The 56,489-nt window shown below is 61.1% G+C and carries 54 protein-coding genes and 2 pseudogenes (2 of these 56 only partly in view); 34 read left to right on the top strand and 22 right to left on the bottom strand.

From position 1 onward, the window contains the following. The 10 genes from K1X80_RS18230 to K1X80_RS18185 all read left to right on the top strand — a co-directional run. On the top strand, positions 1–75 hold the final stretch of the coding sequence (locus tag K1X80_RS18230) for an MATE family efflux transporter (RefSeq protein WP_057959075.1). The gene continues 1,281 nt to the left of window position 1, outside the view; only the last 75 of its 1,356 coding nucleotides appear in the window; its start codon lies beyond the left edge, outside the window; its stop codon occupies positions 73–75. Between the two features lie 51 nt (positions 76–126). Further along, positions 127–1,839 carry a caspase family protein gene (locus K1X80_RS18225; RefSeq protein WP_057959076.1) on the top strand — a complete coding sequence of 571 codons (1,713 nt, stop codon included), beginning with the start codon at positions 127–129 and terminating at the stop codon, positions 1,837–1,839. Continuing rightward, on the top strand, positions 1,836–2,702 hold the full coding sequence (locus K1X80_RS18220; protein WP_057959077.1) for an alpha/beta hydrolase: 867 nt from the start codon (positions 1,836–1,838) through the stop codon (positions 2,700–2,702). The genes K1X80_RS18225 and K1X80_RS18220 overlap by 4 nt, the downstream gene beginning before the upstream one ends. Positions 2,703–2,978: 276 nt before the next feature. Then, positions 2,979–3,479, top strand: a complete 501-nt coding sequence (locus tag K1X80_RS18215; RefSeq protein ID WP_057438495.1) for a sigma-70 family RNA polymerase sigma factor — start codon at positions 2,979–2,981, stop codon at positions 3,477–3,479. Positions 3,480–3,511: 32 nt separating this feature from the next. After that, on the top strand, positions 3,512–4,480 hold the full coding sequence (locus K1X80_RS18210) for a FecR family protein (protein WP_057959099.1): 969 nt from the start codon (positions 3,512–3,514) through the stop codon (positions 4,478–4,480). 84 nt (positions 4,481–4,564) lie between these two features. Beyond that, on the top strand, positions 4,565–6,961 hold the full coding sequence (locus K1X80_RS18205) for a TonB-dependent receptor (protein WP_220172393.1): 2,397 nt from the start codon (positions 4,565–4,567) through the stop codon (positions 6,959–6,961). Positions 6,962–7,268: 307 nt separating this feature from the next. Then, positions 7,269–8,111: a hypothetical protein gene (locus K1X80_RS28255; RefSeq protein WP_233093359.1), complete on the top strand. Its 843-nt coding sequence runs from the start codon at positions 7,269–7,271 to the stop codon at positions 8,109–8,111. 347 nt (positions 8,112–8,458) lie between these two features. Then, positions 8,459–8,695, top strand: a complete 237-nt coding sequence (locus tag K1X80_RS18195; protein WP_200656548.1) for a hypothetical protein — start codon at positions 8,459–8,461, stop codon at positions 8,693–8,695. A gap of 145 nt (positions 8,696–8,840) precedes the next feature. Continuing rightward, a complete protein-coding gene (locus tag K1X80_RS18190; RefSeq protein ID WP_152987925.1) occupies positions 8,841–9,215 on the top strand; it encodes a hypothetical protein in 375 nt (124 codons plus the stop codon). Continuing rightward, positions 9,205–9,819, top strand: a complete 615-nt coding sequence (locus tag K1X80_RS18185; protein ID WP_169990056.1) for a type III secretion effector protein — start codon at positions 9,205–9,207, stop codon at positions 9,817–9,819. The genes K1X80_RS18190 and K1X80_RS18185 overlap by 11 nt, the downstream gene beginning before the upstream one ends. A gap of 12 nt (positions 9,820–9,831) precedes the next feature. Here K1X80_RS18185 and K1X80_RS18180 read toward each other — a convergent pair whose 3' ends face one another. Beyond that, complete coding sequence (locus K1X80_RS18180; protein WP_220172392.1) at positions 9,832–10,983, bottom strand: MFS transporter; 1,152 nt, start codon at positions 10,981–10,983, stop codon at positions 9,832–9,834. A gap of 259 nt (positions 10,984–11,242) precedes the next feature. Next, on the bottom strand, positions 11,243–11,905 hold the full coding sequence (locus K1X80_RS18175; RefSeq protein ID WP_057959080.1) for a carboxymuconolactone decarboxylase family protein: 663 nt from the start codon (positions 11,903–11,905) through the stop codon (positions 11,243–11,245). A 217-nt stretch (positions 11,906–12,122) separates the two neighbouring features. Between K1X80_RS18175 and K1X80_RS18170 the strand changes: the two genes are divergently transcribed. The 5 genes from K1X80_RS18170 (at position 12,123) to K1X80_RS18150 (ending at position 19,177) form a co-directional block, all read left to right on the top strand. After that, on the top strand, positions 12,123–13,094 hold the full coding sequence (locus K1X80_RS18170) for a diaminopimelate epimerase (protein WP_120733559.1): 972 nt from the start codon (positions 12,123–12,125) through the stop codon (positions 13,092–13,094). A 290-nt stretch (positions 13,095–13,384) separates the two neighbouring features. Next, positions 13,385–15,406: a type VI secretion system tip protein VgrG gene (locus tag K1X80_RS18165; protein ID WP_198799576.1), complete on the top strand. Its 2,022-nt coding sequence runs from the start codon at positions 13,385–13,387 to the stop codon at positions 15,404–15,406. Continuing rightward, positions 15,406–16,236 (top strand): DUF4123 domain-containing protein, encoded by an 831-nt coding sequence (locus K1X80_RS18160; protein ID WP_057438502.1) that lies wholly within the window; start codon positions 15,406–15,408, stop codon positions 16,234–16,236. The genes K1X80_RS18165 and K1X80_RS18160 overlap by 1 nt, the downstream gene beginning before the upstream one ends. After that, positions 16,233–17,012, top strand: a complete 780-nt coding sequence (locus K1X80_RS18155; RefSeq protein WP_169990059.1) for a hypothetical protein — start codon at positions 16,233–16,235, stop codon at positions 17,010–17,012. Before K1X80_RS18160 ends, K1X80_RS18155 begins: the two co-directional genes overlap by 4 nt. A 14-nt stretch (positions 17,013–17,026) precedes the next feature. After that, positions 17,027–19,177 carry a lipase family protein gene (locus K1X80_RS18150; RefSeq protein WP_220172391.1) on the top strand — a complete coding sequence of 717 codons (2,151 nt, stop codon included), beginning with the start codon at positions 17,027–17,029 and terminating at the stop codon, positions 19,175–19,177. Positions 19,178–19,186: 9 nt separating this feature from the next. On the opposite strand, the gene codA is transcribed toward K1X80_RS18150, so the two are convergent. The 8 genes from codA to K1X80_RS18110 all read right to left on the bottom strand — a co-directional run bounded on the left by codA (position 19,187) and on the right by K1X80_RS18110 (position 26,534). Next, on the bottom strand, positions 19,187–20,422 hold the full coding sequence (gene codA, locus K1X80_RS18145; protein ID WP_057438504.1) for a cytosine deaminase: 1,236 nt from the start codon (positions 20,420–20,422) through the stop codon (positions 19,187–19,189). Between the two features lie 28 nt (positions 20,423–20,450). Further along, positions 20,451–21,650 (bottom strand): PucR family transcriptional regulator, encoded by a 1,200-nt coding sequence (locus tag K1X80_RS18140; protein WP_120733554.1) that lies wholly within the window; start codon positions 21,648–21,650, stop codon positions 20,451–20,453. Then, entirely contained in the window at positions 21,647–22,915 is a 1,269-nt protein-coding gene (gene codB / locus K1X80_RS18135; RefSeq protein ID WP_057959086.1) for a cytosine permease, read from the bottom strand. The genes K1X80_RS18140 and codB overlap by 4 nt, the downstream gene beginning before the upstream one ends. A 205-nt stretch (positions 22,916–23,120) precedes the next feature. Further along, positions 23,121–23,744 (bottom strand): NUDIX hydrolase, encoded by a 624-nt coding sequence (locus tag K1X80_RS18130; protein WP_057959087.1) that lies wholly within the window; start codon positions 23,742–23,744, stop codon positions 23,121–23,123. A gap of 118 nt (positions 23,745–23,862) precedes the next feature. Continuing rightward, the gene (queD, locus tag K1X80_RS18125; RefSeq protein WP_003190259.1) at positions 23,863–24,219 is read right to left on the bottom strand and encodes a 6-carboxytetrahydropterin synthase QueD; all 357 of its coding nucleotides are present in this window, start codon (positions 24,217–24,219) and stop codon (positions 23,863–23,865) included. A 141-nt stretch (positions 24,220–24,360) separates the two neighbouring features. Next, positions 24,361–24,756, bottom strand: coding sequence for a hypothetical protein (locus K1X80_RS18120; RefSeq protein WP_057959088.1), 396 nt, complete (start codon positions 24,754–24,756; stop codon positions 24,361–24,363). 301 nt (positions 24,757–25,057) lie between these two features. Next, positions 25,058–25,270 (bottom strand): helix-turn-helix transcriptional regulator, encoded by a 213-nt coding sequence (locus K1X80_RS18115; RefSeq protein WP_057439475.1) that lies wholly within the window; start codon positions 25,268–25,270, stop codon positions 25,058–25,060. A 184-nt stretch (positions 25,271–25,454) separates the two neighbouring features. Continuing rightward, complete coding sequence (locus tag K1X80_RS18110) at positions 25,455–26,534, bottom strand: hypothetical protein (RefSeq protein WP_057959089.1); 1,080 nt, start codon at positions 26,532–26,534, stop codon at positions 25,455–25,457. A gap of 159 nt (positions 26,535–26,693) precedes the next feature. On the opposite strand from K1X80_RS18110, the gene K1X80_RS18105 reads away from it, so the two are divergent. The 7 genes from K1X80_RS18105 to K1X80_RS18075 all read left to right on the top strand — a co-directional run bounded on the left by K1X80_RS18105 (position 26,694) and on the right by K1X80_RS18075 (position 33,025). Beyond that, a complete protein-coding gene (locus K1X80_RS18105) occupies positions 26,694–26,999 on the top strand; it encodes a PepSY domain-containing protein (RefSeq protein ID WP_057439473.1) in 306 nt (101 codons plus the stop codon). After that, positions 26,999–27,313, top strand: coding sequence for a PepSY domain-containing protein (locus K1X80_RS18100; RefSeq protein WP_057959090.1), 315 nt, complete (start codon positions 26,999–27,001; stop codon positions 27,311–27,313). The genes K1X80_RS18105 and K1X80_RS18100 overlap by 1 nt, the downstream gene beginning before the upstream one ends. Next, entirely contained in the window at positions 27,313–27,981 is a 669-nt protein-coding gene (locus K1X80_RS18095; protein ID WP_057959091.1) for a response regulator transcription factor, read from the top strand. Before K1X80_RS18100 ends, K1X80_RS18095 begins: the two co-directional genes overlap by 1 nt. Further along, positions 27,978–29,297: a sensor histidine kinase gene (locus K1X80_RS18090; RefSeq protein WP_057959092.1), complete on the top strand. Its 1,320-nt coding sequence runs from the start codon at positions 27,978–27,980 to the stop codon at positions 29,295–29,297. The genes K1X80_RS18095 and K1X80_RS18090 overlap by 4 nt, the downstream gene beginning before the upstream one ends. Before the next feature lie 209 nt (positions 29,298–29,506). Continuing rightward, positions 29,507–30,460, top strand: coding sequence for a TAXI family TRAP transporter solute-binding subunit (locus tag K1X80_RS18085; RefSeq protein ID WP_057439471.1), 954 nt, complete (start codon positions 29,507–29,509; stop codon positions 30,458–30,460). A gap of 124 nt (positions 30,461–30,584) precedes the next feature. Then, positions 30,585–32,612, top strand: coding sequence for a TRAP transporter permease (locus K1X80_RS18080; protein ID WP_057959093.1), 2,028 nt, complete (start codon positions 30,585–30,587; stop codon positions 32,610–32,612). After that, positions 32,609–33,025 carry a DUF1850 domain-containing protein gene (locus K1X80_RS18075; RefSeq protein WP_120733552.1) on the top strand — a complete coding sequence of 139 codons (417 nt, stop codon included), beginning with the start codon at positions 32,609–32,611 and terminating at the stop codon, positions 33,023–33,025. The genes K1X80_RS18080 and K1X80_RS18075 overlap by 4 nt, the downstream gene beginning before the upstream one ends. Before the next feature lie 6 nt (positions 33,026–33,031). Here the strand turns inward: K1X80_RS18075 and K1X80_RS28600 are convergent, their stop codons facing one another. Next, positions 33,032–33,736, bottom strand: a complete 705-nt coding sequence (locus K1X80_RS28600) for a methyl-accepting chemotaxis protein (protein WP_370693743.1) — start codon at positions 33,734–33,736, stop codon at positions 33,032–33,034. A 201-nt stretch (positions 33,737–33,937) separates the two neighbouring features. Then, positions 33,938–33,994, bottom strand: a pseudogene (locus tag K1X80_RS28595) (hypothetical protein); the annotation flags it as partial. 1,422 nt (positions 33,995–35,416) lie between these two features. On the opposite strand from K1X80_RS28595, the gene K1X80_RS18065 reads away from it, so the two are divergent. From K1X80_RS18065 to K1X80_RS28585, 3 genes and pseudogenes are all read left to right on the top strand, one after another. Next, positions 35,417–36,736 carry a Na+/H+ antiporter family protein gene (locus K1X80_RS18065; protein ID WP_169990072.1) on the top strand — a complete coding sequence of 440 codons (1,320 nt, stop codon included), beginning with the start codon at positions 35,417–35,419 and terminating at the stop codon, positions 36,734–36,736. Positions 36,737–36,808: 72 nt separating this feature from the next. Continuing rightward, positions 36,809–37,630, top strand: a pseudogene (locus K1X80_RS28590) (cache domain-containing protein); the annotation flags it as partial. A gap of 36 nt (positions 37,631–37,666) precedes the next feature. Further along, on the top strand, positions 37,667–38,488 hold the full coding sequence (locus K1X80_RS28585; protein ID WP_370693742.1) for a methyl-accepting chemotaxis protein: 822 nt from the start codon (positions 37,667–37,669) through the stop codon (positions 38,486–38,488). Between the two features lie 448 nt (positions 38,489–38,936). Here K1X80_RS28585 and yegQ read toward each other — a convergent pair whose 3' ends face one another. Next, positions 38,937–40,256, bottom strand: coding sequence for a tRNA 5-hydroxyuridine modification protein YegQ (gene yegQ, locus K1X80_RS18055; RefSeq protein WP_057959101.1), 1,320 nt, complete (start codon positions 40,254–40,256; stop codon positions 38,937–38,939). A gap of 161 nt (positions 40,257–40,417) precedes the next feature. On the opposite strand from yegQ, the gene K1X80_RS18050 reads away from it, so the two are divergent. Beyond that, on the top strand, positions 40,418–41,485 hold the full coding sequence (locus tag K1X80_RS18050; protein WP_057959102.1) for an AI-2E family transporter: 1,068 nt from the start codon (positions 40,418–40,420) through the stop codon (positions 41,483–41,485). Here the strand turns inward: K1X80_RS18050 and K1X80_RS18045 are convergent. From K1X80_RS18045 to K1X80_RS18035, 3 genes are all read right to left on the bottom strand, one after another. After that, the gene (locus K1X80_RS18045) at positions 41,482–41,661 is read right to left on the bottom strand and encodes a hypothetical protein (protein ID WP_057959103.1); all 180 of its coding nucleotides are present in this window, start codon (positions 41,659–41,661) and stop codon (positions 41,482–41,484) included. The two genes, K1X80_RS18050 and K1X80_RS18045, sit on opposite strands and share 4 nt — an antisense overlap. Before the next feature lie 109 nt (positions 41,662–41,770). Continuing rightward, positions 41,771–41,965, bottom strand: a complete 195-nt coding sequence (locus tag K1X80_RS18040) for a hypothetical protein (protein ID WP_057959104.1) — start codon at positions 41,963–41,965, stop codon at positions 41,771–41,773. 230 nt (positions 41,966–42,195) lie between these two features. Further along, positions 42,196–42,543 (bottom strand): hypothetical protein, encoded by a 348-nt coding sequence (locus K1X80_RS18035; protein ID WP_057439463.1) that lies wholly within the window; start codon positions 42,541–42,543, stop codon positions 42,196–42,198. A gap of 165 nt (positions 42,544–42,708) precedes the next feature. Here K1X80_RS18035 and K1X80_RS18030 point away from each other — a divergent pair, with 165 nt between their 5' ends. Beyond that, complete coding sequence (locus K1X80_RS18030; RefSeq protein ID WP_057959105.1) at positions 42,709–43,527, top strand: shikimate 5-dehydrogenase; 819 nt, start codon at positions 42,709–42,711, stop codon at positions 43,525–43,527. 186 nt (positions 43,528–43,713) lie between these two features. Here the strand turns inward: K1X80_RS18030 and K1X80_RS18025 are convergent, their stop codons facing one another. Then, positions 43,714–44,361, bottom strand: a complete 648-nt coding sequence (locus tag K1X80_RS18025) for a YceH family protein (protein ID WP_057439461.1) — start codon at positions 44,359–44,361, stop codon at positions 43,714–43,716. A gap of 115 nt (positions 44,362–44,476) precedes the next feature. Here K1X80_RS18025 and K1X80_RS18020 point away from each other — a divergent pair, with 115 nt between their 5' ends. Then, on the top strand, positions 44,477–44,986 hold the full coding sequence (locus K1X80_RS18020) for a DUF1993 family protein (RefSeq protein WP_057439460.1): 510 nt from the start codon (positions 44,477–44,479) through the stop codon (positions 44,984–44,986). 101 nt (positions 44,987–45,087) lie between these two features. Here the strand turns inward: K1X80_RS18020 and sstT are convergent, their stop codons facing one another. Next, positions 45,088–46,311 (bottom strand): serine/threonine transporter SstT, encoded by a 1,224-nt coding sequence (gene sstT, locus K1X80_RS18015; protein WP_057959106.1) that lies wholly within the window; start codon positions 46,309–46,311, stop codon positions 45,088–45,090. A 209-nt stretch (positions 46,312–46,520) separates the two neighbouring features. On the opposite strand from sstT, the gene K1X80_RS18010 reads away from it, so the two are divergent. Beyond that, positions 46,521–47,675 (top strand): MFS transporter, encoded by a 1,155-nt coding sequence (locus K1X80_RS18010; protein ID WP_057439459.1) that lies wholly within the window; start codon positions 46,521–46,523, stop codon positions 47,673–47,675. Here K1X80_RS18010 and nhaR read toward each other — a convergent pair. Then, a complete protein-coding gene (nhaR, locus tag K1X80_RS18005) occupies positions 47,672–48,571 on the bottom strand; it encodes a transcriptional activator NhaR (RefSeq protein ID WP_057959107.1) in 900 nt (299 codons plus the stop codon). The genes K1X80_RS18010 and nhaR overlap by 4 nt on opposite strands. Before the next feature lie 148 nt (positions 48,572–48,719). Here nhaR and K1X80_RS18000 point away from each other — a divergent pair, with 148 nt between their 5' ends. From K1X80_RS18000 to mnmH, 4 genes are all read left to right on the top strand, one after another. Beyond that, positions 48,720–48,971, top strand: coding sequence for a hypothetical protein (locus tag K1X80_RS18000; RefSeq protein ID WP_057959108.1), 252 nt, complete (start codon positions 48,720–48,722; stop codon positions 48,969–48,971). Positions 48,972–49,000: 29 nt separating this feature from the next. Further along, positions 49,001–49,750, top strand: a complete 750-nt coding sequence (locus K1X80_RS17995; RefSeq protein WP_057439456.1) for a TerC family protein — start codon at positions 49,001–49,003, stop codon at positions 49,748–49,750. 94 nt (positions 49,751–49,844) lie between these two features. Beyond that, positions 49,845–50,879 (top strand): selenide, water dikinase SelD, encoded by a 1,035-nt coding sequence (gene selD / locus K1X80_RS17990; protein WP_057439455.1) that lies wholly within the window; start codon positions 49,845–49,847, stop codon positions 50,877–50,879. Then, the gene (gene mnmH, locus K1X80_RS17985; RefSeq protein ID WP_057439454.1) at positions 50,879–51,979 is read left to right on the top strand and encodes a tRNA 2-selenouridine(34) synthase MnmH; all 1,101 of its coding nucleotides are present in this window, start codon (positions 50,879–50,881) and stop codon (positions 51,977–51,979) included. The genes selD and mnmH overlap by 1 nt, the downstream gene beginning before the upstream one ends. Before the next feature lie 398 nt (positions 51,980–52,377). On the opposite strand, the gene K1X80_RS17980 is transcribed toward mnmH, so the two are convergent. The 3 genes from K1X80_RS17980 to K1X80_RS17970 all read right to left on the bottom strand — a co-directional run bounded on the left by K1X80_RS17980 (position 52,378) and on the right by K1X80_RS17970 (position 56,072). Beyond that, positions 52,378–53,400, bottom strand: coding sequence for an IS110 family transposase (locus K1X80_RS17980; RefSeq protein ID WP_120732161.1), 1,023 nt, complete (start codon positions 53,398–53,400; stop codon positions 52,378–52,380). 862 nt (positions 53,401–54,262) lie between these two features. Beyond that, the gene (locus K1X80_RS17975) at positions 54,263–55,318 is read right to left on the bottom strand and encodes a permease (protein WP_169990482.1); all 1,056 of its coding nucleotides are present in this window, start codon (positions 55,316–55,318) and stop codon (positions 54,263–54,265) included. Positions 55,319–55,370: 52 nt separating this feature from the next. Next, entirely contained in the window at positions 55,371–56,072 is a 702-nt protein-coding gene (locus K1X80_RS17970) for a hypothetical protein (RefSeq protein ID WP_057439452.1), read from the bottom strand. A 255-nt stretch (positions 56,073–56,327) separates the two neighbouring features. On the opposite strand from K1X80_RS17970, the gene K1X80_RS17965 reads away from it, so the two are divergent. Then, a protein-coding gene (locus K1X80_RS17965) for a glutathione S-transferase N-terminal domain-containing protein (RefSeq protein WP_057439451.1) crosses the window boundary here: on the top strand, positions 56,328–56,489 show its 5' end (the start). Its footprint extends 537 nt past the window's final position; the window shows 162 of its 699 coding nt (coding positions 1–162); its start codon is at positions 56,328–56,330; its stop codon lies beyond the right edge, outside the window.

Below are 56,489 nucleotides of genomic sequence, written 5' to 3'. Positions count from 1 at the left end.
CTGGTGATGCTGGGGTTGCAGACGGCGTATTACCGGTTGGTGTGGCGGCATAAGCAGATTAAGCGGTTGGTGTGAGTTGAGGCTGCGAGGGGCTGGATGGCATAGTGTCATCATGGAGAGAGACCTATGAAAAAAGCATTAATCGCAATCGGCGTCGACCGCGCCGGCCATTTCCCTGCACTGCGTGGCGCGGCCTCTGGGGCTGAGCAGGTGGGGGAATGGGGTAGGGAGCAAGGTTTCGAGACCACTGTTTTTTCCGATGCTGACGGCAAGGTCGTGGGGCCTGAGGAGATATTCGAGGCGATCAGTAAGATCGTGGAGAGCAGGACGTACTCTCAACTGGTGGTGTTCTTTTCCGGCCATGGTGTATTGAGAGCCCCGGATTGTGAGTTGTGGCTATTGTCCGAGGTGGGCAGGAATCCCAACCATGCCATCAACGTCAATGGCTCGATCAGCCTGGCGCGTCAGTGTGGTATCGAACACGTTGTGATCATTTCGGATGCATGCCGGTCGCTGGCGGGAACCCTTCAGGTGAGCATGGTCGACGGCTACCGGATATTTCCTGCTTATCGCTCTAACAACACGCCCCCGGAAGTGGATGTGTTTTATGCAGCGTTGCCTGGTGACCCCGCGCTGGAGGTACCGGCGGATGATGCCAATGAGCGTCACTGTGGGCTGTTGACCGAATGCATGCTCACTGCTTTGCGCGGCGACGTTCAAACGGTTATCGAAACTGTGATGACCGAGGGCGGTGCGCCGCAGCAAGTGGTTGCTTCGCGTCCACTCAAACAGCATCTGGCACACGCCATTCCCCAAGCAGCGCAAAGAGTTTCCATCGCTCTTTCCCAACGGCCGGAGTCGCGGGTGGAGTCGGCGTTGCCCAAGTTTCTGGCCACGATTGAGCATGGTGCCGGGGGGGCTGCAGCAGAGGGACCTCACTCACCACCCGACTTGACTGAACCTGCCGCTGCGCGGGGAAGCCTGGAGTGGCGTCAGGAGCATTTGATGCGTCCCAGATGGGGCAAGCCTCTTCCCAAGCGGGTATTGAATACCGAGATGCGGCGCCTTGTGGCAGCCATGGATAACCGTGAGACGGGTATGCAGACAGGGTTCCACGTGATTGGCGGCGAGATCGCTCTGATTTGCGAGATTGGGCGGGACCAGAAGACATGGCGCGGGATCGATGGGCCGAGCATTGAGATCCGTGGCGAGGCGGCGCGCACGTTGTACCTGCGCTTTAAGAACGGTACGAGCACTTTGGTGGCCGCCATGCCCGGTTTTGTTGGCACATTGATTGTTGAGGGCGGCCGCATCGTCACGATCAACTACACCCCGTCGGCCATGCGAGACCCCCATAACGACTATGAATATCTGGGAGAGGAACTGGAGATGCGTCGCGCCTATGTGGCCGTAGCCGCGCGCCAGGGCAGCTTTCGTTTGCCCCAGGCAACGCTGGCTTGGGACTCTGCCCGATATCTGCGCCTGCTCAAACGCATGGACCCGACCTTGGGCATTTATGCGGCCTATGCCTACCACCAGGCGGGAGATTTGAACGGCATCAGGAGTATTTACCGCTTTATGCAGGCCGACCGTCAGCTGATTCCTTTTGATGTGGCCATGCTCGCCATGGCGGGCGGCCGGAGGGAGCAGGTTATCTTGGACTACCTGCCCGGCGTGCCAATGCTGTCGCAGGGGTGGTCATTGCTGGGGGAGATGAAGCAATTGATGCCCTCTTTCCTCCTGGAGGCCGGACGCCATCTTGAACCTTCACTGTGGACGACCTTTTCCAAGAAGGGCTCGGCGATACTGGAACGACATTTTTCGGGGTATTTTCTGTGAAGCTGGTATTTATCCACGGGCGTGACCAACAGGGAAGCACCCGGGAAACCCTGGAAAAATTGTGGCTGGACTCGCTGTATATCGGCTGGGGGGAGGCAGGTCTTCCACGCCCCGAAGGGCTGTCTGTGACGATGGCGTTTTACGCCGATGAACTGGATGAACTGACGCGCGCCCTCAGCACCCCGCTGGCGCGTGGGGTGCGCCTGCGGGGCGATGAACAGGCGCAGGATGATTTTCGTGGCAGATTTTTGCAGGACATCGCGACCGCCAATGGCATGACCGACGCGCAGATCCAGGCGTTTCTCGATGAGCACAGCACCGAGAAGGGCCTTGGCAGTTCACCCTGGGTCCAGGCGCTGTTACGTGCAGTGGATCAGCGTACCGCCCTGGGTGAAGCCGCTCTTGATCGGTTCACGCGCGATGTCTATCTCTATCTGACTTACCCCGCCGTGTCGGATCGCATTACCGCCATCGTAAAGGCTGCCATTGCAGATGAGCCTTGTGTGGTGGTGGCACACTCCTTGGGGTCGATTGTTGCGTACCGGGCATTGCAGGAGCTTGGGCGTCGCGCCAATGTGCTGGGGTTGGTGACGGTGGGCTCGCCCCTGGGCCTGAACACCGTGCGCGAAATGCTCACCCCCCCTGCATTGTCGATGCCTGCGGGTGTGCAGCAGTGGTTCAATGCCTATGATCCGGGCGATGCGGTGGCGTTGTATCCACTGGACTCTACCCGCTGGAACATCACACCCGGTATCGAGAACTTCAAGGGCGTGAGTAACCATATGGCCAATCGGCATGGTATTGCGGGCTACCTTGATGATGTAACCGTCGCAACGTGGATGCATCAACGGTTAGTTAAGTGAGCGCAATGTCAACGTTCGTGAAAATCAAAGGTGGGAGCTGTCGAGCCCCTGCGAGGCTGCGATAGCGGTGGATCAGCCAACATCAATGTAAGCAGTGCCGACGCCATCGCAGCCTCGCAGGGGCTCGACAGCTCCCACCGGGTTTACCGGTGTTTGTTGGATTCTCACCATAACTGATCGGCGTTGGCGGCAATCGCAGCCAGGGCGACGGTCAGTAATTGCTCTCGTTAATAGGAAGCATTACTATTCACGCCCCGCCTACCCAGTGCACCGTCGATGACTCCCCAGCCGCCCCGCAGACCAGGCTTTTTCGCGTACTACGAAGAGTTGGTCGGGACCTGGACGCGTCGCTTGCGCAATCGCCAGCAGGCCGAGGACCTGGCCCACGATACGTTTGTGCGGGTATTGGAGTCCAAGTCGGCGCGGGTCGAGCAGCCGCGTGCCTATTTGCACCAGACGGCGCGCAATATCGCGGTGGATGCCTATCGGCGTGCAGACCGGCGCGAAGCACTGGAACTGCAAGGCCTTGACCAGAGTGCGCCGCACAGTGGCGACCCGGAGCATTTCATGCACGCCGTCCAGTTGGCGGACTCCATCGAGCGGGCCCTGGCCGAATTGCCCCTCAATTGCCGCAGGATTTTCATCTGGCAAAAAATCGAAGGCATGACCCAACAGGAAATCGCCGAGCGCCTGGGGCTTTCTAAAAACATGGTGGAAAAGTATATGATCCGCACCCTGCGGCATCTGCGCGAGCGCCTGGATGCGCTGGCCCCATGACCAATGCCCGCTTTGAAACAGGACCTTCCATGATGGATACCCGCGAGTGTGCCTGTGGCAGCGCAACGGTGCGCGACGAGGCGGCGCAGTGGTTTGTGCGTCTGCAGGACCCGCCCCTGAGCGTTGAGGACCAGGGTCTTTTTGACAGTTGGTGTAGGGAGCATCCCGCGCACCAGTATGAGTTCGAGGTGCTGCAGGGGCTGTGGAGCGCCGCCGACCTGCTGCCCAAGGTGCGTTTGCAGGCCCTGCTCGATACGCCTGTGCCGCGCAAGCGTCGCGGGGCCGTGGGCTATGCCATGGCGGCCAGCGTGTTGGCGGTGGCCGTCGGCCTTGGGTTGTTCAGTGGCCTGGACCACCCGGGCGGCTATGATGCGGAATTCAGCACCGGGTTGGGCGAGCGTCGACAGGTGGCGCTGCCGGATGGCTCGCTGATGGACCTCAACAGCCGTAGCGTGGTGGCGGTGCATTACGAAAAGGGCCGGCGTGGGATCGAACTCAAGCAGGGTGAAGCGCTGTTCAGCGTTGAGCACGACACCCACCGGCCTTTTGTGGTGCAGGCCGGGGCAGGGCAGGTGACGGTCATCGGGACCCGGTTTGACGTGCGCCGCGACGATGACCAGACCCGCGTGGTGGTCGAGGCCGGAACGGTCAAGGTACAAGGGCAGGCTGCCCAGCCGGCGGTCACCCTGACCGCCGGCCTCAGTACCTCGATCGACCGTCAGGGCGCGGTCGCGGCGGCCCGCCCGGTCAACGCCCAGGCACTGCTGGCCTGGCAGACCGGCAAGCTGGTGTTCAACGATGCCAGCCTGGCCGAGGTGGCCCGGGAAGTCTCGCGCTACCGCGAAAAACCCTTGCGGGTCAGCGCTGCCGCCAGCGAGCTGCGCCTGACCAGCGTGTTCAAATCCGATGACACCGATGCCTTGCTCAAGGCCCTGCCGCACATTCTGCCGGTGGCCCTGCGCACGCTGCCCGACGGTAGCCAGGAAATAATTTCACGCTAGGTTCAGGTTTTTTCCGAGTTCTTCGTCTTCTTGTCCAACTGCAACTGGTTTGCATTAACAGCCGCGCTTTCTTGGGATTACGACGTGACAAAACTCGCTGCGAACAACAATAAAACTGCCCGCTGGGCGCCATTGGCCCTGGCCCTGGCGATCAGTACTGCGGCCTATGCCGACGATGCCATCCACATCAAGGCCCAGCCACTGGGGGCGGCACTGAGCCAATTGGGCCAGCAAACCTCACTGCAAGTGTTTTTCAGCCCGCCGATGGTGGCCGGCAAACAAGCCCCGGCCGTCGATGGCAACCTGTCGCCGGAGCAGGCCCTGCGCCAGTTGCTGCAAGGCAGCGGCCTGGACTACCAGATCGACTCGGGCTCGGTGACATTGCATCCCCTCGCCACTGGCACCGGTGAAGCCGGTTCACCCCTGGAACTTGGCACGACCGCGATCCAGGTGGTGGGCGACTGGCTGGGCGATGCCAACGCCGAAGTGGTGCAGAACCATCCCGGCGCGCGTACCGTGATCCGGCGCGAGGCTATGGTAGAGCAGGGCGCGATGAACGTCGGTGACGTGCTGCGCCGGGTGCCTGGGGTGCAGGTGCAGGAATCCAACGGTACCGGTGGCAGCGATATTTCCCTCAACGTCGGCGTACGCGGTCTGACATCGCGCTTGTCGCCGCGCTCCACAGTGTTGATCGACGGCATTCCTGCGGCGTTCGCACCCTATGGCCGGCCCCAGTTGTCGATGGCACCGATTTCCGCCGGTAACCTGGAGAGCATCGACGTGGTACGCGGCGCCGGTTCCGTGCGGTATGGCCCACAGAACGTCGGCGGCGTGATCAACTTCGTGACCCGGGCGATCCCCGAGACCTTTTCCGGTGAAGTCGGCACCACCCTGCAGACCTCGTCCCATGGCGGCTGGAAACATGTCGACAACGCTTTTATCGGCGGCACCGCAGACAACGGCATTGGCATGGCGCTCCTGTATTCCGGGGTCAATGGCAACGGTTATCGCGACAGCAACAACGGGAACGACATTGACGATGTGATCCTCAAGACCCACTGGGCGCCGACCGATCAAGACGATTTCACCCTCAATTTCCATTACTACGACGCCAGTGCCGACATGCCCGGCGGCCTGACCCAGAAGCAGTTCGACGCCAACCCTTACCAGTCGGTGCGCGACTGGGACAACTTCAGTGGCCGGCGCAAGGATGTGTCCTTCAAGTACATCCGCCAGATTGACGACCGCACCCAGGCCGAAGTGCTGACCTATTATTCCGACAGTTTCCGGGGCAGCAACATCGCCAACCGTGACCTGAAAACCCTCAGCTCCTACCCGCGGACCTACTTCACGTTCGGCATCGAGCCACGGGTGTCCCATGTGTTCGAGCTGGGCCCGACCACCCAGGAAGCCAGTATCGGCTATCGCTACTTGAAAGAAGGCATGCACGAGCAGGCCACCAGCCTCAAACTGATCAACAACGTGCCGACGCCGGGTGGCCAGAGTGACGGCCATGTGTACCAGGACCGCACCGGTGGCACTGAGGCCAACGCGTTCTATATTGATGACAAGATCGACGTGGGCAAGTGGACGATTACCCCCGGTATCCGCTTTGAAAGCATCCGCACCCAATGGCATGACCGCCCGGTGGTGGCGCTCAATGGTTCCCGCACCCAGGAGAAGCACCGCGCGATCAAGAACAACGAACCGCTGCCGGCGCTGAGCGTGATGTACCACGTGTCCGATGCCTGGAAGCTGTTCGCCAACTACGAAACATCCTTCGGCAGCCTGCAGTATTTCCAGCTGGGCCAGGGCGGAAATGGCGACCAGACGGCCAACGGCCTGCAACCGGAAAAGGCCAAGACCTACGAGATCGGCACCCGCTACAACGACAACGTCTGGGGCGGCGAAGTGACGCTGTTTTACATCGACTTCTCCGATGAGTTGCAATACGTCAGCAATGACGTGGGCTGGACCAACCTGGGCGCGACCAAACACACGGGTATCGAAGCTTCGGCCCATTACGACCTGGCCGACCTCGACCCGCGTCTGGAGGGCCTGAGTGCCAATGCCGGCTTTACCTACACCAAGGCGACCGCTGAAGGTGATGTGGCGTTCAAGGGCCGTGACCTGCCGTTGTACTCCCGGCAAGTGGCGACCCTGGGGCTGCGTTATGCCGTCAATCACTGGACCCATAACCTGGACGCGTATGCCCAGTCCGGCCAGCGCGCGCCAGGCACCACCAACACCTATATCACCGAACCGACCGCCGACGGCCAGTACGGGGATATCCCGGGGTATGTTTCCGTCAATGTGCGCAGTGGCTATGACTTCGGCCCGCAACTGTCGAACCTGAAGTTGGGTGTCGGGGTGAAAAACGTGTTTGACCAGCAGCACTTCACCCGTTCCAGCGACAACAACGCCGGGATTTACCTGGGTGAGCCACGCACCTTCTTTGTACAGGCGAGCGTGGGGTTCTGACGGGGAATCGTCGCCTGCCGGCGACGATTTTTCTATTGATGGGGGGCGTCGCTGCTGACGCCCTTCCACGCGCTTTTCCTCTTGGCCTTTCTCTTGCTCCTTACGATCCTTCAGCCGAGGTTGAAGGGGACGTTGGCGGGCTTCCTACCTTTTTTAGGCGATTTTCGTCGCTTTCCGGAACCGAACTCCCCCAGTCCGCCACAGACACAATTAGCCCACTGTGCACAGACATCCGGTGATCAATTTATCGCCTGGGTGCTTCGGACGGTGAGGTACATCGTGTCAACAAGCCGCACTGGAGAACATTATGTCGGTACCTGCGTTCAATCAGCCTGTCGTCAATCTACCGAATGACGCCATGCGTCACGAGGCCGAGGCCAACACCACGGGCGCTGCGGCGTCGGCCGCCGGGCCAGCCGCCAAGGGGCCTAGTTTCAGCGGGCCAGAGAGCAAGTCTGGGCCGGTGTTTGCGGCTGCACAGCCGATGGCACAAGGCGCCGCCGGCGTACAGGCCGATGCCGCCCGGTGGGGCAGGCCCCCGCTCCCTGGGAACCCGCCGCCAAGGCCCTTCCCGCAGCAACCCGATCCGATCTATTCAAAGCGCAGCCATGATCAGTTGGCCCAGCAACTTCTGGATAATTTCAAGGCGTTCAACGATCCGAAAAACCCGGACTACATTACGCCGCAGGGGTTGAAAGCAAAGGCTGAAACGCCCCTGACAAAGTACCCGCACAAGAATCAGGACATCCGGCTGGCCAGGGAAATCATGAAGCGTCCGGACCTGCTCAAAGCGCTTGACCGTGATGGTCGTACGGGGGGGCTGGATGCTCAGATCAGCCGTCAAAACATCTATGACGTCATCCGCTCTGACAACCCCTTGAAGTACAAGGACGATGAACAACTCGCCAAGGACATGCTGAAGAATTTCAATCAGCTCAAAGGCAGTTTCTGGAGCAAAGACATCAAGGTCGCCGATCTCAATGCCAGGGCCCAGCGCCCGTTGACAGGTAACCCTCATCGGGACCAACTCACCCACCTGGCGAGGGAGGTCTTCAACCGCTCCAACTTGCTGCAACAAATGGACAACGTTGCTAGCCCCGACTATGACGGCAGAATCAGCAAGCGTGGGTTGAAGAAGTTGTCCCATTAAACCGCCGGTATTGCACTGGGAGCACACAACCGGGAAGCGCCGCGAGTCTTTCGCGGTATTTCCCGGTTCGACCAGGGTTGCCAGTCTTGCGGATGACCGCGCTGACTAGGGCTGCACGTGTCCACTTATCGCCTGCCACTTCGCTGATCAGGAACTGTTTTCAGCGGTTTGCCACATAACGTGTATCTGACGGCCTTTATGACGCCGGCAGTTTCACTCACAGAGAGGGTGTTGACATGACTTCAACGTCGTTTGGAACTCAAACTCCCGGCCTGCCGCAATCCCTTCTTGCTCCACCTTGCGAAAACACGACGCAGAGACAACTTTTCGATGCCCAGAATCAGGCTGTGCCAGGAGGGGAAGGCGCCGAAGCCCAACGGGTAAGGAATTTTTCCGGCCAGTACACCTTCAAGGCCCCGGCGGCGGATGACTTCGCCAAAGGCATGCAGTCCTACCGCGCCACTGCCTTCCCAACCACCACCATGCAGACGCCTGCGGGTACGACGAGCGGGTTGATCAATGCCATAAAAGCCTTGCTGGGCGGTTCCCGATCAGGAGCATTGTCGTCCCGAGAACCTGACTGAGGGCCGCGCCCAGGACTGACCATTGTTTACATACAGACATCGAAATTGATCGGGTGCCCCGGAACCATTGCCGGTGGTTGGCCACATACTTTGCGCTTGCTGGAAACCCACCCTTGCACTGACGGTGGTGGCAGCCGGTCTGAGTATGGATCTAGAAAAGGTGGATATGAACATGGCAATTGACGGTGGGGTACCTCTCCTGCGGCCCGATGTTACGAGCCGCCATGAAGCGATACCGGATGACGCACAACAGAAAGCTCATGCTGCTTCAAGCGAGACCACGCCGCGTGGCTGGCAGGCCGATAATCAACCTTTGCCCAGCACTATCCGCTCTTCGGGATTCCGCCGCCCGTTGCGGTGGGCCACGCCCGATGAGGTCATGCTGCATCATCAGGAGCTGAGAAACGCGCCCTCGACGCGTACCCCCAATGTGAACCCCTACACCCAATTGCCGGACCGCCAGTTAGTCAAGGCGCTGGGTGACCATTTTTCCGTGCTGGAAAATTTTCATGAAAAATGAAGGACTGAAACTGTCGTCGCTGCGGCGAATTGCCAGTGCAAAAATGACTGACACACCGGCGCTCAACAACGCCATTCTGCTGGCCAGGGCACTGGTCCAGCGCCCGCGGTTGATCGAAGCGATCCTTGACGAAGAGGGGTTTATAACGCGGCAAAGTCTGGAGCGGGCGGTACAGGGTGTGTTTGGCAACAGCGACCCCAATGCCTTCAGTCCGGATCCTTTTCACGCCAAGACCAATGTCGAGTTGGTGCTGGCGTTCAGGGCCGCTTTTGATGAACTGCGTGACAGATCCCGGGACCGCACGGGCTTTTTTGAGAGTGTCGGCTACGTCCAGATCGAACGGCTTGTGTCAATCAGTAAGGATCCGGATGAAACGGACCAGAACGGTGCCGTTATCCGAGACCCTGCCACGGGGTTACCGAAAAAAATGTACAGCGAACAACTGGTGTATATGTCAAAAAACTTGGTGGACCGTCCCAGGCTTTTGAGTTCCCTGGAACGCATCCATTCTGGCTGGCGACGTATTTACGGTAGTCATTACCAGAAGGGATGGCTGAGCAACAAAGACCTTGACGGCTGGCTTGAAAACACTAGAGACCTGTAGCGCCTGGGGGCCTTACACCCGCAGTATTTTGCCGCTGATCGCCACCGCCAACAGCAGCACGGCGATCAACACAAAGGCCACGCTCAGGCTGCTGCCGTGGGCGATAAAACCAATCAGCGCGGGGCCTGCGAGAATACCGGCATATCCCAGGGTGGTAATGGCGGGCACCGCAATGTGCTCCGGCATGACCGTTTGCTTGCCCACCGCGGTGTACAGCACCGGCACGATATTCGAACAGCCGGCACCGACCAGGGCATAACCCAGCAGGGCGGTTTCCCATGCCGGGAGCAGGGTGGCCAGCAGCATGCCGGCGGTGGCCAGCAAACCACCGATCACGATCACCCGTTTGGCACCCAGGCGGCGCACAATGGCATCGCCGGTCAGGCGGCCGAGGGTCATGGTCAAGGCAAACGCCGCATAACCCAGGCCCGCGTAGGCTTCGTCGAGGCCGCGTTCGTCACTGAGAAACACCGCGCTCCAATCGAGCACGGCACCCTCTGCCAGGAATACGATAAAACACAGGCAGCCGATAAACAGCACCACCCCATGGGGGATGGCGAAGGCCGGGCCGGAGCTTTCGCTGCCGTAGGGCAACAAGTGCGGGGCCGCCTTGAGCAAGGCGCCCAGGGTAATCACGATAACCACCAGGGTGGCCGAAAGCGGTGACAGCCCCAGGCCGAGCAGCGCACTGACACCTGCCGCCCCCACAATCCCCCCCAGGCTGAACAGCCCATGGAAGCCCGACATCATGGTTTTGCCACTGGCCCGCTCAACAATCACTGCCTGCAGGTTGACGGTGGAGTCCACCGTGCCCAGGCCTGCACCAAACAGAAACAATCCGGCCATCAGCAAGGGTATCGAGCTGACCGTGGCCAGCATCGGCAAGGCCACGCAGAGCAGCAGCGTCCCGGCGCTCAACACGCGGCGGCAGCCGAAGCGTGACGCCAGCGCGCCGGCCACCGGCATGGCAATGATCGACCCCACTCCCAGGCACAACAGCAACAGGCCCAGGGTGCCTTCGTTGAGCTGCGCGCGGGCCTTGGCATAGGGGACCAACGGTGCCCAGGCCGCGATGCCGAAGCCGGCAATAAAAAACGCGATACGGGTCGACATTTGTTCCAGGCGTCCCGGAACCACAGGCGCCTGGGGGGGGATGGCAGTCATGAATATCCTTGGTTTTGCGTTCAGCGAACGATGTCCAGCGCGACATCCTTGCACATCAGGCCCTATCGAGCGAGCCAGGTTCCCTTGCGGGCCGCGAAGTTTTTACTGACAACACGGAACACTTTTACCGTGGATCACCACACAGAGGTTATCGGGCCTGCTTGAGGTGGCCTGGAGGGTGCGTAATCCCTGTGAGTAGCGTTGAACCCCAGGCTGCTTGCACAGGATTACCACCTTCCAGGCCACTTCTGCGCGTGGGTCAGTTGGGGGTTGGGAGATATGCCCTGACTTGCACCACGTCGGCGCCAGCGACCCGCACCAGGAGGGTGCCACGGGGCGTGGTTTCCTGGCCGATGTAACTCTCCACCAGCACCCGATCCGCAGCCGTGGCGTGCAGCGATAGCTTATGGGGTTTGCGCAGCAGCTTTCGAGCCTGGGCGTCCACCGGGAATGACGGCTGGCCCCGGCGCACACTGTCGCAAAACGCTACTGCCACGGCCCGTGGCGGCGGTGGTGGCGGCGAGGGCAGGTTGGCTGCGGTGAACAGCAGGTTGAGCTGCTCGGCGGTGGCGACGGCACGGGGGAAACCGGTAAAGGCCGAGGCCACCAGCAGCAGTTCAGTCAGCTCCCCAGGCGCCAGGCCTTGGGCCAGGCTGGTCTTGAAATGCACGCTCAACGGCGGGCCGACCATACCGGCGGCGACGATCGCGGCAAAGATCGCTGCTTCCTGCAAGCGCGGATCAAGGCCCGGGCGCTCGTGCAGATAGCCGTACACCACACCGACCGCCAATTCGCCCAGGGCCGGCGCGGTATGGAACAACGCATCCAGGCGTGCGCCGCCATCCGGTACCCGCTCAATGAATGTTTTGCGGCCGGCGCGGTAAAGCGTTTCAACGGGGCTCTGCGGGGCAAGTGTCTTCATGGTGCATCCTCCAGGAAAATGAGGACGGCGTTTGCTCGACTGCGCACGGACTTCGGCCTGATGAAAACGTCCATCCAGCGACGCAGTAGTGTAGGGCGCGCTGGTTTTTTTGCCATGCTCGGCGCGCTCGCTGTTGGTGTCCTACGCTGAGATCGCCCACAATCGCCAGGCACTTTTCCCATGGCTGACCATCGGCGGATGCTGAGGTGATCTCACAATGACCCTGTTCTACGACGCTCGCGGCAATATCTACGGTGTGGCCAGCCCGGCCCTGTTGCGCAGCCGGGGCATTGCCGTGCCCGATAACGCCGCCCTGGCCGCCAGCACTCGCCAGGCGTGGACGGGGCTGGCGATAGCGTCCGAATGTGGCTGGGGGACGTCGCTGCGCCCAGCCGAGGCCAAGGCCTTTCGCTGCGACGGTTTGCTGGTCGGGCCGTTCCAGGCTGCACCGCCGTATGACCTGCTGATCGTCAATACCGACGGTTCCCTGGCCGAGCGCAGCGGCAATGGCTTGACGATCTTTGCCCAGGCCCTGACGGACGCGGGGCTGATGACCCAGGCCTGCGAGCTACGGGTACACCACGATCAACCTGATGGGGTGACGCCGCTGGTGACCGGGGTTGAACCGGCGGTCTATGGGGAGCTCCATGGGTTCTGGCTGGCACTGGGGCAGCCAGCATTCGGGCCGCAGGCAGTGGCAGCGATGGGGCCGGAAAGCGCCGAGCCTGGCCCAGTGAATGAGCTGGCTGCGATCAACCCGCAATGGACCCGCAGCCAATTTGTGCGTATCGGCAACCCCCATTGCGTGACCTTGGTCGAACACGTATCGGCCTTGCCGGACAATCGGCAGATGCACCAACCTGATCTGTTCGAGCCGTTGAAAGCGATTGCCTTCGCTCCTCCCGCAGGTGATGGCCGGCCCTGTGCGGCCGGGGTCAACCTGCAATGGGCAGCGCGAGACTCTGCCAATCGGCTGATTGCCCGGGTGTTCGAGCGCGGTGAGGGGCCCACGGCATCCTCCGGGACCAGTGCCAGCGCAGTGGCCTGTGCGGCATGGCGGGCGGGTTGGGTCGAGGCGGGAGAGGTGGCCGTGGTGATGCCGGGCGGTACGGCGCCAGTACGCTTGCACGTTCAGGCAGATGCGCTGCTGGGTGTCAGCCTGTTCGGGACCGCGATGCTTCAAGGCTGAGGTACGTGATGGCTTAACTAAGTGTCAGTTGTTTCTTTATTGTTTAGTTATTGTTTGAAGCGTCGCGTAAGGAAGTTCCTGCTGTTAGGGCTTGCTTTGTTTTGAGGATTTCTCATCTTGTAAAAGAGACTTCCATTGTGTCCGTACGAAACTTCTTTTTTATTTTCAAAGCGCCGAATTCTCGTGGATCTCGCTAATCTTTAGAGCGTTCAGGCACTTCTTTGGCCGCAGGTTTTTTGTTTGGCGGGAGGGAGTATTTCAGTCAGATAGTGGATGGCGGGTAACAACGGATGGTGAGTGCGTTTGTTTCGTCACGTTTCAACTTTATTGTTCAAGGCATGGAGACAGACTTCCAAGTACTGGCATTCAAAGGCCGCGAAGCCCTTGACCAGCCCTACTTCATCGAAGTGCAACTGGTCAGCGAAAACCCCGGCCTTGACCTAGAAGCATTGCTGCACCAGCCGGCCTATCTAGGCTTCGGTGAAATGGGCGAAGGTTTGCACGGGCAGGTGTATGCCGTCGGTCGCGATGACCCCGGGGGCCGGCTCACTCGTTATCGCCTGACCCTGGCGCCGCGCCTGGCGTGGCTGGAGCATCGGCGCGACCAGCGCATCTTTCAACAACGCAGCGTGCCGCAGATCATCGCGGCCGTGCTCGAGCACCACGGCATCCTGGCCGACGCGTATGCCTTCGAGTTGGGTCCGGTGGTCTATCCGCCCCGCACGTTCTGTGTGCAATACGCGGAAACCGACCTGCACTTCCTCCAGAGGCTGTGTGAGGAGGAGGGGATTCACTACCACTTTCGCCACAGCCCGGACGCCCATGTATTGGTGTTTGGGGATGACCAGACGGTGTTCCGTCGCCTGCCTGCACAGCGTTATCGCCCTGCCAACGGGCCGGCCGCCGAGGCACGGGTGATCCAGCGTTTCGATGTGCGCCTGGCGACGCGCAGCCGCCAGGCAGTGCGCCGTGATCACGACTTCGAGCATCCTTCACGGCGTTTGCAGGAACACGCCGGGGCTGCATCGGTGCTGCCTCTTGAGGACTACCATTACCCCGCCGGGTTTACCGGCCATGCGCGGGGTGTGCAATTGGCGCGTCGCAGCCTGGAGCGCCATCAGCGCGACCGTCACCGGGCCTTGGGCAAGAGTGATCAACCGGCGTTGTGCAGTGGTCATTTCCTGCCGTTGCACGATCACCCGCAGCCTGCCTGCAATGACTTGTGGCTGCTTACGTCGGTGCGTCACGAGGGGTATCAACCCCAGGCGCTGGAGGAGGCGATGCCCGCTGGCGACAGGTTCCAGGGCTATCGCAACCGCTTCAACGCCACGCCCTGGCGTGCGATCCACCGCCCGGCGCTCAAGCATCCCAAGCCAACCATTACCGGCAGCCAGACAGCCACTGTGACGGGCCCGGTGGGCGAGGAGGTGCATTGCGATGCCTACGGCCGGGTGAAGGTGCGTTTTCACTGGGATCGCCTGGACAAGGCCAGTGATAAAAGCAGTTGTTGGGTACGGGTGGCCTCCGGCTGGGCGGGCGACGGTTTTGGCGCGATCATGACGCCCCGGGTCGGCATGGAGGTGCTGGTGACCTTCCTGGAGGGCGACCCGGACCGGCCATTGATCAACGGTTGTCTGCCCAATGCGCGGCACATGCCGCCTTATCCACTGCCGCAACACAAGACCTGCAGCGTATTGCGCAGTCGCAGTTCCCCCGGTGGTGCGGGCGGCAACGAACTGCACCTGGAGGACCGCCTGGGTGAAGAGCTTATCTACCTGCGGGCCCAGCGGGACTGGCAGCAGCAGGTAGGCCGTGACAGCCACCTGGAAGTCGGCGGGGAGCGGCGGGAAACCATTCGCGGCCCGAGCACGGTGCGCCTGGAAAGCGCCGAACAGCGACATGTCAGTGGTGATCGCAAGGTGGTCCTGGGTGCGAGCGATCACCTCCAGGTGCAGGGCGATAGCCTGGCCTATATCGGCCAGGCCCTGGTGATCGAGGCAGGGCAACAGGTTCATCTCAAGGCGGGTGCCAGCCTGGTGATCGACGCTGGCGCGCAGTTGAGCCTCAAGGCCGGAGGCGAGCATGTGCTGATCCAGGCCGGTGGGATCTTCAGCAGCCGCCCGATTACCCAGGGTGGCCAACCGGCCGTTGCGCGCTCGGCCAGCCCTGCGGGTGCGGCCGTCAGCGGTGCGGAAATTTCAGCGGCCCAGGCTGTCGTCATGAGCATGGCCCGGCAACTGGATGCGGACTTCTGCCCGGTATGTGAACGCTGCCGCGAAGGCGTGTGCGACATCCGCGGGAGGGCGGCCTGATGCTGCGTACACCGGGCCAATGGATGACCCAACAGCAGCAGGCAGGACGCCGGCTGTGTTTGATTCTTGAGGGAAACAGCAACGCCCGTCAGCCGCTGATGGCGCCTCGCAACCTGGGGCAATGTTGCAGCCTTTACGGTGGCAGTGCAGTGGCGGCACTGGCGGCTGACGGGCCGGTGATCCTGCTTGTGGAGCAGTTCGATGAGCCTGCGCTTGTGGGGTTGCTCGAGCACCCTGAGATGAACTGGGGCTGGCTGGGCAGCTTGCCCGACGCGGACCTGGGCGACGTCATCGAGCATTGGCAGGCGCGGATGCTGGTGGGGCCACCGGGCAATCAGGCCCTGTACCGTTTCCACGACAACCGCACCCTGGGGCGTGCGCTGACCAGCGTGCCGGTAGCGCAATGGCCGGCCTATCTCGGGCCACTGATCAGCGTCTGCTACTGGCACGAAGAGCAATGGTGCTGCGCCAACAACCCAGCGCCCGGAAAGTACCCGATACCCGACCCCGCTCCTTGGCTCAACATCCCCAACCCCCAGGCCTCGGCCATTTTGCAGGCGAATATCCTGCGCTACCTGCTGGCCGAACACAGCGAAAGCCTTGCGGCGTTGGTCGAGTTCCAGGATCCAGGGGGATGGCTGGCCCAGGTACTGGACGAGGCCCGCAGTTGGCAATGGTACGGCGCTCTGCAACTGGAGTTTTTGGTGGTGCGGCGTTTGGCAGAGGCAACCGGGCCCAGGGTGATTCAGTGGCAGCCGCTGAAGGGGGAGGCGCCGGAGGAACACTTCAGGCGGGTGGCTGAGCAGTGGCGCACGTTGGGGCAAGCATGAGTAACCAGGCGTGTGGAGTTCTGCTGGTGCTGGGTATGGCCTGGACATCGGGGTGTGCGGTGGTGCCCGTTGATCGCTTTACCTTGGAGGTGGATTTGCCAGCCAATTTCCGCGTTAAAAGCGCCGCTAACTACAGCCCCGCAGCAGGTGAACGTTGCACCTTGCCTTGGCGTCGAGGCAAAAGGCCCGAGCGGAAGATTTTTAGTGTTCCCTACAGCCCGGTAGCCAGCCGCGTGACCCAGGCGCTGCCCCTGACTGAAACAGTCGAGGGCTGCCCGTTGGTATTGCGCAGCGTGGAGTTTGATTTTTATGCGCGGTGGGGCGCGCGCGATACGGATGTTGGCGGAGATATTGCGGCTATCCATATTCAGGATCGTTTAGACGCGGATGGGCCGGGGAGGCCTGAGTCGGGGGTGCTGGAGTTGCAAGCACGATGCAGGTGGTTCTTTCGCACAGTGGGGCCGGTGCATGCGATCAGGAAAATCCTCATGTGCAGATCAGTGGACGCAAATGGGCTTTCAAGTAAAGCGTCGGCAGGCGGCGCTGTGCAACGAGATCGACTGGCGGGGCAAAAACTCAGGCTGGTGTTGAACCTGTCTGACGAAGAGCTACCTGCCTTTGACGATAACTGGGTAGCTGTTCCAAACGGCTGGAGGCGGTGCCAGGGTGAGAGTTTCGAAGATATGTTCGCGTACTGCCGGGGCAATACGACCGACTTCAAACCTATAAAAATGCCTGATGGACGTATCTGTGATGTTTATCCAACGTGTAACTAACAGGGAGTGAAGTCATGGAGTTGGAGGCATGGAAGCAGGAGTTTTTCAGTGACAAGATGCCGGCGTGCCCACGGCGAGGGCACTGGGTGAGTTTTTGTTTGATCGATGAAACCGGCAATGGCAAGAATTATGGGGGGCTGCCGTACTCGTTCCATGACAGTGCCGGGCAACAATACAGCGGTAGATTGAATGGAGAGGGCTTCGCCAAAATAACGGATTTTTATTGTGGTCCTGTGGTGCTTACGTTGGATGAGCCCTATGCCGGGACAGAAGCACCGTATCACCGACTGGCGACGCGCCTGACTTACAAACTACCCATCACCGAACTTCAGGTTCGCGCCGAACGAAGCGAGTTTTCTACCGGGGATGGCCAGCGTCTTGAGGGCAACCCAGCAAGGCGACAAGCCGATCGGTTCTACCAGGTCGAAGTGCGCGATCTGGTTCGCCATGTTGCCCACCTGCCACCGCTGGCGCCACGGTCTCACGGCCCCCAGCCACATGCCCTGAAAATGATGGCCGACCTTGGGTTTGGCCCACCCCAGCCCGAGTTGTCGGGCGTGGTGCTGTTCCCCAACCAGCACACGGCGCTGGAAGTCCGACCCCTGCGGGCACTGCGCCCGATGCTGTCGAGGGACGACGAATTCTGTGCCTTGAACCTGTACCAACTGGCATTGATGGCGACCTTGAGTTACTGCCGTTTTGGCCAGGAGCCGGCCACTCACCCGCAAGATGAAGTCCATTTTCCTCTGGACCCCAGCATCGGCCATCTATTTGCTGAAAAACTCGCGGGGTATCAGCAGGCCTGGAGGGTCGATGCCGAGCAAGTCCGGCGTTTTTACCCGCTGTATGAGGATGTCCCATACTCGCGGCGTTTCGAGATCCTGCCCTTCGACCCTCAGTTGTATCCGCAGAACAGTCCGCAGTTGGAGGCGAGGCAGGAGCATCCGGCGCGTCTGCATTTTTTCGATGACGAAGAGCAGGGTACCGATACCCAGGCCTTTATCAGCCATCACGATGAAGTGGTGCTGATTGCGGTGCGGGGCACGGCCAGTGCGGCGGATGGCCTGCGTGACGCGAATGCCCACCAGGTACCTTTCGCGGACGGCATCGGTAAGGTCCATGAAGGCTTTTACCAGGCGTACCGTGCCTTGCGTGACTTTGTATTGCGCTATCTGGATCAGTTCTACAGCGGCCAACGCATCGTGATTTGTGGCCACAGCCTGGGTGGGGCAATCGCTTTGTTGCTGGCCGAGGGACTGCGCCGGGTCAAGGATGCCGACTACAACGTGTTGCTGTACACCTACGGTGCCCCGCGCGCCGCCGATGCTGAATTCACAGGGGGAGCGGCTGCCCTGGTTCACCATCGTATCGTCAACCACAATGATCCGGTCCCCAGCGTGCCGGCGACGTGGATGAACACCACGGCCAAGCTATGGGTGCCGGGCGCCGTGACCTTATTCGGCGCGCCCGCGCCGGGAGGCCTGTTGTTTGCTGCGGGGCTGGTGCGGCTCGGTGGCCAGCCCTATCGGCATCACGGCGAGCAGCAACACTTCATGCCGATCACCCTGGAGGACGGCACACAGTCCTCGGTGCTGTGGCAGCCCGGTTGTGCGTCGGTGCAGGAGGCGGCGTGTAATCACGCTTTGCGTTTGCACGGCGATATGCCCGAGCGTGACAACCTGCTCAAGCAACTGTTCCAGGCCAGCCAGCACTTCATGGTTGCCAGCTACGTGCCGGCGGCGTGGGCCACTTTACGCCGCTGGCAACAGACATTGGAGAACAGCGGCTCCCTGGTGACGGCACGGGAATACGCGTTGATCGACCACGCGCTGAGCACTCTGCGCCGACAACTGCAGGACAAGCGGCTTGAGCTGCACCGTCGCAGCCCGGCGAATGGACGCGGCCATGAGCATTACGATGCCTTGACTGCTGAAATCGACCGATTGCAAACCAGTCGCCAGCGCCTGGAAAGCCTGCGCTGGCGCCGTGTGGAAGGGCGCGATGTATACGGCAGTCACGCTTCATCCTCAAACCTGCAACCCAGCCTGGCTCGTTGGTTCAGCCACCGCGAAAACCATGAGTCGCCCCAGGTGGCAAGTATCCCGCCGGCCTTCGAGGGCGACCGGGACAAGGGCCAGACACTGGACCTGGACTCGATCGTTTAGCCTCGCGGGTTACAAAAATGTCACCTGCGCTGGCTGGCGTTTCATCAACACTTTGCCGTTGCGGATCGAATACAGCGCCAGGCCTTGGCTGCGAATGACTTCATAGTCGCTGTTTGCCGACAGGATCAGCAGGTTCGCCGGTCGCCCGGGCTCCAGGCCGTAGCGGTCGCCCAGGGCCATGGCTTTGGCGCTGTTGTCGGTGACCAGGTCCAAGGCCCTTTGCAGGTTGCTGTAGCCGAGCATATGGCAGATATGCAGCCCGGCCTCGAGCACCCGCAGGATATTGCCGTTGCCCAGTGGGTACCAGGGATCGACGATGGAGTCCTGGCCAAAGCAGACGTTCATGCCGGCCTCCAACAGTTCGTTGACCCGGGTCACACCCCGGCGTTTCGGGAAGTTGTCGAAGCGGCCTTGCAGGTGAATGCTTTCGGTGGGGCAGGAAACAAAACTGATGCCCGAGTGGCCCAGCAGGCGGAACAGCTTGGCGCAGTAGGCATTGTCGTAGGAGCCCATGGCTGTGGTGTGGCTGGCGGTGACCCGGCTGCCCATATCGCGACTGCGGGCTTCTTCGGCCAGCACTTCGAGGAAGCGCGAGTGCGGGTCGTCGGTTTCATCGCAATGCACGTCGACCAGGCAGCCGGTGCGTTCGGCCAGGTCCATAAGGAACTTGACCGAGCTGACCCCTTGGTCGCGGGTGTACTCGAAATGGGGAATGCCGCCCACCACATCGGCGCCCAGGCGAATGGCTTCTTCCATCAGTTCGCGGCCATTGCGGTAGGACTCGATGCCTTCCTGGGGAAACGCCACGATCTGCAGGTCGATCAGGTGGCCGCTCTCCTGGCGGACTTCGAGCATGGCCTTGAGTGCGGTCAAGTCCGGGTCGGTGACGTCCACGTGGGTGCGCACATGCTGGATACCATGGGCCGCCAGGGCCTGGATGGTCTGCTTGGCGCGGGTCTTGGTGTCCTCCTGGGTGATGGTGGCCTTGCGCTCGCCCCAGCATTCGATCCCTTCAAACAGCGTCCCGCTCATATTCCAGCGCGGCTCGCCGGCGGTGAGGGTGGCGTCGAGGTGGATATGCGGCTCGACAAATGGCGGTACCACCAGGTTGCCAGCGGCGTCCAAGTCGTCTGGCCCCAGGGTCGGCGCGGCGGTTTGTGGGGTAATGCTGGCGATCCGGCCATGTTCCAGGTGCAGATCATGCAGGCCTTCACGGTTGCGCAGGCGGGCGTTGATGATATGCATGGGCAAGTTCCTCTTGGGCAAAAAGCAATCAGGCAGACAGCCGCCAGATCATCAGCGCGACGCCGATGTCCAGACGGTCATTGGGGTTGTCCAGCGACAGCCCGCACAGGGCCTCGATGCGCTGGACGCGATGGGTCAGGGTGTTGCGGTGGACCGCCAACCGCAGGGCAGCAGCCACAAGGTTACCATTGTCCAGGAACCACGCTTGCAGGGTCGGCATCAGGCTCGGGCCGTGACGTTGATCATGGCGCAGCAGGGGCCCCAGGCGTTCCTGGAGAAACTGGTCGAGCAACCCGCGATCGCGCACCGCGCTCAGTAGCTTCAGCACCCCGAGTTCATCGTAGACACAGATACCGGCATGTTCACCAAAGCGCCGGGCGACCGCCAGCGCCTGGCGCGCTTCATCCAGGGCCTGGGCCAGGCCGGCTGGCGGATGTTTTGCCGCGCTCAAGCCGATGCACAGCTTCAGCGGGGCCAGGCGCAGGTTCAGGGGCTTGAGCCAGTTTGCCAGGCGTTGCCGGTTGTCACCGGCGGGCAGCAGCAAGGTCCACTGCCCAGCCCTGCCGAGCACGGGCAGACGCGAAGGATGCTCGGCGGCGAACTGGCGCAATCGGCGAGTAATGCCATCGTGCTGGCGGGCCAACTGAGCTTCGGCGTCCGCGGCCACGGTTTGCGCAAATAGCGCCTCGCCACCGTCCAGTTGCAACTGCACCACCTGCCAATCCCCGTCCAGCGGCATGCCCAGCTGGCTGGCGCGATGCAGCAGCAGGTCGAGGGACTGATAGTCGCCCGCCAACAGGCGCTCCAGCACCTCATGCCGTGAGCGTCCGAGTTGCTCGGCCTCGATCAGCGCGGAGCCGATGGCCTGGGTCACCAGGACCATCTTCAGGGAATAAGGCTGTTCGATCAGCGGCATGCCGACGGCGTCGGCAGCTTCCAGCAGTCCAGGGGGGATTGCCTGGATGTAAGCCGGCCCGGTCAGGATTACCAGGCCGGCGACTTGCCGCGCGCAGGCTTCGTCGAGCAAGCGCAAAAGGTTGGCCTCGTCACGGGGATGGTTGATGCCGGTGACGAACACCAGTTCGCCGCCCAGCACCCACTCGGCAATACCGCTGTTCTCGGCTACATAAGGCCAGCGCACGCCATTATCCAGGCCTGCGCTACCCGCCCGCAGGCTCATGCACTCCAGCCCCGGCAGGGCCAGTACATCCGCCACCGTCAGGCTCATGCCTGGGCGTCAGCCGATGGCACCCGCACCCGCAGGACGGCGGTGAGCGCGATGTAGGTAGCGGCCGCAGCGATAATCCCCACCAGTGGCGCGACCCACGGTGAGCTGAAGGCCAGCACCGTACCCACGGCATAGGCAATCAGCCCCGGCCAATTGAAGGCCGGCAAGCGCACATCTGCCAGCCGTGGATAGTGGCCGCGGTAGCGATAGAAAAAGTCGGCCATGATCACCCCGCCAATCGGTGGGATCACTGTGCCCAGCAAAATCAGGTAGGGCACCAGCATGTCGTACATACCCAGCAAGGCAAGCAGGGTGCCTATCACCGCGCCGACCAGAGTCACGGTCTTGCGGCGCCTGGTGCGCAGCAGGTTGCAGCCGGCGACGGCAAAGTTGTAGATGGTGTTGTCCTGGGTGCTCCAGATATTGAGCAGCAGCATGGCCATCGCCGCCATGGCGAAACCTTGCAGCAGCAACACCTCCACCACATCCGGTTGCTGATAGACGATGGCGCCGTAGGCACCGATCAGCACCATCAGGCCGTTGCCGACAAAAAAGCCGATCAGGCTGGCCAGCACCGCCACCTTGGCCGAGCGGGAAAAGCGCGTCCAGTTGGTGGCCTGGGTGGCACCGCTGACAAAGGTGCCAAACACCAGGGTAATGGCCGTGGACAAATCCAACTCACTGCTGGGCACCACGGCGAGCAAACCTTCCAGCCCGCCGACTTTTACCGTGGCCACCCACATCGACAGCAACAACAGCAGGCCCATGGCCGGGACTGCAATGTAAGAGAGAATTTCCAGCCCCCGATAGCCCACGTAGGCCGTGGCGCAGAACGCCAGGCCGAACAACACCATCAGTGCCAGTACGCTGCCCTGGCTCAACTCGAAATACTTGCCCAGCACCACGGCCGCCGTGGCGGTGCCCCAGGCGTACCAGCCAATCTGGGTGAAACCCAGGATCAGGTCACTCAACTTGCTGCCCACTTCACCAAAGCAGAAGCGCCCCATCAGCACCGAGTTCAAGCCGCTCTTGAAGGCGATGTACCCCAGGCCTGCGGCGTAGATACCCAACAGCAGGTTACCCAGGGCCACGACCCCGAGCATCTGGGTAAAACTGAAGGCCACCCCCAGCTTGCCGCCGGCGAACATGGTCGCGGTAAAAAAGGTGAAGCCCAGCAACACCATGGCCGTGGAGCCAAGGCCCTTGCGTGCATGCATGGGCACTTCGCTGAGAGGGTAATCGTTGCCCGGTTCGTTCTGCGTCATGTGCCGTTCCCCTGTGAGTGACCCAGGGCCTGTTGCAGCGCCCGTGCCAACTGCCGGGCAGTGATGGGTGCACGGTGAGCACTGTGCAGGTTGCACAATATTTGGGGGTGGGTAGGGCAGGGAGGCGGAATGGCTTGTGGATTGTGCCCAGCCCGGCACTAAAGTGGTGCGGCGGTGATACAAATGGGATCACCGGTCCAGGGTGTCAGTCGAACAGGGTCTGGGTGATTTCCCCACGGTGAAAGGCGAAGGCTGCTTCAAGATCACTTTCGATGGTGCGGCCGCGTGACAGGGGCGGCAGGTTGTCGAGGCTGAAGAAGCCGACGTCGGTGGTTTCAAAGCCTGCCACGGGGGCGGCCTGGTCGGTGCGTTCGCAAAGGAAGTACAACTTGTAGAAGTCGCGTACGTCAGGCCGATACAGGCCCTTGGCTTTGTGGGTCACGCTGTACAGCGCCCGTGCGGTAACGCTCAACCCGGCCTCTTCGCGAAGTTCCTTGATGATGTTTTCCGCAGCGGATAACCCGATATCGGCGTAGCCACCCGGCAACGCCCAGCAGCCATCCGTTGCTTCGCGCACCAGCAGGATTCGGTCGCCTTCGATCAGCGCGCCACGTACATCAATCATCGGCGTTGAGTAACGCTGGGCGAAGTCCGAAACCAGGCCGGTAATGCGCTCCAGAGGCACTTGCCCCAACTGCGCGAGCATGCTGTGGGCAATATGGGCGATCTCTTCCAGGCGTTCGCGCTCGAAGTCATCCGTGCAAAAGTGCAGCCCGGTAGAGGCCAGTGCCTGCAAACGCTTGGCCTGTGCCAGCCAGGTGGATTCCATGGTGTGGTTCCTTGGTTTGCTTCAAAACCTGGTTTTATTCGCTACTATCGTCGAGGGCAAGCCAGGGATGGAGCAATCCATGGCGAGGGAGGTGTCCCCTCGGTTTTGTAGAGGTGCTCTATTCACCGCGATAAATACAGCCACTGGTGCAGGTCTCATGGATACGAATGGCGCTGAGTTCCGGCAACAGCGGCTTCAGCTCATTCCATATCCACTTGGCCAGTACTTCGCTGGTAGGGTTTTCCAGGCCGGGGATGTCGTTGAGGTAGTTGTGGTCGAGGCGCTCATAGAGCGGCTTGAAAATCGCCTTGATCTCCGAGAAATCACGGATCCAGCCGGTATGCGGATCGAGGTCGCCGCTCAGGTGGATGGCCACCTTGAAGGAGTGGCCGTGCAGGCGCCCGCACTTGTGGCCTTCGGGGACGTGGGGCAGGCGGTGGGCGGACTCGAATGTAAACTCTTTGAAAATTTCCACGGTATGACCTGTAAGGCAGGAGTTTCTAGGGCTGTGTGCGATTGTCAGTGTGGGGTGAGCGCTTTATGGGCCCAGGTGACCGACTTGGCGCGCATTCTAACCTGTTTTATCGGGCAACCAGGCGGCGTGCGTAAAGCGCTGTTACTCCTGGGACCATAACGTTGTACTGACCTTGACCCCATCCCCACACGGCAATGAGCGCTGCGACCCTCGGCGCTCCAGTTCGGCATACGCACGGGCACACTGCACCTGGCTTTGGGCAGCGGCGTTATCAATGCTGATATTGCCGGTGGTTTCAGACACCAGGTTGCCGTTTTTCTCCAGCCGGATCAGTGGCCGTTCGGGCTGCATTTCAAAGCGACTTTTCGTCGGTTCGGTACTCAGTGCCAGGTCGGTGGGGGCTGCCGGCAACTGATCTTCGGTGACGCCATAGCGCGTGAGAAGCGAGAGATTGGGCAAGTCCTGCGCGCTTGCCTGGCCTGCCGCCAGAAGCAGGAACATGCCAAGGCTGTACATTTTTTTGCGATTAGAATGCATGGTTGTATCTTTCCAAAGTTGTTTCCTGGTGGGCTGGATTGAAGAACAACTTATTATTATCGCAACCACGTTTAGGGCAGGGTGTATCCAGCCAGAAAGAAGAGCCGTGGCGGTTACCGAACTGCGTACCTGGTTCATAAACCTTGAACGAGGAAGGGCTGAAACTGGTGTTACTGCAACCAGTAATCAGGGCGGTAGTGACGAGGCCCAGGAACTTTATGGGTTTCATAAGGGGGAGGTCCGCGTTGAATTTATCAGTGTTTTACAGGGTTGCCCGCAAGCCAGGCAGCTCGTTGCAGGGCTAGGCTTCTTCGCTCTCGAACTCCAGCAAGTCGCCTGGCTGGCAATCCAGGGCGATACATAGCTTGTTCAGGGTTTCGAGTTTAACGCCTTTGATCTTTCCGTTTTTCAATAGCGATAGATTGGCTTCGGTAATCCCAATGGCATCTGCCAGTTGGTTGGAGCGAATCTTCTTCTTCGCCATCATGACGTCCAATCGAATAATGATTGTCATGGGTTAGATGATGCTTTTGTTTTTATCGTCGATAACTTTTGATTCGGCCACTGTTGATGAGAATGCACACAGAAAGATGCCTTGTATGATCGCATACATAGCGCCGGATGATACACCCAAGGTAAGGGTGAACGTACGCTCGCCGGGCGCTACGCCAATTTGCGGAAAAATAAGGCCTGCTGGCTCAGAGCGCAATCAAGCGCTCACCCAGATGGCCACTATCGGCCAGTTCAAGGAACTCATCGCCCAGCCGCTGGCTTTCACTCATCGCGGTTTGCCAGTACTGATTGCGTCGCGCGTCATCCCCCATAAAGCGCTTGAAGTCGCTGCGATCCGGCAATTTGCCGTGGGGCAGGCGGGCCAGGTAGTCCCGTGAGGGGGCCACCAGCAACACATCCTGCAGACCCTGTGGGCTACTGCGCCGCCACGGCAGGCTCTTGTCAAACCAGCCGGGGATGACTCGATCAGTGAAGTGCGGGTACAGAACAATGTCATCGCCGTGGTAGGGCAGGTCGAGGTGGTAGTCCAGCAGGCCACCATCGCGATAGGTGCCGGCACCGGCGCCCGGCAAGTCGCGTACGCCTTGCATCACCATAGGGATCGAGCCGGACGCCAGCAGGGCCTGGCGCAGGTTGCCCGGTTCCAGGGCGAGAAAGCGCGAAGGGAAATCCGTGAGCGGGTGCAGTGGCGGCGCCTGGCGCGGGTCGTGGATGATCAGCCGTTCAAAATGCCGGGACAGCCGCGCACGGCCGCGCAGGTTATCGGCGATCACCGAGGACAGGCCCAGGCCCAGGCGCCCACGGTGATCGTCGGCCAACAGGCCATGGCTTTTGACCACGACTATATTCAGACGATAGTGCGGGTTATCCAATAGCGACGCATCGCGCCCGGCCAGCAGGTCGTCGAGCATGCGCTGGCAGCTCTGGCTGACCTCGGCCATGGTCACGCCCTTGGCAAAGCGTTGCTCGTTATACAGGCGCCCGAGGTCGAGCAGGCCCTGTACCGGATCCGGCAGGCAGGCACTGGCAAAGCGCCAGGAACCGATCGACGCGCCGATCAGCGCACGCTCGCGGGGGGCACGCGCCAGCCAGTCACCGAACAGCGCCAAGTCCAGACCCTGAATGCCCAGGGCCTTGGGACCACCGGCCGCGCCGGGCAGAATCCCCACATCGGCAGGCTGGAGGCCTTGTTCGCGAATGCGTGCAAAAGCGCGTTGGCCAGCCTTGAGCGTCAGGGCGGGGAACTTGATGTGAATGGCCGTCATACCGATCTCTGTGCAGGCGAGCCGGGCAGTATAGGAAATATTCCCCGGAGCCTGGCAAGGTGTTGTGGGACAATTGCCATGGTGGCAATTCAGTTTCAGTTAAGTTGCGACCCGTACTGTGGGGGCCGTAGGCAAAACATCCTGAAATGGAGAACGATCATGAAAACCCTCACAATTATCACCGCCAGTATCATCGCCCTCACCAGCGGCCTGGCCCAGGCGCGGGACCTGGGGCCGGATGAAGCGCTGAAATTGCGTGACGCTGGTACCATCCAGTCTTTCGAGAAGCTCAATGCCGCCGCCCTGGCCAAGCACCCAGGTGGCACGGTGCATGAAACCGAGCTGGAGCAGGAATACGGCAAGTATATTTACCAGGTTGACCTGCGCGATGCCCAGGGCGTCGAGTGGGATGTGGAATTGGACGCTGTCACCGGGCAAGTCCTCAAGGATCATCAGGATACGTAATGAAGGTAAATCTACGCACCGGCAGTCGACTGGCGCTGGTGCTCCTGGCCTTTTGCTCGGTGGTGGCTGCCCGGGACCTCAACCAGGATGAAGCCCTGGAATTGCGTCAGCAAGGGGTGATCCTGTCCCTGGAGCAACTGCTGCTGCAGGCCATGGCCCGGCATCCCGGTGCCAGGTTGCTGGAGGCTGAGCTTGAGAGCAAACACGGCAGTTACGTCTATGAGGTGGAGCTGGTGACCACCGATGGCGTGGTCCGGGAAATCAAACTGGACGCGACCACCGGCGCGCTGCTTGAAGACGAGGAAGATGACTGATGCGCCTGCTTCTGGTGGAAGACCACGTACCGTTGGCTGATGAACTGATGGCCGGGCTGAAAGCCCAGGGCTATGCCGTGGATTGGCTGGCGGACGGTCGCGATGCGGTGTATCAGGGGCGCAGCGAGCCGTATGACCTGATCATCCTCGATCTGGGCCTGCCTGGCTTGCCGGGGCTTGAGGTGCTGAGCCAGTGGCGCGCCGCCGCGCTGGCGACCCCGGTGTTGATCCTCACCGCCCGCGATTCCTGGGCCGAGCGCATCGCAGGGCTCAAGGCCGGGGCCGACGATTACCTGAGCAAGCCGTTCCACCCCGAGGAGTTGTACCTGCGCATCCAGGCCTTGCTGCGCCGTTCCCATGGCCAGGCCAATCAGCCGACCTTGCAGGCGGCGGGCTTGCACCTGGATGAAGGCCGTCAGTGCGTGATGCGCGACGGTGCCGAGGTGCAACTGACCGCTGCCGAGTTTCGCCTGCTGCGCTACTTCATGCTGCATCCCGAACAAATCCTTTCCAAAAGCCATCTGGCCGAGCACCTGTATGACGGCGAGACCGAGCGCGACTCCAATGTCCTCGAGGTCCACGTCAACCATCTGCGGCGCAAGCTCGGGCGCAGCGTGATTGAAACCCGGCGTGGCCAGGGTTATCGCTTTGGCGCCAGCCCCGCGTGAGGTCGATCCAGCGGCGGCTGAGCCTGGGGCTGATCAGCGTGATGGTGATCGTCGGCCTGGTGCTGGCGCAGACCAGCCTGTGGCTGTTCGAAGTGGGTCTGCAGCGCTACCTGGAAGCGGGTCTGCGCAACGACAGCGAAAACCTGCTGGTGGCCCTGGTGCGTGGGCCCGGCGGCGTGCAACTGGATGAACAGCGCTTGTCACCGGCCTATCAACGGCCGTTTTCCGGGCATTATTTCCGTATCGACTTCAGCGACAACCACTGGCGCTCCCGTTCATTGTGGGACCAGGAACTGCCGCAACTGCCCCAGGCCGGCCTGAAGGGCAACCTGCAATTGGGCCCGGAAGGCCAGCAACTGCTGGTCCTGCGATCGGACTACAAGCGTTTTGGCCAGTCGATTTCCATCAGCGTGGCTCAAGACTACACGCCCGTGCGGGAAAGTTTTCGCCTGATGCGCCAGGTCGGCCTGGTCCTCGGGCTGGCGGCGCTGCTGCTGATCCTGATCCTGCAACGGGTCACCGTACGCCGGGCCCTGCGCCCGCTGGAAACTGCGCGCGAGCAGATTGCACAGCTGCAACAAGGCCAGCGCTCGCAACTGGATACCCAGGTGCCGGTGGAGCTGGAGCCGCTGGTGGCGCAGATCAACCACCTGTTGGCCCATACCGAAGACAGCCTCAAACGCTCGCGCAACGCCCTGGGTAACCTCGGCCATGCCTTGAAGACCCCGCTGGCGGTATTGTTGAGCGTGGCTTCCAGCGAGCAGCTCAAGGACCAGCCACAATTGGCCAAGTTGTTGCGCGAGCAGTTGCAGCAGGTGCAGCAACGGCTCAACCGCGAACTCAACCGCGCGCGTCTGGCCGGTGAAACCCTGCCCGGCGCGCTGTTCGACTGCGACAGCGAACTGCCGGGCTTGCTGGCGACCCTGAACATGATCCACGGCGAACACCTGGAGTTGAGCTACCAGGTTCGCCCCGGCTTGCAACTGCCCTGGGACCGCGAAGACTTGCTGGAGCTCTTGGGCAACCTGCTGGACAACGCCTGCAAATGGGCGGATGCCGAAGTGCGTTTGAGCATTGAGCAGACCCCGGAGTGTTTTCAACTGATCGTCGAAGATGACGGCCCGGGTATTCCCGAGGCCCAGCGCGACCAGGTTTTCAGTCGTGGCACCCGCCTGGATGAACAGACCGATGGCCATGGCCTGGGGCTGGGCATCGTGCGGGACATTGTCGATGTATGGGGCGGTACATTGCGGTTGCAAGAGAGCCCACTGGGCGGGCTCAAAGTGTTGATCGAACTGCCCCGGCGCCACACCTGACCGGTGGATACGGGTGCCGATTTGCAACAAGACTTTTCTTACAGAACCTGGCTCGCGTAAATTCGCTTATAACAGCCACCACGCAGGCCGTGTGGAACAGGTTAAAGGCACCAGGATTTTCTCTGTTTCGCGCGCGGCAGCTACCATAGGGCTCGTCAGCCGGTCACGCGGCTGCTCGGTACCTAATAAGAAGGATAAAAGGTGAATCTATGCAAATGACCAAACGCTTGAGCCTGTTTGCTGCTGCCGCAGCCCTTGTCGCCAGTTCCTCGGCACTCGCCGCCCCAACCTTTATCAACGTCCTGACCGGTGGCACCAGCGGCGTGTACTACCCGATTGGGGTGGCGTTGTCACAGCTGTACAGCAACGGTATAGACGGATCGAAGACCTCGGTGCAGGCCACCAAGGCGTCGGTGGAAAACCTCAACCTGCTGCAAGCCGGTCGCGGCGAGCTGGCCTTTGCCCTCGGTGACTCGGTCGCCGATGCCTGGAATGGCGTGCAAGACGCCGGCTTCAAGGCTCCCTTGAAAAAACTGCGGGCGATTGCCGGCACCTACCCCAACTACATCCAGATCGTCGCCAGCAAGGAGTCTGGCATCACCACCCTGGAAGATCTGAAAAACAAGCGTATCTCCGTCGGCGCGCCGAAATCCGGTACCGAGCTGAACGCCCGCGCCATCTTCAAGGCTGCTGGCCTGAGCTATGAAGACATGGGCAAGGTCGAGTTTCTGCCGTACGCCGAGTCGGTCGAGTTAATCAAGAACCGCCAGTTGGATGCCACCCTGCAGTCCTCGGGCCTGGGCATGGCGGCGATCCGCGACCTGGCCGCGACCCTGCCGATAACCTTCGTTGCCATCCCGGCGGATATCACGGCGAAGATCGATAACGCTGCCTACCAGGGCGCGGTGATCCCGGCGGGCACTTATGACGGTCAGGACAGCGATGTAGCGACTGTGGCCATCACCAACATCCTGGTCAGCCATGACGGCGTGACCGATGAGGTGGCCTACCAGATGACCAAGCTCATGTTCGACAACCTCGATCGTCTGGGTAACGCCCACTCGGCGGCCAAAGATATCAAGTTGCAGGGCGCGGCCAAGGGCCTGCCTATCCCACTGCATCCGGGCGCCGAGCGTTTCTACAAGGAAGCGGGCGCACTGTAAGGCCCAGGTGGGTGCGGTGCGCAGTGCCAAGCGCTGCGCGCTATGCCAGAGCGGTGAATAGCCTGGCGCGCACAACGCGCCAGGCTTGTTGGCATGTCGATGTTGTAACGTGGGAGTGACCTGCATGAGTGAGCACGATCAAGGCCTTGCCGCCAGTCCCAGGGATTGGCCGCGAGCGCTGTTCTACGTCGCGCTGTTGTTTTCCGTCTTCCAAATCATTACCGCGGCCTTTCATCCGGTCTCCAGCCAGATTCTGCGGGCCGTGCATGTGGGCTTTCTGTTGCTGGTGGTGTTTCTGTGTTTCCCGGCGCGTGGCAATGCTCAGCCCTGGCAGCCGATGGCCTGGCTGCTGGGGCTGGCCGGAATGGCCACGGCGTTCTACCAGTGGTATTTCGAAGCCGACTTGATTCAACGCTCTGGCGACCTGACCGATAGCGATATGGTCATCGGTCTGGTGCTGATTGTGCTGGTGTTTGAGGCGGCGCGGCGGGTGATGGGGATTGCCCTGCCGTTGATCTGTGCGCTGTTCCTGGCCTACGGCCTGTTCGGCCAGTACCTGCCGGGCGATCTGATGCACCGCGGCTATGCCATCGACCAGATCGTCAACCAACTGGCCTTTGGCACCGAGGGGCTGTATGGCACGCCGACCTATGTATCGGCCACGTACATCTTCCTGTTTATCCTGTTCGGTGCGTTCCTTGAACAGGCCGGAATGATCAAGCTGTTCACCGATTTCGCCATGGGCCTGTTCGGCCACAAACTCGGTGGCCCGGCCAAGGTTTCCGTGGTGTCGTCGGCGCTGATGGGCACCATCACCGGTTCGGGGGTGGCCAACGTGGTCACCACCGGCCAATTCACCATCCCGTTGATGAAGCGCTTCGGCTACAAGTCGGCGTTTGCCGGTGGCGTGGAAGCGACCTCGTCGATGGGCAGCCAGATCATGCCGCCGATCATGGGCGCAGTGGCCTTTATCATGGCCGAGACGATCAACGTGCCGTTCTTCGAGGTGGCCAAGGCCGCGTTGATTCCGGCCATGCTGTACTTCGGCTCGGTATTCTGGATGGTTCACCTGGAAGCCAAGCGCTCCAACCTGCGTGGCCTGCCCAAGGACGAATGCCCGAACCCCTGGGCCGCGGTGAAGCAGCGCTGGTATCTGTTGATTCCGCTGTTTGTGCTGATCTACCTGCTGTTCTCCGGGCGCACGCCGCTGTTCTCCGGCATGGTCGGCCTGGCCCTGACGTCCATTGTGATTCTCGGCTCGGCGATCATCCTGCGGGTCTCGTCCAAGGTGATGCGTTTTGTCTTCTGGATCGTCCTGGGTCTGCTTTGCGCGGGCTTCTTCCGGCTCGGTATCGGCATGGTGTTCGGGGTGGTGGCGCTGCTGGTGGCGGTGTGCTGGTTTATCAAAGGCGGCCGCGACACCCTGACCATCTGCCTGCATGCGCTGGTAGAGGGCGCACGGCACGCGGTACCGGTGGGGATTGCCTGCGCCCTGGTGGGGGTGATTATCGGTGTCGTGTCGCTGACCGGGGTGGCGTCCACCTTTGCCGGTTACATCCTTGCCATTGGCCAGGACAGCCTGTTCCTGTCGCTGGTGCTCACCATGCTCACTTGCCTGGTGCTGGGCATGGGGATCCCGACCATTCCCAACTACATCATCACCAGTTCGATCGCTGCACCGGCACTGCTGGACCTCGGCGTACCGCTGATTGTCTCGCATATGTTCGTGTTCTATTTCGGCATCATGGCCGACCTCACACCGCCGGTGGCATTGGCCTGTTTCGCGGCGGCACCGATTGCCAGGGAGAGCGGCCTGAAGATCAGCTTTTGGGCGGTACGCATCGCGGTGGCGGGGTTCGTTGTGCCGTTTATGGCGGTGTACGAGCCGGCGCTGATGCTGCAGGGCGATAGCCTGCTGGCCACACTGTATGTGGTGGCCAAAGCGTTGCTGGCCATTGGTATCTGGGGCGCGGTATTTACCGGCTACTTGCAAGCCAGGCTGAGTTGGTGGGAGCGCCTGCTGGGCTTCTTCGCCGGTGGTAGCCTGATTCTGGCGACGCCGTTAAGTGATGAAATCGGCTTCGTCATGGTGGGGCTGTTGATCGCACAGCACTGCTGGCGGGCCCATCGTGCCCAGGCGGCCACTGCGTGATCGGTCTGTGTCTGGGCTTGGCGGGCGCGGTATGGGCACAAGTGCCTACGCCTGTGGTCACCCTGGCCTGGACGCATACGATTGAGAAAGTGCGCTGGGAAGAGGATTACCGTGTAACGCCTGAGGGCCTGGTGTTGGGCGAGGCGCGGGTCAAGGGTTCCGGGGCCGGTATGGAGATCCCGCACGGCGCCGAACTGCGTGAGGGCAGTTGGCATTACCAGCGTCAGTTGCCACCCTTGCAGCCCCTGCGCCTGGGCCGCACCCCCGAGGCCGGGGATTATCAACTGTGTTTCAACCAGCAGTGCCAGTGGCTGAGTGCCTGGCTCGGCCCGCCCCAGGCGAGCCAGCCGGCGGTAGAGCTGTGGGGGTGTGAGCTGGAGGTTGCGTCCAGCCCCCGGCCCCGCACCTTTTAACCGCGATCAGACCCGGAACTGGTCCATCAACCCCTGTTGCTGATTGGCCAGGCTATTGAGCGTCTGGCTGACCCGCGCCGATTCATTGGCTTGTTCCGACAGCGACTCGGTCACATCACGAATCGTCGCCACGTTGCTGTTGATCTCCTCGGCCACCGCGCTTTGCTGCTCGGCGGCGCTGGCGATCTGCAGGTTCATGTCGCTGATCACCGTCACCGCATCGCCGATCTGGCGCAATGCCGTGACGGCCTGGCCGACCTGTTCGACACTGCCCTGGGCCTGGCGATGGCTGTTGCTCATGGAGCTCACCACTTCCTGGGTGCCGTTTTGCAACTGTTCGATCACCTGGCGGGTTTCTTCCACCGACTCCTGAGTGCGCCGTGCGAGGTTGCGCACCTCGTCCGCCACCACCGCAAAACCACGCCCGGCTTCACCGGCACGGGCGGCTTCGATGGCGGCGTTGAGGGCCAGCAGGTTGGTTTGTTCGGCAATCGCGCGGATCACTTCCAGCACTGAACCGATCTGCTCGCTATTGGCTGCCAGACCTTCGACCTGGGCCATCGCCGTGCTCATGTCGGCAGCCAGGTGGCCGATGCTGGTGGTGGTGCGGTCGATCACCGTCAGGCCTTCGCGGGTGGCCTGGTCGGCATCCCGTGCAGCGTGTGCCGCCTGCGCGGCGCTGCGGGCGACGTCCTGGGCGGTGGCGCTCATTTCGTGGGAGGCGGTGGCCACCTGATCCACCTGGCGGTACTGCTGCTCCATGCCGGCACTGGTCTGGCTGGCGATTGCCGCTGATTGGTCGGCGGTGCTGCGCGCGTCCTGCACCGAGCGTTTGACCTCGGCAATGATCGGTTGCAGTTTGTCGAGGAAGCGGTTGAACCAACTGGCCAGTTCGCCCAGCTCGTCGCGCTTGTCGTAGGCCAGGCGCCGGGTCAGGTCGCCTTCGCCGCTGGCGATATCCTCCAGCATATGGGCCACGCCGAGGATCGGCCGGGTGACACTGCGGGCCATCAGCCACACCAGTAGCAAACCGACGATGGCGGCGAGCAGGCCCAGGCCAAGTTCCAGCAGGGTGCCTTTGGTGTTGTCGGCATCCAGCTCGGCCTTGAGGGTTTCGGCGGGGCCGATCAGGACTTTTTCCGGCACATCCAGCAACACGCCCCAGGACTTGCCATTGGGAATGGGCTGGAACGGTGCCAGCACCTTGAGTTGATGGTCGGTACGCAGGCTGTAGGTCTGGGTGCTGCCGGCCATGGCGCTGATCAGTTGTGCGCCGCTGGCGGTATCCACACTGTCCAGGCGCTGGCTGAGCTTGCTCGCATCCGGGCTGTAGCCGGCCAGCAAACCCACTGGGCTGATGATGCTGACGTTGGTCTGGCCGTCATACAGCTCGCGGCTGGCATTCTGGCTGACTGCCTGCAGGCTGTTGAGGTTGATGTCCACCGACAGCGAGGCGATGACTTTGCCATTGGCCATGAGCGGGAACACGATGCTGGTCAGCAAGACGTTGTGCCCGTCGATCACATAGAAGTACGGCTCGATCACACACGGCTTGAGGGTGGAGCGTGGGCAGGTGAACCAGGTGTTGGCCTTCTCGCCGCTGGGGCCGACGCTGGTGTCGGACATATCGCTTTCCGGCAGCGCCATCGAGGTCAGGGTGCCGGGTGTCGGCTGCGACCAGTACAGGGCAAAGCGTCCCTTTTCATTGCTGCCCAGCTCCGCTTGGCCGGCGAACAGCTCATCCTTGCCATCCAGGGCATTGGCCTCAAAGACCAGGGACAGGCCCAACAGGTCCGGGTTGGCTTGCAGGGCGGCCTTGACCTGGCGGGTCAGGTCTTCACGCAGGTCGAAGGCATCGAGGAAGCGTTTTTCGGCCTGTTCGCGCAAAAACAGCACCTGGCGCGAAAAGCCATGGCCATATTGGTAGGCGTCCATAAATTGCTGGCGGATGCCCAGCGCCTGCACTTCACCCTGGGCTTCGATGCGCGATTGGGCGGCAACATTAAGCATCTGTGTGCTGGAGGTCTGGACCCGTTGCGAACTCTGGTCCATCCGATACAGCGAAAGACCCACCAGCAGGGTCACGATGCCCAACAGACAAAGGCCGGCGAGGAGGGTGATTTTCCATTGAATGGACAGCTGCCTGAGCGACATGGAGATCCTTAACCTTTCGTTGCGACAGAGATAATCCACGCTATCGGCCGCCGGTTGTTTTTCTTTATTCATACGTTCAATTGAATCTATTCGCGACGTCGTTCTTTGACATGGCGCGCCGGCTGCTGCAAAGTGCGCGGCCTCTAATAAAACTCCCTTTCTGCGTGTGCCGTGGTCGACATCTGGCCGGGGCGCCGGCACGTGTTGTGTTTATATTTCTGTCTTGAGGTAACCATGATTAACGCAGTAATCGCCGCGGTCGGTACCATGCTCGTGCTCAGCCTGTCCCGCGTGCATGTGGTCATCGCGATCATCGTGGGTGCCCTGGTCGGCGGTTTGACCGGTGGCCTGGGGATCGACGCGACGCTCAGCGCGTTCAACAGCGGCTTGGGCGGCGGTGCCACGGTGGCGTTGTCTTACGCATTGCTCGGTGCTTTCGCGGTGGCGATTGCCAAGTCCGGCCTGGCCCATGCCCTGGCGGACAAGGCCCTGCTGCTGGTGGGCCGCCAGGACACCACTGGCGGCAGTTCTGTCAAATGGCTGCTGATCTGCCTGCTGGGAGCGGTGGCGATTGCCTCGCAGAACATCCTGCCGATCCATATCGCCTTTATCCCGCTGCTGGTACCGCCGCTGCTGTATGTGCTGACCAAGTTGCAGATTGACCGGCGCCTGATCGCCTGCGTCATGACCTTCGGCCTGATCACCCCGTACATGTTCCTGCCGGTGGGCTTCGGCAATATCTTCCTCAACCAGATCCTGCTGGCCAATGTCGCCAAGAGCGGGGTGGATATCAGCCAGGTCAACGTTACCCATGCCATGGGTATTCCGGCGCTGGGCATGGTGTTCGGCCTGTTGGTGGCGGTGTTTATCAGTTACCGCAAAAAGCGCATCTACGACCAGCAGAAGATCGAGCGGGTCGAGCAAGTGGCGGTGCAGTACAACCCGCTGACCCTGCTGGTCGCCGGGCTGGCCATTGCCTCGGCCTTTATTATCCAGTTGTGGCTGGACTCGATGATCATCGGTGCCCTGGCGGGTTTCCTGATCTTCTCGGTATCGGGCATCGTGCGCTGGCGCGACACCGATGATCTGTTCACCGAAGGCATGAAAATGATGGCGATGATCGGCTTCATCATGATCGCGGCGTCGGGGTTTGCCGAAGTGCTCAAGGCCACCGGCCAGGTACAGACGCTGGTGCAGGACTCGGCCGATTTTATTGGCCACAGCCGTGGCGTGGGTGCGCTGTTGATGTTGCTGGTGGGCCTGCTGGTGACCATGGGCATCGGTTCGTCGTTTTCCACCGTGCCGATCCTTGCGGCGATTTTTGTGCCGCTGTGTGTGCAACTGGGGTTCAGCCCGCTGGCCATTGTCTGCATCGTCGGCACCGCCGGGGCCCTGGGCGATGCCGGTTCGCCGGCGTCCGACTCCACCCTGGGGCCGACCTCGGGTTTGAACATCGACGGCCAGCACCACCATATCTGGGACACCGTGGTCCCGACCTTCCTGCACTACAACCTGCCGTTGCTGGTATTTGGCTGGTTTGCCGCGATGACCCTGTAACAAGCAGATTCCTACAGTTTTCTCCTTTAGGGCCGTTAACCTCCTAACGTTGCCCTACAAGAGAGAAGATCCATGCGTCTGAGTCTGAAGGCCAAAGTCCTGTCCCTCGCCGTACTGCCGGTGTTGTTGTTTGCCGTGGTCATCAGCCTGACCACCGTGTGGATCCTCAAGGAACAGGCGCGCACCGAGGTGGCCGAAACCCGCCAGCGCCTGCTCAACAACGCCAAGGCCACCCTGCAAAGTTATGTCGAAGTGGCGATGACCACCATCAAGCCGCTGTACGACGCCGCAGCCCCCGGCGATACAGAGGCGCGGGCGCAGGTGGTCAAGCTGTTGTCCAACACAACCTACGGCAAGGACGGCTATTTCTTCGGCTACGACTCCGAAACCATCCGCCTGTTCAAGGGCAACAGCCCCGACGGCGTGGGCAAAAGCTTCAAGGACAACCGTGACCCCAACGGCGTCTACGTCAACCGCGACCTGGTCAGGGTCGGCAAGGACGGCACCCACTACCTGCAATACAGCTCGACCCAGCCGGGGCAAACCGAACTGGTGCCCAAGCTCGGCTACACCGAGTACCTGCCCAAGTGGGACATGGTGATCGGTACTTCGGTCAACCTCGACGGTATCGAGGCCCTGGTCAGCGAAGTCGAAGCCAAGGTCAACGAGCGCATGGAAGGGGTGTTGTTGAGCATTGTCGGCATCGCCGTAATCCTGCTGTTGCTGATCGCTGCAGCGGGCATGCTGCTGGCCAATACCATCCTGCGCCCCTTGCACCTGATGAAAGCCAACCTCGACGATATCGCCGCCGGTGAGGGCGACCTGACCCGGCGTCTGGCAATCACCAGCCAGGACGAGTTGGGTGAATTGGCCGGCTCGTTCAACCGGTTTGTCGACAAGATTCACGGCCTGGTACGCCAGATCACTGACATGACCTCGCAACTGACCGGGCTGGTCAGCCAGGTGTCCGAGCAGGCCCATCGTTCGGAACAGGCCATGGAACGCCAGCGCCAGGAAACCGACCAGGTGGCGACGGCGATCAATGAAATGTCGTCTGCCGCCCATGAAGTGGCCCGCAGTGCCCAGGGCGCGGCCGTGGCGGCGCAGCAGACCGACGCCGAAGGCCAGGCCGCCAAGCGCGTGGTGGATGGCAGCATCGCGCAGATTCATGCGTTGGTGAATGACATCCGCAGCAGTGGCGTGTCCCTGGATAGCCTGCAACAGGACGTGTCGTCGATTGTCAGCGTGCTCGGGGTGATCCGCTCGATTGCCGAGCAGACCAACCTGCTGGCCCTCAACGCCGCCATTGAAGCCGCCCGTGCCGGTGAAGCCGGGCGTGGTTTTGCGGTGGTGGCCGATGAGGTACGCGCACTGGCCAGCCGCACCCAGCAAAGTACCCAGGAAATCCAGGGCATGATCGACCGCCTGCAAAAAGGCACCGAGGCGGCCGTGGAATCCATGCGCCGCTCCAGCGATGCCGGCGACGGCACCTCGGCCCAGGCCAACGAAGCCGGGGCGTCCCTCGATACCATGGCGCAACTGATCGGCACCATCAACACGATGAACGCGCAGATCGCCAGTGCTGCAGAAGAGCAAACCGCCGTGGCCGAAGAGATCAACCGCAGCGTGCATCAGATTGCCGTGGCGGTGGACAGCGTGGCGGACGAGACCCAGCAGGGCGCACAGACCTCCCGCAGCCTGGCGGAACTGGGGCAGCGGTTGGGGCAGTTGGTGGGGCAGTTCAGGATCTGATCTGGCAATTGCGGTGCTGGTTCTGGCCTCATCGCAGGCAAGCCAGCTCCCACACTTGATCGGTGAACATGGTCAAAATGTGGCGGTTGCTGGGGTAGTTCGGGATCTGATCTGGCAATTGCGGTGCTGGTTCTGGCCTCATCGCAGGCAAGCCAGCTCCCACACTTGATCGGTGAACATGGTCAAAATGTGGCGGTTGCTGGGGTAGTTCAGGATCTGATCTGGCAATTGCGGTGCAGGTTCTGGCCTCATCGCAGGCAAGCCAGCTCCCACACTTGATCGGTGAACATGGTCAAAATGTGGCGGTTGCTGGGGTAGTTCGGGATCTGATCTGGCAATTGCGGTGCTTGATCTGGCCTCATCGCAGGCAAGCCAGCTCCCACATGTTGAACTGTGAATGCAGTCAAATGTGGGAGCTGGCTTGCCTGCGATGGGGCCCTAACAGCCGCTACACATCCCGCATCAACAACCCAAACCCGATATCCATGTCCAACGGTACCGGCACATACACCGTGTGCCCATCCCCCGGCGCTACCTCAATCGCCTCACCCTTGGCGTTATGCATCATCCCCAGGTCAAAATGGAAATTCCCCGCCGGGGTCATCAGTTCCAGGTGATTGCCCACGGCAAAGCGGTTCTTCACCTTGACTTCGGCCAGCTCCCCGCGCCGTTCGCCGGTCAATTCCCCGACAAACTGCTGTTGTTCCGAGACGGAGCTGCCGTTCTGGTAGTTCTGGTATTCGTCATGCACGTGGCGGCGCAGGAAACCTTCGGTGTAGCCACGCTGGGCCAGGGACTCAAGGTTGGTCATCAAGCCCCGGTCGAACGCACGACCGGCCACCGCATCATCAATGGCCTGGCGGTACACCTGGGTGGTGCGCGCCACATAAAAGTGGGACTTGGTGCGGCCTTCGATTTTCAACGAATGCACGCCCATCTGCGTCAGGCGCTCGACATGCTGCACCGCCCGCAGGTCCTTGGCGTTCATGATGTAGGTGCCGTGTTCGTCCTCGAAGGCCGGCATCTGCTCATCCGGGCGGTTGGCCTCCTGCAGCAGGAACACCTGGTCGGTGGGCGCGCCAAGGCCCAGGGTCGGCTCGGGCTGATACTGCTGGACGATATCGCCCACGGTGTTTTCGGCCGCGGGTGTGGCCTGGTATTTCCAGCGGCAGGCATTGGTGCAGGTGCCCTGGTTGGCATCGCGCTTGTTCATGTAGCCGGACAACAGGCAACGCCCGGAGTAGGCCATGCACAGCGCGCCATGCACAAACACTTCCAGCTCCATGGCCGGCACGTGCTGGCGGATTTCGGCGATTTCTTCCAGGGACAGCTCCCGCGACAGGATGATCCGGCAGATGCCTTGCTGCTGCCAGAACTCGACACTGGCCCAGTTCACCGTGTTGGCCTGCACCGACAGATGGATCGGCATCTGCGGGAAGTGCCGGCGCACCAGCATGATCAAGCCCGGATCGGACATGATCAGCGCGTCCGGGCCCATGGCGATCACCGGTTCCAGGTCCTTGAGGAAGGTTTTCAGCTTGGCATTGTGCGGCGCGATATTGACCACTACATAAAAGCGCTTGCCCTGGGCCTGCGCCTCGGCGATGCCCAGGGCCAGGTTGGCGTGATCGAACTCGTTATTACGCACCCGCAAGCTGTAGCGCGGCTGGCCGGCGTAGACCGCATCGGCGCCGTAGGCAAAGGCGTAGCGCATGTTTTTCAGGGTGCCGGCAGGGGCGAGCAATTCGGGAGCGAGGACAGGGAGCATGGGATTCAGATCGCAAAAGGGCGGCAGGGTAGCCGAGCCGGGCCTGGCGGTTATTGATCTGGGTCTACGCTGTAGAAATAAAGATGGCACTCGCCGGATGCGCGGTGGACTAAGCAACAGGGCGCGCTGGGCGCCCGACGTTTTTCTGGCACGGATCGGACATGAACCAAACGAATCTGCAATTCAAAACCCTGCTATTGCTGCTGGTCCTGGTGACCCTCGCGTTTTTCTGGATCCTGTTGCCGTTCTACGGCGCGGTGTTCTGGGCGGTTATCCTCGGGATCATCTTTGCGCCTATGCAGCGGCGCCTGCAGCTCAAGTTTGGCTGGAACCGCAACCTCACGTCGCTGTGTACCCTGATGGTGTGCCTAGTGATCGCGATCTTGCCGGTGATCATCACCAGCGCCTTGCTGGTGCAGGAGGGGGCGACGCTGTACAAGAACGTCGAAAGCGGCAAATTGGATGTGGCGGGCTACATCGAGCAATTCAAGAACTTCCTGCCGCCGTACTTCCAGCACCTGCTGGATCGCTTCGGCATGGGCAACCTGGAAGGCCTGCGCGAGAAAATCGTCAAGGGCGCGATGCAGGGCAGCCAGTTCTTTGCCAGCCAGGCATTCAGCTTTGGTCAAGGCACCTTTGATTTCCTGGTGAGCTTTTTCATCATGCTCTACCTGCTGTTCTTCCTGCTGCGCGACGGCCCCGAACTGGTGCGCAAAGTACGCACGGCGGTGCCGCTGGCCGAGCCACAGAAGCGTCGCCTGCAACTGAAGTTCAACCGCGTGGTACGGGCGACCGTCAAGGGCAATGTGCTGGTGGCGGTGACCCAGGGGGCACTGGGTGGCCTGATCTTCTGGTTTCTGGATATTCCCAGTGCGTTGCTCTGGGCGGTGCTGATGGCGTTTCTGTCATTGCTGCCGGCGGTGGGTGCCGGGATTGTGTGGGGGCCGGTAGCCGCGTACTTCCTGCTCAGCGGTTCAATCTGGCAAGGGGTGGTGCTGGCCCTGTTCGGGGTGTTTGTGATCGGCCTGGTGGACAACGTGCTGCGCCCGGTCCTGGTGGGCAAGGACACCAAGATGCCGGATTACCTGATCCTGATCTCGACGCTGGGCGGCCTGTCGGTCTTCGGCCTCAATGGTTTTGTGATCGGGCCGTTGATTGCCGCGCTGTTTATTTCCAGCTGGGGGCTGTTTGTCGAAACCAAACCCCGGGTACGCCTGCCATTGCCCTAAGCCGAGAAGCAGTGCGCCATCTTGCGTGACAGGGCCTGGGCGGCGGGCAGTGAGGTCAGGGGGCCACTGATGGCTTCACCGTCGCGTACCAGGTACCAACAGGCGAGCAAACCCAGCTCGCGAAGGGGGACAGGGACGGCACTGCCGACGACGGACATGATCTGGATAGTGGGCATATCTACCTCCATTGCTGATGGAGGTCACCTTACGGTGGCCCGGCGGCGAGGGAAAATCACCTTGCTCGATAGTCAACATCACTGTCATCGAGGCTGCGCCGGCAGGGTCTCAGTCAACCACCTGGTCCAGCATGTGCAGCACTTCCTGTTCATTGAGCAGGCCCTTGTGGACCAGGTTTTCTGCCAGCAGCGAAAGAAACTTGGCGCTGCGATGGCCTTCCAGGTGCTTGAGCTCGGTCAAGGCGCTATAGACCTTGCTCGAGGTGCAGAGGCCGGCGGTATGATGCGGATTTTGTGTGGGCATGCTGGGCGTCCTTGTTGTTATGGCCTGTTATGGGGGACAGTTTTGATAGTGAGAGTGCCGTGTGACACAAACATGACAGCGCGGCCCCCAATTGGGCAAGTGCACGTTGGCCTTAATAATGTCGGAATTAACAGCCAGGGTTGTCCCCATAACGACCCTGGCGAGATTTATTCAGACCAGGCCACCCATAAAAAAGCCCCGCCGGGTGTGCGGGGCTTTTGCTGCTGGGTTTACCAGCCACGCCCGTAATAGCCGCGGGGCGGGCCGTAGTAGCCACGTGGTGGCCCGTAATATACGGGCGCCCGGCGGTAATACACCGGCTGCTGCACGTACACTGGCGCCGGCTGGTAATAGACCGGTGGCGGGGCGGCATACACCGGCTGTGGCTGGTAATACACCGGTTGCTGCTGCACATACACCGGTCGATCATGGCTGGCGATCACAGAGCCAACTACGGCTGCGCCGACAACCGCACCCAATACGGCCGGGCCACCCCAACCGCCACCATGGGCGGAGGCTTGGCCGGCTACAGCAAGTGCACCGATCAGCAAAGCGATCCTGGGGATTTTACGAATCATGGTCTTTCCTCGGTTGGCCCCTGCGCTTGTGGTCTGCAATCAATAGACTCAAGGATTGTCGCGGGGATACTTTTAAGACAACGTATTTCAGGAAAACAGCACGGCCACTAGGTAAAGGTTGTGTAAGGTCTGTACCGATTTGCTTACTTCGAAGAGGCGTTACCGATGCTGATGAACCCCAACAAGGATACCCAGTTGTGCATGTCGCTGTCGGCCCGTCCGGGCAATTTCGGCCTGCGATTTCATAACCATTTGTATGAGCAGCTGGGGCTGAACTTCTACTACAAAGCGTTCAGCAGCCAGGACTTGAACGGCGCCGTGGCCGGGATCCGTGCCTTGGGGATTCGTGGGTGTGGGGTGTCGATGCCGTTCAAGGAAGCCTGCATCGAGCTGGTCGATGAGCTCGACGAATCGGCCCGCGCCATCGCCTCGATCAACACCATTGTCAACACCGCCGGGCACCTCAAGGCCTACAACACCGACTACATCGCCATCGAGCAACTGCTGCAAAAACACGCGGTGCCCAAGGACTCGACCTTCGCCCTGTACGGCAGCGGCGGCATGGCCAAGGCCGTGGCCAGTGCCTTGCGGGATGGTGGCTATGCCAATGGCGTGATCGTTGCGCGCAATGAAACGGCGGGTCGGGCCCTGGCGCAGAACCTGGGCTATCAGTGGCAGGCGACCTTGGGTGAAGCGCGCCCGCAGATGCTGGTCAACGTGACGCCGATCGGCATGACTGGCGGCGCCCAGGCGCAGGACCTGGCCTTCGAGGCCGACGCAATTGATGCGGCAGACACCGTGTTCGATGTGGTGGCGATCCCCGCCGAAACGCCCTTGATCGTGCGGGGCAGGGCCCAGGGCAAGCGGGTGATTACCGGCCTGGAAGTGATCGCGATCCAGGCCCTGGAGCAGTTCGTGCTGTACACCGGCATCCGGCCGACGGACGAACAGTTCCAGAAGGCCGTGGATTTCGCCCGGCAGTAAACACCGCCGGCCCATGTGGGAGCGGGCAAGCCCTAATGCAACGCAATGCTCAAAGCAGCGAAGATCAAATGTGGGAGCGGGCTTGCTCGCGACGACGTCGGCCCAGCAAACATTGGTGTTGAATGACCCACTGCTTTCGCCAGCAAGCCCGCTCCCACACAAGTCCGCTCCCATAAGGGGGGACGTTTATTCGAGGCGTGACAGGCGCTCTTCCAGCGCCGCAATCCGCGCCTCCAGCTCCTCGATGCGCTCCACGGAAACCCCACTGGCGCTGCTGCGCTCCACCGGGCTACCGCGTGCGGCCAGGATCGCCTCGATATCCGCGGGGTCACCCAGGGAGTGGGTGTAGCGGTCTTCGCGCTGGCCGGCCTGCTTGGGTACCAGTACCGCCAGGTCGCGGGCGATCAGGCGTTCCAGCTGATGCACCACCTGCTCGGCATCTTCAAAATCATGCATGCGCCCGCTGCGGGTCAGCAGTTCGTTGACCGTCTGCGGCCCGCGCAGGAACAGCAGGCCGGTAAGGATCACCTGTGCCGGCACCAGTTCCAGGGCCTTGTCCACGCGGTGTTCCCAGCGGTCGGCGCGACTGCCCATCACCAGCTTGGTAAAACCACGGCCCTCCAGGGCGCGCAGGCTCTGGCCAACCTGGCCCTGGCTGAGGTTCATCACCGGTTCCCGGCTGGTTTTCTGGTTGCAGGCCAGGACCAGGGCGTTGAGGGTCAGCGGGTAGGTTTCCGGGTTAGTGGCCTGTTTCTCGATCAGGCAGCCCAAAACGCGGATTTCCGTGCTGTTCAGGCGCGGCTCGGAAGAGGTGGTGTCGTGCTCGGCGGTCATCGCGCTTTCCCTATGCAGTGAGCCCACTAGCCTAATCCCGAAAAAATAAAAGACAAGCAGCGCTCATGTCTATAATCGCCGCTGTTCAAACCCTGTCACCACTGTCGAGACTGTCATGACTATTTCCCTGTACGCCGCTTCACTTCCGGTCTTCAAGCAAATGCTCAACGCCCTGAGTGATGTGCTGAACAAGGCCGAGGCCCACGCCACCGCCAAGAACATCGACCCTAACGCCTTGCTGCAGGCGCGTCTGTTCCCGGACATGTTCCCGCTGGTCCGTCAGGTACAGATCGCCGTGGATTTTGCCAAGGGCGTTTCCGCGCGCCTGGCTGAGATCGAAGTGCCGAAATACGAAGATACCGAAGTTACCTTCGCTGACCTGCAAGCGCTGATCGCCAAGGTCCTGGCCTTTATCGACACCATCACCCCGGCACAGATCGACGGCAAGGAAGGTATCGAGATCGTCACCCGTCCGGGCACGCCTAAAGAGAAACGCTTCAGCGGCCAGTCCTACTTGCTGACCTACGGCCTGCCGCAGTTCTTCTTCCACGTCACCACCGCCTACGCCTTGCTGCGTCATAACGGTGTGGAAGTGGGCAAGCGTGACTACATGGGCGCGTTCTAAGCCCCGAGTCACACCGCAAAACCAATGTGGGAGCTGGCTTGTATGGGAGCTGGCAAGCCAGCTTCCACCCAAACCAGCGCCCACTTGCTTGCCGGGTTGTGTCAGGCCGGGTTCTTGTCTTCCTGGCCCAGGCACGCCGCAGCGGTGAACAACACGTCGGTAGACGAGTTCAGCGCGGTTTCCGCCGAATCCTGCAAAACCCCGATAATGAAGCCTACGGCCACCACTTGCATGGCGATTTCACTCGGAATGCCGAACAGGCTGCACGCCAGTGGAATCAGCAACAGCGAACCCCCGGCCACACCCGACGCGCCACACGCACAGACCGCCGCAACCACGCTGAGCAGCACGGCGGTCGGCAGGTCGACGGCGATGCCCAAGGTGTGCACGGCCGCCAGGGTCAGCACGGTAATGGTGATCGCGGCGCCGGCCATATTGATGGTCGCACCCAACGGGATCGACACCGAATAGGTGTCTTCATGCAGGCCCAGGCGCTCACTCAACGCCAGGTTGACCGGGATATTGGCCGCCGAACTGCGGGTGAAGAAGGCGGTGATCCCACTTTCACGCAGGCACAACAGCACCAGCGGGTACGGGTTGCGGCGCAGTTTCCAGAACACGATGGCTGGATTGACCACCAGTGCCACGAACAGCATGCAGCCGATCAACACCAGCAACAGGTGCGCATAACCCAGCAAGGCATCGAAGCCGGAAGCAGCCAGGGTCGAGGCCACCAGGCCGAAAATACCCAGGGGGGCGAAGCGAATCACCACGCGCACGATCAGCGTGACGCCGTTGGACAGGTCGGCCAGCACGGTACGGGTGGTTTCCCCGGCATGACGGATCGCGATGCCCATGCCGATGGCCCAGGCCAGGATCCCGATGAAGTTGGCGTTCATCAGGGCGCTGATAGGGTTGTCCACCACGCTGAGCACCAGGCCCTGCATTACCTCGCCAATCCCGCCAGGGGCGCTGACGGCCACGTCATGGGTGCTGAGCACCAGGTTCGAGGGGAAGAGGGTGCTGGCAATGACCGCGACCGCCGCAGCGGAAAAGGTGCCCAGCAGGTACAGGAACAGAATCGGCCGGATATGGGTTTCCTGGCCATGCTTGTGGTTGGCAATCGAGGCCATCACCAGCACAAACACCAGGATTGGCGCCACGGCCTTGAGCGCCGAGACAAATACCTTGCCGATAAACGCGGTGGACAGGGCCGCACTGGGCGACAGCAGGGCCAGTAAGATGCCAGCGGCCAGGCCGATGACAATCTGGGTGACCAGGCTGAGGCGCATAAGTCGTTGAAAGAGAGAGGGAGCAGCAGTCATAAGAGTGTCTCTAGTTTTTTTAATGTGTACAGCGCTATGCAGGGCGCGAAGTCTAACATGCTGTAGGAAATATCCAGTTTACTGCGGCATTCAGTCGCCAAGTCCGTGTGTGGCACGGTCACATTCTGTTAAGATTCGCCATCCTCTTCTTATATCTCTGTCAGCGGGCCTCAAGGCTAACGCTGGCGTCGCCGTTTCTGGAGTTGTGCATGTTGTTGCCCATCCTGCTGCTGTCCGCAGCCGGTTTTACCGTGTTGACCACCGAATTTGTGATTGTCGGGCTATTACCCTCCATCGCTCGCGACCTGGATGTGAGCGTGTCCCAGGCCGGTCTGCTGGTGACTTTGTTTGCCTTTACCGTGGCCGCGTTCGGGCCGTTTCTGACCGCGTATTTCGCGCGTTTCGAGCGCAAGCGTCTGTTTATCAGCATCCTATTGATGTTCGGCGCGGCCAATACCCTGGCGGCCCTGGCGCCGAATATCTGGGTGATGGCCGTGGCCCGCCTGATTCCCGCTCTGGGGCTGCCGGTGTTTTGGGCCCTGGCCAGTGAAACGGCAGTGGACATCGTCGGGCCGGACTACGCTGGCCGGGCGATTGCCAAGATCGGTTTCGGGATTGTCTGCGCTACCGTCTTCGGCATCCCGGTGGGCACCCTGATCTCCGATGCGTTTGGCTGGCGCAGCGCCTTTGGCATCCTCGCCGGGGTGGCGATGCTCAAGGCATTGCTGCTGTTGATCTACCTGCCGGCCACCACCGTGAAAAAGGACGCGGTGACCCTGCGTTCGCAGTTCAAGATCCTGCGCAGCCCGTTGATGCAGGGCCATGTGTTGCTGTCGATCCTGGTCTTCAGCGGCATGTTCACCGCTTACACCTACCTGGCCGATATTCTGGAGCGCCTGGCCGGCTTCGATGGCACCCTGGTGGGCTGGTGCCTGATGGGCTTTGGCGCCGTCGGCCTGATCGGTAACTCCCTGGGCGGGCGCATGGTCGACAAGCATCCGCTGATCGCTTCTATGGTGTTCTGCGGCTTTATGATCGCCGGCATGGTGGCGCTGGTACCGGCGATCCACTCCACCCTCGGCCTGGCGGCGGCCATGGCGATCTGGGGCGTGACCCAGGCGGCGCTGTTTTTGGTCAGCCATGTGCGGTTGATGAAGGCCGCACCCCATGCGCCGGCATTTGCTGCGTCCTTGAACATTGCCGGGGCCAACCTGGGCATTGGCCTGGGCGCGATGGTCGGTGGGCGGGTGATCGACACCATGGGCCTGGGCAGCCTGGGGTTTGCCGCGTCGGGGTTTATCCTGCTGTCGATTCTCCTGGCCCTGTGGCTGATGACCGCCAAGACCCGGGTCGCCTGCGCCTAAAGCGCGGTAAACAGCTCGCGGCGAGCACCTTCGGTAATCGCCACGATGCCGGGGTGCTTGACCTTGCGCTCCACCGAGATGGCATAGAACGACTCGGTGACCGCGTCTGTCTGGCCAATCAATGCCACGCCGTATTGGCGTAGCACTTCCTCGGCAATCACGCTGGGGGCGATAAAAATCCCGCTGCCGGATTGGCCGAACGCCTGCATCAAGGCGCTGTCGTCGAACTCGCCGATAATCTTCGGACGAATCTGCTGCTCGGCGAACCAGCGCTGCAAACGGCTGCGCACCACGGTTTCTGCACCTGGAATCAACAGCGGCGCACCGTGCAGGCATTGTGGGAAATCGCCGCCGTGCAGGTCCGCCAGCGCCTGGGTGGCGAAGAAGCTGATGCCACATTCCCCCAGCTTCTGGCTGTAGCCCTTGATATCCAGGTGGGTCGGCATCGGGCTGTCGGAGATCACCAGGTCCAGGCGCTGGATCGCCAGGTCGGCCAACAGCCGCTCCAGTTTGTCTTCGCGGCAGGTGATGCGCAGCGGCTCGCTCAGCTCCATGGTCGGCGCAATCAGGCGGTAGACGATGGACTTGGGCACCACGTCCGCCACGCCGACACGAAACACAATCTGTTGTTCATTGGGCTGGGCGCGCAACATCGCTTCCAATTCACTGCCGGTCTGGAACATCTGCTCGGCATAGGGCAGGGCCTGGCGCCCGGCCTCGGTCAGTTCCAACTGGCGGCCGACTCGTTGAAACAGTGCGATACCAAATGTCTGCTCCAGCAGGCTGATTTGCCCGCTGATGGTCTGCGGTGTGAGGTTCAGTTGCTCGCAGGCACGCACGATGCTGCCGGTCTTGGCGACCACCCAGAAGTAATGCAGTTGTCGGTAGTTGAGCATCAGGTGCCTCGGTTGCAGAGTGTTACTTCGTATAAATCGAAGTATAAGCGAAAAAAATACGAATTTTCCTGAAGTGTTCGCTTCCTTAGAATGCCTCGCTATCGCGAGCCCAATGCTTGGGCCCAACGGTTCTAACGAGGAATACATCATGAAACTCAATTCCCTGGGCGCGGCGTCGTTGCTTGCGCTTTCATTAGTGGTGCTCAGTGGTTGCGACCAGGTCGAGAAAAGCACGCAGCAGGTGCTGGGCAAAGCCAGCGAAGCGGCCAAGCAGGCCATTGACGACACCCATAAAGCCGCCGAACAGGCGTTGAGCGAAGCGACCCAGGGCTTGATCGCCCCCAAGGACGACGAGCAAGATCAGGACTCCAAGCCTGAGCCAAGTTCCCAAGAAGCTTAATTCCCCGTATACCGAGTCAGGACTGACCTATGGATTATCTTGTACAACTGGCCGCGAGCCCTACCGCCTGGGTGGCCCTGGCGACATTGATCGTCATGGAAATCGTGCTGGGGATCGACAACCTGATCTTCATCTCGATCCTCACCAATAAATTGCCGGAGCAGCACCGGGCCAAGGCACGGCGCATCGGCATCAGCATGGCGCTGATACTGCGCCTGGGCCTGTTGAGCACCATCGCGTTTATTGTGCAATTGACCTCGCCGGTATTCGAAGTCTTCGGCCAGGCGTTTTCGTGGAAGGACATGATCCTGATCGCCGGCGGCCTGTTCCTGGTATGGAAGGCAACCACCGAGATCCACCACAGCATGGACCCGGAGCCCGAAGAGAAGGCCAGCGTCGGCAACACCGTGGCTATCGGCTTTGCCGCGGCCATCGGGCAGATCCTGTTGCTCGACCTGGTGTTCTCTATCGACAGCATCATCACCGCCGTCGGTATGACCGAGCACTTGCCGATCATGATCATTGCTGTGGTGACGTCGGTAATCGTGATGCTGGTGGCGGCTGAACCCCTGGCCAAGTTCATCAACGACAACCCGACCGTGGTCATGCTGGCCCTCGGCTTCTTGATCATGATCGGCATGACCTTGATCGCCGAAGGCTTCGGTGCCCATGTGCCGAAAGGCTACGTGTACGCGGCCATGGCTTTCTCGGCTGCCATCGAGTGCCTGAACATTGCCCGGCGTAATCGCCACAAGCGTTTGCTCGCTGCCCGCCAGTAACCGCTGAACCCCAAAGGCCGGCTGCGCTCACAAGAGCCCAGCCGGCCTTTTGCTGTCTGTTAGAATCCCCGCACTTGATAGTTTGAGGTCCACCATGAACGAGCCGATTCGCCTGACCCAGTACAGCCACGGTGCCGGTTGCGGCTGCAAGATTTCGCCACAGGTGCTGGAAGTGATCCTCGCCGGCAGCGGTGCGCAGAACCTCGACCCCAAGCTCTGGGTGGGTAATGCCTCGCGGGACGACGCGGCGGTGTACGCCATTGATGACGAGCGCGGGGTGGTGTCCACCACGGACTTTTTCATGCCGATCGTCGACGATCCCTTCGATTTCGGGCGCATTGCTGCCACCAACGCCATCAGCGATATCTACGCCATGGGCGGCGATCCGTTGATGGCCATCGCGATTCTCGGCTGGCCGGTCAATGTGCTGGCCCCGGAGATCGCCCGGGAAGTGATTCGCGGTGGCCGTGCGGTGTGCGACGCGGCGGGCATTCCCCTGGCCGGTGGGCACTCCATCGACGCCCCGGAGCCGATCTTCGGCCTGGCCGTCACCGGGCTGGTGCACAAACGTCATATGAAGCGCAACGACACCGCCACCGCCGGTTGCCGCTTGTACCTGACCAAACCCCTGGGCATCGGCATCCTTACTACCGCCGAGAAGAAGGGCAAGCTGCGGGAAGCCGATATCGGCCTGGCGCGGGACTGGATGTGCACCCTCAACAAGCCCGGCAGCCGCTTTGGCAAGCTGGCCGGGGTCAGCGCCATGACCGACGTGACCGGTTTCGGCCTGCTCGGGCACCTCGTGGAAATGGCTGACGGCAGCGGTTTGACCGCGCTTATCGAATACGAAAAAGTCCCACGTCTGCCAGGGGTCGAGTACTACCTTGACCAGGGTTGTGTGCCTGGCGGTACGTTGCGCAACTTCGACAGTTACTCGCGCCAACTGGGCCGTATCAATGAGTTGCACAAGCGCGTGCTGTGCGACCCGCAAACCAGTGGCGGGTTGCTGGTGGCGGTCACGCCTGAGGGCGAAGCCGAGTTTCTCGCGGCAGCGGCCGAACTGGGGCTGAACCTTGCGCCCATTGGCCAGTTGGTCGAGCGACAGAGCCACGCGGTAGAGGTGTCTTGATGCCCATCGACATCACCGATTACCGCGATATCTTTCTTAACGACCGGCCGATGATGGATACCCGTGCGCCGGTCGAATTCGTCAAGGGTGCGTTCCCCGGCGTGGTCAACCTGCCGTTGATGAACGATGACGAACGCCAGCGGGTGGGCACTTGCTATAAGCAGCAAGGGCAGCAGGCGGCGATTGTGCTGGGGCACCAACTGGTCAGCGGCGCAACGCTGCAGGAGCGACTGGCGCGCTGGACCGCGTTTGCCCAGGCCAACCCTGACGGTTACCTGTATTGCTTCCGTGGCGGCTTGCGCTCGCACTTGGTGCAGAAGGTGCTCAAGGACGAAGCGGGGATCGACTATCCCCGGGTCGGCGGTGGCTACAAGGCTATGCGTACCTTCTTGCTGGAGACCGTGGACCAGGCTGTGGAACAGTGCGATTTCGTCCTGCTGGGTGGCCTGACCGGCAGCGGCAAGACCGAGGTGCTCCAGCAACTGCGCAATGGCCTGGACCTGGAAGGCTACGCCAACCACCGGGGCTCCAGCTTTGGCAAGCGGGCCACGGGCCAGCCGTCGAATATCGACTTTGAAAACCGCCTGGCGGTGGACGTACTGAAAAAGCGCGCGCGGGGCATCGAGCAGTTTGTGCTTGAGGACGAAAGCCGCATGATCGGTAGCTGCGCCTTGCCGCTGAACCTGCACCGGGGCATGCAGGCGTACCCGATGGTGTGGCTGGAAGAGAGCCTGGAAAACCGCGTCGAGCGGGTCTTGCGCGACTATGTGATCGACCTGTGCGCGCAGTTCAACGCCGAGTTTGGCGAAGCGGGCTTCAGCCTGTTCGCCGAGCGCCTGGTGCAGAGCCTGGCCAATATCCACAAGCGTCTGGGTGGGGAGCGCTACCAGCGCTTGCACGGGCTGATGCAGGACGCCCTGGCCGAGCAGGCCCGCTCGGGGAACGTGGATTTGCATCGCGGGTGGATTGTCGGGCTGCGTGAATACTACGACCCGATGTACGCGTTCCAGCGTGAGAAGAAGGGCGCCCGGATCGAGTTTTCCGGGGAGCAGGGCGCGGTGGTGGAGTATCTGCGCGAGCGTGCTGCCCGGCGCGGGTGATTGGTTGGTTTTCAGGGCACCATCGCTGGCTTGCCTGCGATGAGCTACACGTCTCTTTAGTGATTCTTAGGTTTGTGTACATATCCGTTGCTGCGGTCATGGCCACTTAGGGTTCCGCCCTTACGGCGGCTCACTTTGGAAGAGCCCCAAAGTAAGCAAATGTATGGTCAGCCCACCCCTTGCAACCACAGACGATGAGCGGTAAAGCATGCTTGCGCTAATGTATCCGGGCTCATAGTCGGCAGTTTCACCGCTTGGCCCTTGATGAATAGTCGCTCCCGCCTGTCCTTGAAAAGGGCTTCAGCTTCAAAAGCTGTTTTGCTTACCAGGTTCTCAGGCGAGATTTGAGCTGTTTATCGTCATCATCGTTGTCGTCGCAAAAGCCGGTAGTGTTTCGATCAAGTCATCAACTGCGCGTTGTAGCTACCTCCGCGAGCTAAAACGGCCCATACGATTCTTGCTAGTTTATTGGCCAGGGCGCAGGCAACCTTGTTTGGGTGCTTTCGCGTCAGCAGGTCTCGGCACCAAGCCCCCAAGGCGTCGTTGCGTTTATCTATGCGCACCAAAACTGCCCGCGAGCCTTGAACCAAGAGCTTTCGAAGGTATTTATCACCACGTTTGCTGATGTTCAAAAGGACGGTTTGGCCACCTGTTGAGTACTGCCTTGGCACCAGCCCCAGCGAAGCAGCGAAGTCTCGCGCTGAGTGAAAATTGGAAGCGTCCCCGACGTCGGCCAGCAGCGCGCTAGCGATGATGGGGCCGATACCGGGGATGCTCATTAGGCGTGTTCCCGCGTCATCAACTGCCACCTGTTCCTTGATGCTGTGGTCGATGGACTTAATCTCTACCGTAAGCCGTTTGATGTCTTCCAACAGATGCTCGATAAACTGCGTCAACTGTTGAGGCAACTCAGCGGCAGGGTCATCCAGTATTTGATGAATTTGGTTCATGGCGGCTTTGGTCGCCGGTAGCGCAATTCCAAATTCCAGCAAGAATCCGTGGATACGATTGATGGTTTGAGTTCTTTGGCATACCAATGCCTCTCGGAGGCGGTGCTGGGTCGAGAGCACCTGCTGTTCCACCGTCTTGATCGCAACATAGCGTGCCTTGGGACGGGACGCCGCCTCGCAAATTGCCTCGGCATCTATGTAGTCATTTTTATTGCCGGTGACGTACGGTTTCACATGCTGCGGAGCTATAAGTTTCACCTGGTGGCCGAAGGAAATAAGCTTCCTGGCGAGCCAATGTGAGCCGCCGCAGGACTCCATTACTATCGTGCAGGGCTCAAGCTTTGCCAGGAACTGAAGCAGTCGATTTCGATTGAACTGCTTGCGCAGCACCTCATGGCCGCGTACGTCGTGCCCTACGAGGTGAAAGGTGCTTTTTCCAATATCAAGACCAAGTAATGCCAAGCTGTTCATGAGCGGTCTCCTTAGCGAAAGTGGGCCTTCCGGTAAGTCTAGATTTACCGGGGGCCCGTGCCGGGCTGACCATCTCATTAGGGCTTTTGCCCCACCACTCGGCACCTCGCCTAGGCTCGGTGTGCCCGTCATCCGACATTGATTTGGGGGGCCGCCGCGATGGGCCATCCATGGCCCAGCGCGGCTAACCCGGCGTCCTGCCGGGTTACCCCCCCCAAATCAAAATCGGATGACGGCCAGCGTGGTTTAACGGGGCGCCTCAGATCAAGATCAAGATCAAAAGCAAAGCGAGGCGGCCTGGTAGCCGACCTGATCGTCGAGGCGTGTGGGTACCCCTGTGGGAGCGGGCTTGCCCGCGATGGTCGTTAACGATGACAAATGAATACCTGACACTCTGATGTGTTCTTTCGGGCGTCATCGCAGCGATGCGGCGATCCGACAAGCCAGCTCCCACAGGGAATGCAGTTTCGCGCTTTGGGATTGCTGTTGCTCTGCTTTTGATCTGGCTTTTGATCTTGATCTTAGGCGCCCCGTTAAACCACGATGGCCGCAGGCAGGTATTGCGCAGTGGGCACCCCGGCATGGATGCCGGGGTAGCCGCGACACGGCCAGGGATGGCCGATCGCGGCGGGCCCACGGAGCAATGCCTGACTGCGGGCATGCCGAGCCTAGGCGAGGCACCGAGTGGTGGGGCAAGAGCGCTTTGCTTACTTTGGCGCTCTTCCAAAGTGAGCCGCCGTAAGGGCGGAACCCTAAGTGGCCGTGACCGCAGCAACGGATATGTACACAAACCCAACAAGCACTAGATAAAAGAGTTGTGTAGATACCTATGCTGCGATGAGGCCCTGACAGTCAACCCTTCCTAAAGGACGACCACCGCCACCAACCCGCACACCACACCCATCAGCATGGTCAGCCCGGCCACCGTCACCAGCACCCGCGTATCGAAATCCTTGCGCAGCATCAACAGCGACGGCAGGCTCACGCTCGGCAGGGTCATCAGCAGCGCCACCGCGGGCCCGGTGCCCAGCCCCAGGGCCATCATGGTCTGCACAATCGGGATTTCTGCAGCGGTGGGGATCACAAACAGGGTGCCGACAATCGCCAGGGGTACCAGCCACAGCAGGCTATCGGCCATCGCCCCGTCCACGTGTGGGAACAGCCACACCCGCGCTGCGCCCAGTAGCAACACCGCCAGGATGTAGATCGGGATGGTGCTCCAGAACAACTGCCACAAGGTGCGCAGCCAGCGGCTGAGGAACGGCTGGGTCTCGGTGCCGCTGACGTCGGCCACGGCCTCCAGTGCTACCTGGGGCACCTGCTCGGGGCGGGCGATGCGTTGGGCGACCAGCGCGACACCGATCACCAGCACGACACCGGCCACCAGGCGCAGGGCGGCAAAGTCCCAGCCCAGCACAAACCCCATGAAAACCAGGGTCGCGGGGTTGAGTACCGGGTTGGCCATCCAGAACGCCAATGCAGCACCCACCGACACTTGTTGACGACGCATGCCGGCGGCCACCGGCGCGGCGCAGCAACTGCACATCATGCCCGGCAAGGCGAACAGCCCGCCACGCACGGTGGAGCCCAGTCCGGCGCGGCCGAACAGGCGCAACAGCCAGTCCCGTGGAATCAGCACCTGCAATAACGAACCGAGAATCACCGCGAGCACGGCGGCTTTCCAGATCGCCAGGAAATACACCTGGGCATAGGCCAGGGCGGCCGCCAATGGCGAGCCCTGCTGGTCATTGAGAATCGAGTTGCCGATGCTGTGGCTGTCGGCCGCGACAAAGGCCTTGAAGTAGTAGGGCGACCACTTCACGTAATACAGGCCGACGCAGGCCACCAACAGGAACAGCGCCGGTTTCCACCAGAAGGACCAGCCGCGAGCAGGGCTGGCAGAGGTGAGGTTAGACATGGTCAAGATCCGCAGATAAGTCGATAGCGACGCATCATACGCGGTCCCGGTGTCAGGTGTCGGCGGCTACATGCGTCGCATCCGGGCAAGTCTGCAAGCCGTTATCCAGGCCTTGCTTGTAGTTGCGGCTGAGCAGGCTGGCCTTGCCGTTCTGCCAGGTCAGGGTCAACACGTACAGGGTGTCGAAATCGCCGCCGGACCAGTCTTCGGTGATGGTGTACTTCTCACCGACCGCTTCACTGGCCACCTTGTTGATCAATTCCGGCAGGTAGCCATGGGACCAGGCCGTGTAGATGGTGGAGTTGTGGTACTTGTCCTCCATCAATTCGTCAGCCAGGTCGCTGGTATCGTTGGCCGAAAACTCGATGTTCACCGGCAGCCCGAGTTTGATCGCGCTGGGGCTGATGGTCATCAATGGCCGAATGTAGCTGTAGGAATTGTCGAACTCGCCTTCTTCGACATTGCGCGTCGGGTTGGCCGCGAACACAAAGTCGGCAGCGCCGAATTTTTCCGGCAATACCGTGGCCAGGTTCATTGCGCGGTTGAGGCCCTGGCAATTGAGTTGGCCCAGGCCGCCCACAGGCTTTTCACCATGACGCAGGAACACCAGGGTTTGCACGCCGTTCTTCGGCTCGGCGCTGCTTTCGCGGGCTTCGAAAGCCAGCATCAAGGCACCGCCGACGAACACCGTTGGCACCAGGAAATAAGCATATTTTTTGAAACGTTTGCCAAGGCACAAAGGCTTGATTTTCATTAGTGGTCGAGTCTTCGGTGCGTCGGATCAAGGCTGGAAGGCCCAGCCACAGCGATGCTCCAAGCAACGTGCGGTTTTCCGTGACAGTTATGGCGGTATGCCTCCATTCAACCGTTCAAGCGCTTCTAAGAGTGCGCCAGGGCGTTTTGGTTCGCTTGGTGCAAGAGATTAACCAGCGCATGTTGCGAATTGAAGACCGATGCAGGCGCGCCGCCGGATGGCTATCATGGGTTTTTCTCACCTTGGGGTACATCGATGATTTCCGCTGCAGCGTTTCCGATTATTACCAAATGGCCAGCCGAGCATCCCGAACGCCTGCAGCTGTACTCGTTGCCGACGCCCAATGGGGTCAAAGTCTCGATCATGCTCGAAGAGGTGGGCCTGGCCTATGAGGCGCATAAGGTCAGCTTCGATACC

The sequence above is a fragment of the Pseudomonas sp. So3.2b genome (assembly GCF_019464415.1).
Taxonomy (GTDB): domain Bacteria; phylum Pseudomonadota; class Gammaproteobacteria; order Pseudomonadales; family Pseudomonadaceae; genus Aquipseudomonas; species Aquipseudomonas shahriarae.
This window is presented reverse-complemented; position numbering and strand designations above follow the sequence as displayed.

Excerpts from the sequence above, each read along its gene's own strand:
- K1X80_RS18025 (WP_057439461.1), bottom strand. The coding sequence starts at position 44,361 with ATGACCGCCGAGCACGACACCACCTCTTCCGAGCCGCGCCTGAACAGC.
- K1X80_RS18080 (WP_057959093.1), top strand. The coding sequence starts at position 30,585 with ATGAGTGAGCACGATCAAGGCCTTGCCGCCAGTCCCAGGGATTGGCCG.
- K1X80_RS18225 (WP_057959076.1), top strand. The coding sequence starts at position 127 with ATGAAAAAAGCATTAATCGCAATCGGCGTCGACCGCGCCGGCCATTTC.
- K1X80_RS18110 (WP_057959089.1), bottom strand. The coding sequence starts at position 26,534 with ATGACGGCCATTCACATCAAGTTCCCCGCCCTGACGCTCAAGGCTGGC.
- K1X80_RS18130 (WP_057959087.1), bottom strand. The coding sequence starts at position 23,744 with ATGGAATCCACCTGGCTGGCACAGGCCAAGCGTTTGCAGGCACTGGCC.
- K1X80_RS18170 (WP_120733559.1), top strand. The coding sequence starts at position 12,123 with ATGACCCTGTTCTACGACGCTCGCGGCAATATCTACGGTGTGGCCAGC.
- K1X80_RS18035 (WP_057439463.1), bottom strand. The coding sequence starts at position 42,543 with ATGATTCGTAAAATCCCCAGGATCGCTTTGCTGATCGGTGCACTTGCT.
- K1X80_RS28600 (WP_370693743.1), bottom strand. The coding sequence starts at position 33,736 with ATGAGCGCCACCGCCCAGGACGTCGCCCGCAGCGCCGCGCAGGCGGCA.
- K1X80_RS18185 (WP_169990056.1), top strand. The coding sequence starts at position 9,205 with ATGAAAAATGAAGGACTGAAACTGTCGTCGCTGCGGCGAATTGCCAGT.
- K1X80_RS18175 (WP_057959080.1), bottom strand. The coding sequence starts at position 11,905 with ATGAAGACACTTGCCCCGCAGAGCCCCGTTGAAACGCTTTACCGCGCC.
- K1X80_RS17995 (WP_057439456.1), top strand. The coding sequence starts at position 49,001 with ATGGATTATCTTGTACAACTGGCCGCGAGCCCTACCGCCTGGGTGGCC.
- K1X80_RS18085 (WP_057439471.1), top strand. The coding sequence starts at position 29,507 with ATGCAAATGACCAAACGCTTGAGCCTGTTTGCTGCTGCCGCAGCCCTT.
- yegQ (WP_057959101.1), bottom strand. The coding sequence starts at position 40,256 with ATGCTCCCTGTCCTCGCTCCCGAATTGCTCGCCCCTGCCGGCACCCTG.
- K1X80_RS18180 (WP_220172392.1), bottom strand. The coding sequence starts at position 10,983 with ATGACTGCCATCCCCCCCCAGGCGCCTGTGGTTCCGGGACGCCTGGAA.
- K1X80_RS18115 (WP_057439475.1), bottom strand. The coding sequence starts at position 25,270 with ATGACAATCATTATTCGATTGGACGTCATGATGGCGAAGAAGAAGATT.
- codB (WP_057959086.1), bottom strand. The coding sequence starts at position 22,915 with ATGACGCAGAACGAACCGGGCAACGATTACCCTCTCAGCGAAGTGCCC.
- K1X80_RS18155 (WP_169990059.1), top strand. The coding sequence starts at position 16,233 with ATGAGTAACCAGGCGTGTGGAGTTCTGCTGGTGCTGGGTATGGCCTGG.
- K1X80_RS28255 (WP_233093359.1), top strand. The coding sequence starts at position 7,269 with ATGTCGGTACCTGCGTTCAATCAGCCTGTCGTCAATCTACCGAATGAC.
- K1X80_RS18140 (WP_120733554.1), bottom strand. The coding sequence starts at position 21,650 with ATGAGCCTGACGGTGGCGGATGTACTGGCCCTGCCGGGGCTGGAGTGC.
- K1X80_RS18030 (WP_057959105.1), top strand. The coding sequence starts at position 42,709 with ATGCTGATGAACCCCAACAAGGATACCCAGTTGTGCATGTCGCTGTCG.
- K1X80_RS17975 (WP_169990482.1), bottom strand. The coding sequence starts at position 55,318 with ATGTCTAACCTCACCTCTGCCAGCCCTGCTCGCGGCTGGTCCTTCTGG.
- nhaR (WP_057959107.1), bottom strand. The coding sequence starts at position 48,571 with ATGCTCAACTACCGACAACTGCATTACTTCTGGGTGGTCGCCAAGACC.
- codA (WP_057438504.1), bottom strand. The coding sequence starts at position 20,422 with ATGCATATCATCAACGCCCGCCTGCGCAACCGTGAAGGCCTGCATGAT.
- K1X80_RS18045 (WP_057959103.1), bottom strand. The coding sequence starts at position 41,661 with ATGCCCACTATCCAGATCATGTCCGTCGTCGGCAGTGCCGTCCCTGTC.
- K1X80_RS18165 (WP_198799576.1), top strand. The coding sequence starts at position 13,385 with ATGGTGAGTGCGTTTGTTTCGTCACGTTTCAACTTTATTGTTCAAGGC.
- K1X80_RS28585 (WP_370693742.1), top strand. The coding sequence starts at position 37,667 with ATGACCTCGCAACTGACCGGGCTGGTCAGCCAGGTGTCCGAGCAGGCC.
- K1X80_RS18215 (WP_057438495.1), top strand. The coding sequence starts at position 2,979 with ATGACTCCCCAGCCGCCCCGCAGACCAGGCTTTTTCGCGTACTACGAA.
- mnmH (WP_057439454.1), top strand. The coding sequence starts at position 50,879 with ATGCCCATCGACATCACCGATTACCGCGATATCTTTCTTAACGACCGG.
- K1X80_RS18105 (WP_057439473.1), top strand. The coding sequence starts at position 26,694 with ATGAAAACCCTCACAATTATCACCGCCAGTATCATCGCCCTCACCAGC.
- selD (WP_057439455.1), top strand. The coding sequence starts at position 49,845 with ATGAACGAGCCGATTCGCCTGACCCAGTACAGCCACGGTGCCGGTTGC.
- K1X80_RS17980 (WP_120732161.1), bottom strand. The coding sequence starts at position 53,400 with ATGAACAGCTTGGCATTACTTGGTCTTGATATTGGAAAAAGCACCTTT.
- sstT (WP_057959106.1), bottom strand. The coding sequence starts at position 46,311 with ATGACTGCTGCTCCCTCTCTCTTTCAACGACTTATGCGCCTCAGCCTG.
- K1X80_RS18010 (WP_057439459.1), top strand. The coding sequence starts at position 46,521 with ATGTTGTTGCCCATCCTGCTGCTGTCCGCAGCCGGTTTTACCGTGTTG.
- K1X80_RS18000 (WP_057959108.1), top strand. The coding sequence starts at position 48,720 with ATGAAACTCAATTCCCTGGGCGCGGCGTCGTTGCTTGCGCTTTCATTA.
- K1X80_RS18100 (WP_057959090.1), top strand. The coding sequence starts at position 26,999 with ATGAAGGTAAATCTACGCACCGGCAGTCGACTGGCGCTGGTGCTCCTG.
- K1X80_RS18160 (WP_057438502.1), top strand. The coding sequence starts at position 15,406 with ATGCTGCGTACACCGGGCCAATGGATGACCCAACAGCAGCAGGCAGGA.
- K1X80_RS18095 (WP_057959091.1), top strand. The coding sequence starts at position 27,313 with ATGCGCCTGCTTCTGGTGGAAGACCACGTACCGTTGGCTGATGAACTG.
- K1X80_RS18120 (WP_057959088.1), bottom strand. The coding sequence starts at position 24,756 with ATGCATTCTAATCGCAAAAAAATGTACAGCCTTGGCATGTTCCTGCTT.
- K1X80_RS18190 (WP_152987925.1), top strand. The coding sequence starts at position 8,841 with ATGGATCTAGAAAAGGTGGATATGAACATGGCAATTGACGGTGGGGTA.
- K1X80_RS17970 (WP_057439452.1), bottom strand. The coding sequence starts at position 56,072 with ATGAAAATCAAGCCTTTGTGCCTTGGCAAACGTTTCAAAAAATATGCT.
- K1X80_RS18020 (WP_057439460.1), top strand. The coding sequence starts at position 44,477 with ATGACTATTTCCCTGTACGCCGCTTCACTTCCGGTCTTCAAGCAAATG.
- K1X80_RS18050 (WP_057959102.1), top strand. The coding sequence starts at position 40,418 with ATGAACCAAACGAATCTGCAATTCAAAACCCTGCTATTGCTGCTGGTC.
- K1X80_RS18040 (WP_057959104.1), bottom strand. The coding sequence starts at position 41,965 with ATGCCCACACAAAATCCGCATCATACCGCCGGCCTCTGCACCTCGAGC.
- K1X80_RS18150 (WP_220172391.1), top strand. The coding sequence starts at position 17,027 with ATGGAGTTGGAGGCATGGAAGCAGGAGTTTTTCAGTGACAAGATGCCG.
- K1X80_RS18210 (WP_057959099.1), top strand. The coding sequence starts at position 3,512 with ATGGATACCCGCGAGTGTGCCTGTGGCAGCGCAACGGTGCGCGACGAG.